53 protein-coding genes are annotated in these 53831 nt (G+C 55.4%); 16 read left to right on the top strand and 37 right to left on the bottom strand.

Going from position 1 to position 53831, the window contains the following annotated elements; all coding sequences use genetic code 11:
• Positions 1-395: 395 nt before the first annotated feature.
• From flhe to flhD, 20 genes are all read right to left on the bottom strand, one after another.
• Positions 396-788 carry a flagellar protein FlhE gene (gene flhe / locus FHC51_RS19010; protein ID WP_103822397.1) on the bottom strand — a complete coding sequence of 131 codons (393 nt, stop codon included), beginning with the start codon at positions 786-788 and terminating at the stop codon, positions 396-398.
• Positions 788-2866, bottom strand: a complete 2079-nt coding sequence (gene flhA, locus FHC51_RS19015) for a flagellar biosynthesis protein FlhA (protein WP_114386385.1) — start codon at positions 2864-2866, stop codon at positions 788-790. The genes flhe and flhA overlap by 1 nt, the downstream gene beginning before the upstream one ends.
• Positions 2859-4007 (bottom strand): flagellar biosynthesis protein FlhB, encoded by a 1149-nt coding sequence (gene flhB, locus FHC51_RS19020; protein WP_220436341.1) that lies wholly within the window; start codon positions 4005-4007, stop codon positions 2859-2861. The genes flhA and flhB overlap by 8 nt, the downstream gene beginning before the upstream one ends.
• 273 nt (positions 4008-4280) lie before the next feature.
• On the bottom strand, positions 4281-4925 hold the full coding sequence (cheZ, locus tag FHC51_RS19025; RefSeq protein ID WP_103822399.1) for a protein phosphatase CheZ: 645 nt from the start codon (positions 4923-4925) through the stop codon (positions 4281-4283).
• A 10-nt stretch (positions 4926-4935) separates the two neighbouring features.
• A complete protein-coding gene (cheY, locus tag FHC51_RS19030; RefSeq protein ID WP_032611971.1) occupies positions 4936-5325 on the bottom strand; it encodes a chemotaxis response regulator CheY in 390 nt (129 codons plus the stop codon).
• A 16-nt stretch (positions 5326-5341) separates the two neighbouring features.
• Positions 5342-6391 carry a chemotaxis response regulator protein-glutamate methylesterase gene (locus tag FHC51_RS19035; protein ID WP_220436342.1) on the bottom strand — a complete coding sequence of 350 codons (1050 nt, stop codon included), beginning with the start codon at positions 6389-6391 and terminating at the stop codon, positions 5342-5344.
• Complete coding sequence (cheR, locus tag FHC51_RS19040) at positions 6388-7257, bottom strand: protein-glutamate O-methyltransferase CheR (RefSeq protein ID WP_220436343.1); 870 nt, start codon at positions 7255-7257, stop codon at positions 6388-6390. The genes FHC51_RS19035 and cheR overlap by 4 nt, the downstream gene beginning before the upstream one ends.
• A gap of 19 nt (positions 7258-7276) precedes the next feature.
• Entirely contained in the window at positions 7277-8878 is a 1602-nt protein-coding gene (tap, locus tag FHC51_RS19045; RefSeq protein ID WP_220436344.1) for a methyl-accepting chemotaxis protein IV, read from the bottom strand.
• Positions 8879-8922: 44 nt separating this feature from the next.
• The gene (gene tar, locus FHC51_RS19050) at positions 8923-10578 is read right to left on the bottom strand and encodes a methyl-accepting chemotaxis protein II (RefSeq protein WP_220436345.1); all 1656 of its coding nucleotides are present in this window, start codon (positions 10576-10578) and stop codon (positions 8923-8925) included.
• 83 nt (positions 10579-10661) lie between these two features.
• On the bottom strand, positions 10662-11624 hold the full coding sequence (locus FHC51_RS19055) for a spore coat U domain-containing protein (protein WP_220436346.1): 963 nt from the start codon (positions 11622-11624) through the stop codon (positions 10662-10664).
• Positions 11621-14002 carry a fimbria/pilus outer membrane usher protein gene (locus tag FHC51_RS19060; RefSeq protein WP_220436347.1) on the bottom strand — a complete coding sequence of 794 codons (2382 nt, stop codon included), beginning with the start codon at positions 14000-14002 and terminating at the stop codon, positions 11621-11623. Before FHC51_RS19060 ends, FHC51_RS19055 begins: the two co-directional genes overlap by 4 nt.
• Positions 13978-14733, bottom strand: a complete 756-nt coding sequence (locus tag FHC51_RS19065) for a molecular chaperone (protein WP_220436348.1) — start codon at positions 14731-14733, stop codon at positions 13978-13980. Before FHC51_RS19065 ends, FHC51_RS19060 begins: the two co-directional genes overlap by 25 nt.
• 16 nt (positions 14734-14749) lie before the next feature.
• A complete protein-coding gene (locus tag FHC51_RS19070) occupies positions 14750-15253 on the bottom strand; it encodes a spore coat U domain-containing protein (RefSeq protein ID WP_370463897.1) in 504 nt (167 codons plus the stop codon).
• A gap of 56 nt (positions 15254-15309) precedes the next feature.
• Positions 15310-15879: a spore coat protein U domain-containing protein gene (locus FHC51_RS19075; protein WP_103822407.1), complete on the bottom strand. Its 570-nt coding sequence runs from the start codon at positions 15877-15879 to the stop codon at positions 15310-15312.
• Positions 15880-16356: 477 nt separating this feature from the next.
• A complete protein-coding gene (gene cheW, locus FHC51_RS19080; protein ID WP_032611989.1) occupies positions 16357-16860 on the bottom strand; it encodes a chemotaxis protein CheW in 504 nt (167 codons plus the stop codon).
• A gap of 21 nt (positions 16861-16881) precedes the next feature.
• Positions 16882-18909 carry a chemotaxis protein CheA gene (cheA, locus tag FHC51_RS19085; protein ID WP_220436350.1) on the bottom strand — a complete coding sequence of 676 codons (2028 nt, stop codon included), beginning with the start codon at positions 18907-18909 and terminating at the stop codon, positions 16882-16884.
• Positions 18910-18913: 4 nt separating this feature from the next.
• On the bottom strand, positions 18914-19843 hold the full coding sequence (motB, locus tag FHC51_RS19090; protein WP_220436351.1) for a flagellar motor protein MotB: 930 nt from the start codon (positions 19841-19843) through the stop codon (positions 18914-18916).
• The gene (motA, locus tag FHC51_RS19095) at positions 19840-20727 is read right to left on the bottom strand and encodes a flagellar motor stator protein MotA (RefSeq protein WP_103180094.1); all 888 of its coding nucleotides are present in this window, start codon (positions 20725-20727) and stop codon (positions 19840-19842) included. The genes motB and motA overlap by 4 nt, the downstream gene beginning before the upstream one ends.
• Positions 20728-20849: 122 nt before the next feature.
• Positions 20850-21428 (bottom strand): flagellar transcriptional regulator FlhC, encoded by a 579-nt coding sequence (gene flhC / locus FHC51_RS19100; RefSeq protein ID WP_103180095.1) that lies wholly within the window; start codon positions 21426-21428, stop codon positions 20850-20852.
• Positions 21429-21430: 2 nt separating this feature from the next.
• Positions 21431-21781: a flagellar transcriptional regulator FlhD gene (flhD, locus tag FHC51_RS19105; protein ID WP_103180096.1), complete on the bottom strand. Its 351-nt coding sequence runs from the start codon at positions 21779-21781 to the stop codon at positions 21431-21433.
• Positions 21782-22572: 791 nt separating this feature from the next.
• Here flhD and uspC point away from each other — a divergent pair.
• Positions 22573-23001: a universal stress protein UspC gene (gene uspC, locus FHC51_RS19110; protein WP_103822409.1), complete on the top strand. Its 429-nt coding sequence runs from the start codon at positions 22573-22575 to the stop codon at positions 22999-23001.
• A gap of 20 nt (positions 23002-23021) precedes the next feature.
• Here uspC and otsA read toward each other — a convergent pair whose 3' ends face one another.
• The 6 genes from otsA to FHC51_RS19140 form a co-directional block, all read right to left on the bottom strand.
• Positions 23022-24446: an alpha,alpha-trehalose-phosphate synthase gene (otsA, locus tag FHC51_RS19115; protein WP_220436352.1), complete on the bottom strand. Its 1425-nt coding sequence runs from the start codon at positions 24444-24446 to the stop codon at positions 23022-23024.
• Positions 24421-25227, bottom strand: a complete 807-nt coding sequence (otsB, locus tag FHC51_RS19120) for a trehalose-phosphatase (RefSeq protein WP_103180099.1) — start codon at positions 25225-25227, stop codon at positions 24421-24423. The genes otsA and otsB overlap by 26 nt, the downstream gene beginning before the upstream one ends.
• A 165-nt stretch (positions 25228-25392) precedes the next feature.
• Positions 25393-26373, bottom strand: coding sequence for an arabinose ABC transporter permease AraH (gene araH, locus FHC51_RS19125; RefSeq protein ID WP_103180100.1), 981 nt, complete (start codon positions 26371-26373; stop codon positions 25393-25395).
• 14 nt (positions 26374-26387) lie between these two features.
• The gene (gene araG, locus FHC51_RS19130; protein ID WP_103822411.1) at positions 26388-27902 is read right to left on the bottom strand and encodes an L-arabinose ABC transporter ATP-binding protein AraG; all 1515 of its coding nucleotides are present in this window, start codon (positions 27900-27902) and stop codon (positions 26388-26390) included.
• Between the two features lie 68 nt (positions 27903-27970).
• Positions 27971-28960 carry an arabinose ABC transporter substrate-binding protein AraF gene (araF, locus tag FHC51_RS19135; RefSeq protein ID WP_103822412.1) on the bottom strand — a complete coding sequence of 330 codons (990 nt, stop codon included), beginning with the start codon at positions 28958-28960 and terminating at the stop codon, positions 27971-27973.
• A gap of 315 nt (positions 28961-29275) precedes the next feature.
• Positions 29276-29833 carry a DJ-1/PfpI family protein gene (locus FHC51_RS19140; RefSeq protein WP_220436353.1) on the bottom strand — a complete coding sequence of 186 codons (558 nt, stop codon included), beginning with the start codon at positions 29831-29833 and terminating at the stop codon, positions 29276-29278.
• 544 nt (positions 29834-30377) lie between these two features.
• Between FHC51_RS19140 and FHC51_RS19145 the strand changes: the two genes are divergently transcribed.
• Positions 30378-30881: a non-heme ferritin-like protein gene (locus FHC51_RS19145; RefSeq protein ID WP_103822516.1), complete on the top strand. Its 504-nt coding sequence runs from the start codon at positions 30378-30380 to the stop codon at positions 30879-30881.
• A gap of 167 nt (positions 30882-31048) precedes the next feature.
• Here the strand turns inward: FHC51_RS19145 and FHC51_RS19150 are convergent, their stop codons facing one another.
• Together FHC51_RS19150 and azuC are read right to left on the bottom strand one after the other, a co-directional pair.
• Complete coding sequence (locus FHC51_RS19150; RefSeq protein ID WP_039030868.1) at positions 31049-31300, bottom strand: DUF2766 family protein; 252 nt, start codon at positions 31298-31300, stop codon at positions 31049-31051.
• 96 nt (positions 31301-31396) lie between these two features.
• Positions 31397-31480: a stress response protein AzuC gene (gene azuC / locus FHC51_RS19155; RefSeq protein WP_098946254.1), complete on the bottom strand. Its 84-nt coding sequence runs from the start codon at positions 31478-31480 to the stop codon at positions 31397-31399.
• A gap of 212 nt (positions 31481-31692) precedes the next feature.
• Between azuC and FHC51_RS19160 the strand changes: the two genes are divergently transcribed.
• Positions 31693-33114, top strand: coding sequence for an MFS transporter (locus FHC51_RS19160; protein ID WP_114314587.1), 1422 nt, complete (start codon positions 31693-31695; stop codon positions 33112-33114).
• A 41-nt stretch (positions 33115-33155) separates the two neighbouring features.
• Here FHC51_RS19160 and FHC51_RS19165 read toward each other — a convergent pair whose 3' ends face one another.
• A complete protein-coding gene (locus FHC51_RS19165) occupies positions 33156-33794 on the bottom strand; it encodes an RpiB/LacA/LacB family sugar-phosphate isomerase (protein WP_103180105.1) in 639 nt (212 codons plus the stop codon).
• Between the two features lie 294 nt (positions 33795-34088).
• On the opposite strand from FHC51_RS19165, the gene yecR reads away from it, so the two are divergent.
• Together yecR and ftnA are read left to right on the top strand one after the other, a co-directional pair.
• Positions 34089-34430: a YecR family lipoprotein gene (gene yecR / locus FHC51_RS19170; RefSeq protein WP_103180106.1), complete on the top strand. Its 342-nt coding sequence runs from the start codon at positions 34089-34091 to the stop codon at positions 34428-34430.
• A gap of 206 nt (positions 34431-34636) precedes the next feature.
• The gene (gene ftnA, locus FHC51_RS19175) at positions 34637-35134 is read left to right on the top strand and encodes a non-heme ferritin (protein WP_103822416.1); all 498 of its coding nucleotides are present in this window, start codon (positions 34637-34639) and stop codon (positions 35132-35134) included.
• A 33-nt stretch (positions 35135-35167) separates the two neighbouring features.
• Here the strand turns inward: ftnA and FHC51_RS19180 are convergent, their stop codons facing one another.
• Positions 35168-35407, bottom strand: a complete 240-nt coding sequence (locus FHC51_RS19180; RefSeq protein ID WP_220436354.1) for a YecH family metal-binding protein — start codon at positions 35405-35407, stop codon at positions 35168-35170.
• Positions 35408-35474: 67 nt separating this feature from the next.
• On the bottom strand, positions 35475-35816 hold the full coding sequence (locus tag FHC51_RS19185) for a hypothetical protein (protein ID WP_103822418.1): 342 nt from the start codon (positions 35814-35816) through the stop codon (positions 35475-35477).
• Positions 35817-36065: 249 nt separating this feature from the next.
• Here FHC51_RS19185 and tyrP point away from each other — a divergent pair, with 249 nt between their 5' ends.
• Entirely contained in the window at positions 36066-37277 is a 1212-nt protein-coding gene (tyrP, locus tag FHC51_RS19190; RefSeq protein ID WP_220436355.1) for a tyrosine transporter TyrP, read from the top strand.
• A gap of 82 nt (positions 37278-37359) precedes the next feature.
• Here tyrP and FHC51_RS19195 read toward each other — a convergent pair whose 3' ends face one another.
• Positions 37360-38028 carry a YecA family protein gene (locus FHC51_RS19195; RefSeq protein WP_220436356.1) on the bottom strand — a complete coding sequence of 223 codons (669 nt, stop codon included), beginning with the start codon at positions 38026-38028 and terminating at the stop codon, positions 37360-37362.
• 407 nt (positions 38029-38435) lie between these two features.
• Between FHC51_RS19195 and FHC51_RS19200 the strand changes: the two genes are divergently transcribed.
• From FHC51_RS19200 to FHC51_RS19220, 5 genes are all read left to right on the top strand, one after another.
• The gene (locus FHC51_RS19200) at positions 38436-39557 is read left to right on the top strand and encodes a branched-chain amino acid ABC transporter substrate-binding protein (RefSeq protein ID WP_220436357.1); all 1122 of its coding nucleotides are present in this window, start codon (positions 38436-38438) and stop codon (positions 39555-39557) included.
• 88 nt (positions 39558-39645) lie between these two features.
• Entirely contained in the window at positions 39646-40560 is a 915-nt protein-coding gene (locus FHC51_RS19205) for a branched-chain amino acid ABC transporter permease LivH (RefSeq protein ID WP_114317066.1), read from the top strand.
• A 10-nt stretch (positions 40561-40570) separates the two neighbouring features.
• Entirely contained in the window at positions 40571-41872 is a 1302-nt protein-coding gene (livM, locus tag FHC51_RS19210; RefSeq protein ID WP_220436358.1) for a high-affinity branched-chain amino acid ABC transporter permease LivM, read from the top strand.
• On the top strand, positions 41869-42744 hold the full coding sequence (locus tag FHC51_RS19215; protein WP_220436359.1) for an ATP-binding cassette domain-containing protein: 876 nt from the start codon (positions 41869-41871) through the stop codon (positions 42742-42744). The genes livM and FHC51_RS19215 overlap by 4 nt, the downstream gene beginning before the upstream one ends.
• A complete protein-coding gene (locus tag FHC51_RS19220) occupies positions 42741-43457 on the top strand; it encodes an ABC transporter ATP-binding protein (RefSeq protein WP_114314580.1) in 717 nt (238 codons plus the stop codon). Before FHC51_RS19215 ends, FHC51_RS19220 begins: the two co-directional genes overlap by 4 nt.
• A 38-nt stretch (positions 43458-43495) precedes the next feature.
• Here FHC51_RS19220 and FHC51_RS19225 read toward each other — a convergent pair whose 3' ends face one another.
• The 4 genes from FHC51_RS19225 to FHC51_RS19240 all read right to left on the bottom strand — a co-directional run bounded on the left by FHC51_RS19225 (position 43496) and on the right by FHC51_RS19240 (position 47097).
• Positions 43496-45067, bottom strand: a complete 1572-nt coding sequence (locus tag FHC51_RS19225; protein WP_220436360.1) for a sulfatase-like hydrolase/transferase — start codon at positions 45065-45067, stop codon at positions 43496-43498.
• A 272-nt stretch (positions 45068-45339) separates the two neighbouring features.
• Entirely contained in the window at positions 45340-45621 is a 282-nt protein-coding gene (locus FHC51_RS19230) for a heavy-metal-associated domain-containing protein (RefSeq protein WP_103822426.1), read from the bottom strand.
• The gene (locus FHC51_RS19235) at positions 45618-45974 is read right to left on the bottom strand and encodes a mercuric transporter MerT family protein (RefSeq protein WP_220436361.1); all 357 of its coding nucleotides are present in this window, start codon (positions 45972-45974) and stop codon (positions 45618-45620) included. Before FHC51_RS19235 ends, FHC51_RS19230 begins: the two co-directional genes overlap by 4 nt.
• A complete protein-coding gene (locus tag FHC51_RS19240; protein WP_220436362.1) occupies positions 45952-47097 on the bottom strand; it encodes a transglutaminase-like domain-containing protein in 1146 nt (381 codons plus the stop codon). Before FHC51_RS19240 ends, FHC51_RS19235 begins: the two co-directional genes overlap by 23 nt.
• Before the next feature lie 530 nt (positions 47098-47627).
• Here FHC51_RS19240 and FHC51_RS19245 point away from each other — a divergent pair.
• From FHC51_RS19245 to FHC51_RS19260, 4 genes are all read left to right on the top strand, one after another.
• On the top strand, positions 47628-48611 hold the full coding sequence (locus FHC51_RS19245) for an autoinducer 2 ABC transporter substrate-binding protein (RefSeq protein ID WP_220436363.1): 984 nt from the start codon (positions 47628-47630) through the stop codon (positions 48609-48611).
• A 72-nt stretch (positions 48612-48683) separates the two neighbouring features.
• Positions 48684-50165 (top strand): sugar ABC transporter ATP-binding protein, encoded by a 1482-nt coding sequence (locus tag FHC51_RS19250; RefSeq protein WP_220436364.1) that lies wholly within the window; start codon positions 48684-48686, stop codon positions 50163-50165.
• On the top strand, positions 50158-51138 hold the full coding sequence (locus FHC51_RS19255) for an ABC transporter permease (protein WP_114314574.1): 981 nt from the start codon (positions 50158-50160) through the stop codon (positions 51136-51138). The genes FHC51_RS19250 and FHC51_RS19255 overlap by 8 nt, the downstream gene beginning before the upstream one ends.
• Entirely contained in the window at positions 51135-52100 is a 966-nt protein-coding gene (locus FHC51_RS19260; RefSeq protein WP_220436365.1) for an ABC transporter permease, read from the top strand. Before FHC51_RS19255 ends, FHC51_RS19260 begins: the two co-directional genes overlap by 4 nt.
• A gap of 6 nt (positions 52101-52106) precedes the next feature.
• Here FHC51_RS19260 and FHC51_RS19265 read toward each other — a convergent pair whose 3' ends face one another.
• On the bottom strand, positions 52107-52289 hold the full coding sequence (locus tag FHC51_RS19265; RefSeq protein ID WP_156239190.1) for a hypothetical protein: 183 nt from the start codon (positions 52287-52289) through the stop codon (positions 52107-52109).
• A gap of 448 nt (positions 52290-52737) precedes the next feature.
• Between FHC51_RS19265 and FHC51_RS19270 the strand changes: the two genes are divergently transcribed.
• A complete protein-coding gene (locus FHC51_RS19270; protein WP_220436366.1) occupies positions 52738-53307 on the top strand; it encodes a GNAT family N-acetyltransferase in 570 nt (189 codons plus the stop codon).
• Positions 53308-53831: the final 524 nt, after the last annotated feature.

Genomic DNA, 53831 nt, shown 5'->3' on the forward strand with positions numbered 1-53831 from the left:
TACGCACCACGCCTTCAGTAGCGGAGCAGGAAGGACATCTGATGGAAATGGAAGCCACGCAAGCACCTTAAAATCACCATCATACACTAAATCAGTAAGTTGGCAGCATTACCGGTTGCCAGATATAAAACATCCATAACCCCCCAAAACATGCATACTTGCTGAAAGCTCAATTTCATACCTGCTCCCTTTTGCATTATTGCGTTCCATCATTGATATGTATATCACATTATCTCAGCGCGTAGAGTATATTCTCCGGTTATTGACTTCCAGAGCTATTCTCTTAATGAAAAGAGTGAGGGAAAAATTAACAGTGCAAGAACAGCAGGAAAAATAACGAAGCCTGCTGAACGACACCCCCATTCCGTTCGGGCGGACGGAATGGGGTCAGAGGGTTAGCGGTAGTTCACAATCACTTCGTTACGCTGGACCTTCAGGGCCGGGATAAGGCGACCACCGCCGGGGACTTCCCAGATAAAGCGCAGCGGCTCAACGGCGGGCACGTTGTTGAACGCATGGGTTGTGCCGCTGGCCCCGTCCAGTTCGGTACAGCGCGTCTGGGAACAGAGCCGCACCCGCAGCCCGGCGGGGGTCGGGCCATTGAGCTCATAGCGCCAGGCCACCAGAGTCATCAGGCCCGATACCGGCTGCTGCGCCGACAGCGGGCGTGACGAAGCCGCCACGCCACGGTGGGTAAGGGTCAGGCCGATACTGCTGGCCTGCCATGCCCCCTCCCCTGCGGCCTGCGCCATCAGCGGCAGGGCCAGTAACCAGAGTAATTTACGCATTACTGGCCTCCGATGGTTGCGGTCATGCGGATATGTCGGTTGTCCGACAGCTCCATATTCGACAGCACGACCAGCTGCGACAGGCTGCGGCGCAAGAAGCGCGAGAGCAGCGGACGCAGGGCGTGATTCACCAGCAGCACCGGCGGTGCTCCCAGCATCTCCTGACGCTGCAACGCCTCCTGGGTTTGCGCCAGCAGACGATCCGCCAGTCCCGGCTCCAGCCCGCCGCCGCCCTGCAACGCCTGCAGCAGCAGACGCTCAAGCGGCGTATCGAGCCCAATCACCTGCACTTCGCCGGTACCCGGGAACCACTGCTGGGTGATGGCGCGGCCTAACGCCACGCGCACCACCGCCGTCAGCTCGTGCGGATCGTTTTGCAGCGGCGCATGCTCGGCCAGGGTTTCCAGAATGGTACGCATATCGCGGATCGGCACCTTCTCGTCGAGCAGGTTCTGCAGCACCTTGTGCAGCGTGGTCAGGGTCAGTACACCCGGAACCAGATCTTCGGTGAGCTTCGGCATCTCCTGAGTGACGCGATCCAGCAGCTGTTGCGCCTCCTGGCGGCCGAACAGCTCTGCGGAGAACTGACCAATCAGGTGGTTAAGGTGAGTTGCCACGACGGTACTGGCTTCCACCACGGTATAGCCCTGGATCTGCGCCTGCTCTTTCAGGGCACTTTCGATCCAGATAGCGGCCAGGCCAAAGGCCGGGTCGATAGTTTGTTCACCCGGCAGCGTACCCGCCGCGGTGCCAGGGTTAATGGCCAGCCAGCGCCCCGGATAGGCGTCTCCGCTGCCGATCTCCACCCCTTTCATCAGAATGCGATAGCGCGCAGGAGGCAGATCCATGTTGTCGCGGATATGCACCACCGGCGGCAGGAAGCCCATGTCCTGGGCGAATTTTTTACGAATACTGCGGATACGTCCCAGCAGTTCGCCATCCTGCTGGAAATCGACCATCGGGATCAGGCGGTAGCCGACTTCCATGCCCAGCGAATCTTCCAGCTGGACGTCGTTCCAGGTGGCCTCCACTGCCTGGGTGTTTTCCGGCATTTTAACGGGTGCAGGTTCAGCCTTCGGTTTAGATTCACGCCCGCGCAGCCACCAGGCCAGCCCCAGCAGTGCGGCGGTGAACAGCAGGAAGACGAAGTTCGGCATGCCCGGCACCAGGCCCAACAGGCCAAGTACCGCGGCAGAGAGCATCAGCACGTTCGGGTTGTTGAACAGCTGGCCCACCATCTGCTCGCCGACATCCTGATCGGTGGCGACGCGGGTTACGATCACGCCGGCTGCGGTGGAGATCACCAGCGCCGGGATCTGGGCGACCAGACCGTCACCAATGGTCAGCAGCGTGTAGCTTTCTGCTGCCTGGCCCATGGCCATTCCATGTTGCAGCACACCCACCAGCAGGCCGCCAATCACGTTGATCACCATGATCAGAATACCGGCGATGGCATCGCCGCGAACGAACTTACTCGCACCGTCCATCGAGCCGTAGAAGTCCGCTTCCTGGGTCACTTCGGCACGGCGTTTTTTCGCTTCATCTTCGCCAATCAGACCGGCGTTAAGATCGGCGTCAATCGCCATCTGTTTGCCCGGCATCCCGTCCAGGACGAAACGTGCGCCCACTTCTGCGATACGCCCCGCACCTTTGGTGATAACCATAAAGTTGATGATCACGAGGATGATAAACACCACGATCCCGATGGCGAAGTTGCCGCCGACCAGGAAGTGGCCAAAGGCTTCAACCACCTTACCTGCCGCCGCGCCGCCGGTATGCCCTTCCATCAGAATGATACGGGTGGAGGCCACGTTCAGCGCCAGACGCAGCAGCGTGGTGAAGAGCAGAATGGTCGGGAACGCGGCGAACTCCAGGGTGCGCTGGGTGAACATGGCCACCAGCAGCACCATAATGGAGAGCGCAATGTTGAATGTGAAAAGCAGGTCGAGGATGAATGCCGGCAGCGGCAACACCATCATCGACAGGATTAGCAGGATGAGGATCGGCCCGGCAAGGATCTGCCATTGAGTCGATTTCAGGTTGCCGGGGAGGCGCAACATTGCCACCAGATTAGCCATCAGAGTCCTTCTCGTTCATAAAATCCAGCGCGGCAGGCACCGGGAGATTCTCAGGTTTAACAGGCCGTTGACCACCGGCCAGACGCCAGCGCTTCAACTGCCATACCCACGCCAGCACTTCCGCCACAGCGGCATAGAGCTGGCCCGGGATCTGCTGTCCTATTTCCGCATGCCGGTAGAGCGCACGTGCCAGTGGCGGCGCTTCCAGCATCGGGATACGGTTTTCATTACCAATTTCACGGATGCGCAGCGCGATAAGCCCCGCCCCTTTCGCCACCACTTTAGGCGCGCTCATTTTGTCTTCGTCATATTGCAGCGCAACGGAGTAGTGGGTCGGGTTGGTGACAATCACATCCGCTCTCGGTACATCTTCCATCATCCGGCGACGTGCAGCGGCACGCTGCATCTGGCGAATACGCCCTTTTACGTGCGGGTCGCCTTCCATCTGCTTATGTTCATCCCGGATGTCCTGGCGGGACATGCGCAGTTTTTTAATGTGGCTGTAGATCTGGAAGAAGACGTCAAATCCAACCATCGGGATAATCGAGAGCACCACCAGCAGCGAACAGAGCCCCACCAGATTGAGCGCGTTGCGCATGGCGGTAAATGGCGACTCGCTGATCAGGCGCATCATCTCCGGCCAGTTATGCCAGATAAAAAATCCCGCCACGCTGCCCATCAGCGTCGCTTTCATCAACGCTTTCAGCAGTTCGGCGGCGGTCTGCGCGGAGAACATTCTCGCGATGCCGGGCAAAGGGTTCAGCTTGGAGAATTTAAACTGCAGCGATTTCCCGCTGAAAACCAGCCCGCCCAGCATCACCGGCGATACGATAGCCACCAGCACCACGCCGGTGATTAACGGCAGTAGCGCGATCATCGCGCTTTTGATCAGCAGGATAATCTGGCTGAGGATCAGGTTAGGGTCGTTGACCATGCTGTGATCGAAGCGCAACCCGGCCGAGAGCATGCCGGCCAGTCTGCGGGCAAGGGACTCCCCGCCTATCCAGATAATGCACACGCCAACCAATAAAATCAGCAGCGAGGTGAGTTCTCGGGATCGGGGTATTTGCCCGTCCTCACGCGCTTTTTCAAGTCGGTGGGGTGTGGGGGCTTCTGTTTTGTCGTCGCTGTCTTCTGCCACGGCAAGCATCTCGCAGGTAGAGGTCTGGACGATATGATGCCAAAGCCGCGCCTGACCAATGCGTTAATTAGGGGCGTGAAAAGGGCTGATTTAGGGCTTTCGGTTGCGACAGGGAAAACGAGGGAAAAAAACGCCACCTTTACAGGTGGCGTTTTTGCCTGGGGGCGCTTCGCTAGCACAGCCCTACCAGGACCGCACAATATGATGATATTGCAGGTTTTGTAGGCCGGGTAAGCGCAGCGCCACCCGGCAATGCCAGCAAAACGCAGGTTATCAGAACCCTAAGCTGTCCAGCAGGTCGTCCACCTGATCCTGGCTTGCCACGACACCGGCTTTGGTGGTGTCGAGCTGGGGGCCATTCAGCAGGCTTTCGTTTTCGCGTTGTGGACGTGCGGAAGGTTCCGGCATGTTCTCCAGCAGCACCATTAACAGCTGACGCTCAATCTCCTGGATCACGTCCATCATGCGCTTGATCACCTGACCCGTAAGGTCCTGGAAATCCTGCGCCATCATGATGTCCAGCAGCTGGGCGTTAGTAAAGCTGGTATGGTCCGGCACCGCTTTCAGGTAGTGACGAGTATCGGTCACCAGTTCGCGGGCGTCGGAGAGTTCGATCGGATTTTCGAACCAGTCGTCCCAGCGTTTAGTCAGCGCTTTTGCGCCCTTTTCCATCTCGTCCTGATGCGGCTGCGACGCTTCAACACTGTTCAGCGCACGCTCTGCCGCCTGGGCAGTCATCTGTACAACATAATCCAGACGGTCGCGGGCATCGGGAATCGCTTCCGCCGCTTCCGCAATCGCCTGATCCAGGCCCAGCTCACGCAGGCTGTCGCGCAACATACGCGTCAGGCTGCCGATGCGGGCAATTATGTCGCCGGGTGAATGCTCATCCGTAGGTTTAATCGAAGGCTGCATCATCTCCCGTACCTCACATGCCGAGTTTCTCGAAGATCTTACCGAGTTTTTCTTCCAGGGTTGCCGCGGTGAATGGCTTCACCACATATCCGCTTGCGCCAGCCTGTGCCGCAGCAATGATGTTCTCTTTCTTCGCTTCAGCCGTTACCATCAACACAGGCATAGAGGCCATCGCAGCATTCGCACGAATGGTTTTCAGCAGTTCCAGACCGTCCATGTTCGGCATGTTCCAGTCAGAAATAACAAAACCAAAGCCGCCGGCATTCAGTTTGTTCAGCGCATCAACGCCGTCTTCCGCTTCTTCTACGTTATTAAAACCCAGCTCTTTCAGCAGGTTGCGCACGATGCGACGCATGGTGGAAAAGTCATCCACAACCAAAAACTTGAGCTCTTTGTCCGCCATAAAACTACACTCCTCGTTAAATACGTATTGCCTGTCCGGCACTGATTTTCGCCAGCATCTGCTGACTAACCTGACTAAGATCGACCACTTCGCTGACGCCACCCATATTGATGGCCTCGCGCGGCATGCCGAACACCACACAACTTGCTTCATTCTGCGCGATGGTCCAGGCGCCAGCCTGGTGCATCGCCAGCATTCCGGCGGCGCCATCGTTGCCCATCCCCGTCAGGATCACCCCAACGGCGTTGCGCCCCGCGTGTTTCGCCAACGAATGAAACAGCACATCCACCGACGGACGGTGCCGGTTAACCGGCGGCCCGTCATGAATTTTGATTTGATAGTTAGCGCCGCTGCGCGCCAGCTCCATATGCTTGTCGCCCGGGGCGATATAGGCATGCCCCGGCAGAACGCGTTCGCCATCTTCCGCCTCTTTCACGCTGATCTGACACAGCTTGTTCAGACGCTCCGCAAACGAGCGGGTAAAGCCTGGCGGCATATGCTGAGTGATCAGAATACCGGGGCTTGAGAGCGGCAATGGCTGGAGTACATGACGAATTGCCTCTGTTCCGCCGGTAGAGGCGCCGATAACCAGCAGCTTTTCCGAGCTCAGCAGCGGACCGGCTTTCAGGGTAGTCGGGGCCGCCAGCGGCTTATGCGTGGCAACCCGCGCCCTGGCCGCGGTACGAATTTTTTCCGCGATCATCTCGCTATACGACAGCATCCCCTCGCGAATGCCGAGCTGCGGTTTGGTGACGAAATCCACCGCCCCCAGCTCCAGCGCCCGCAGGGTGATTTCGGACCCTTTGCCAGTCAGTGAAGAGACCATCACCACCGGCATCGGCCGCAGACGCATTAACTTTTCGAGGAAGTCGATGCCGTCCATGCGCGGCATTTCGACATCCAGCGTCAGCACGTCGGGGTTATATTTTTTAATTAAATCCCGGGCTACCAACGGATCGGGGGCCGTCGCCACCATCTCCATGTCACTGTGGCTGTTGATAATCTCGGTCATGATCTGGCGCATTAACGCCGAATCATCAACTGACAAGACCCTGATTTTACTCATGCTTTATCCTTACTCAGCGCATATACCGTCTGCCCACGCAGGCTGAATTCGCGCACGAGATTGCTGAAGTTCTCCGAGTGCCCGGCAAACAGTAATCCGTCCGGCTTGAGCAACGGCACAAAGCGGCGCAGGATCTCCTGCTGCGTCGTTTTGTCGAAATAGATCATCACATTACGGCAGAAAATGGCGTCAAAAGGCCCCGCCACGTTGTACTGCTTCTCCAGCAGGTTGACCATGGAGAACTCCACCGCATTCGCCAGTTCACTGCGCACCCGCACCAGCCCGTCGTGCGGGCCGGTACCGCGCATGAAATAGCGCTGAAGCTGCTGTGGCGACAAGGTTTTTAGCTCGTCCTGACGATAGATACCGCTCTGCGCTTTTTGCAGCACTTCGGTATCTATATCGCTGGCGATCACCTTCCAGCGGCCCGGCGCGGTACCCAGGGTATCGGCCAGGGTGATGGCGAGCGAGTAAGGCTCTTCCCCGGTCGAGGCCGCCGCGCTCCACACGCGATATTCGCCGCCACTGCGGCGACGGGCATGGTCCGCCAGCACCGGGAAGTGGTGTGCTTCCCGGAAAAAGGCGGTCAGGTTGGTGGTCAAGGAGTTGATAAACGCCTGCCATTCCGCGCTGTTTGGGTTGGCTTCCAGCATCCCCAGATAGCGACCAAAATCATCCAGTCCGAGCGTGCGCAGGCGACGCACAAGGCGGTTGTAGACCATGTCCCGCTTGTGATCGGCCAGCACAATCCCCGCGCGCTGGTAGATTAACTGACATATCCGACGGAAATGCGCATCGGACAGCGCAAGGCGCTGTGTCATCTGTAACAATAATGACGATTGCCCTGAGGGCAGTGGTGATGTCATAGCGCCTTCTTAATCACATTCAGGTTCCGACTGGTACGGTCTGCGACCGCCCGACTTCTGTTACTGCTTCAACACGTTCATTGACATTAAATACAGCCACCAGCGAGGTAAGGTGATCCGCCTGGCCCGCTAACTGATCCGTGGCTGCCGCCGCTTCTTCCACCAGCGCGGCGTTCTGCTGAGTCACCTGATCCATCTGACTTACCGCCTGCGCCACCTGCTCAATACCGCGGCGCTGTTCATCGGATGCGGAGGCGATTTCGCCCATAATGTCGTTAACCCGGGTGACCGAGCTGACGATCTCGGTCATGGTTTTCGCCGCCGTATCCACCAGCTCCGAACCCTGCTGAACGCGGGACACCGACTCTTCAATCAGCACCTTAATCTCTTTCGCCGCGTTGGCGCTGCGGCTCGCCAGGTTACGCACCTCACCAGCCACCACCGCAAAGCCACGACCCTGCTCGCCCGCGCGGGCGGCTTCGACCGCGGCGTTCAGCGCCAGAATATTGGTCTGGAACGCGATGCCGTCGATCACGCTGATGATGTCGCCAATCTTCTGCGAACTGGCGGCGATCTCATTCATGGTGTTCGCCACGTGGGACGCCTGTTCGCCCCCCTTCTTCGCCGTCTGCGCCGCATTCTTCGCCAGACCAGAAGCCTGGCGGGCGTTGTCGGCGTTCTGCCCGACGGTGGCGGTCAACTGCTCCATGCTGGCGGCCGTTTGCGCCAGCGATGCCGCCTGCTGCTCGGTACGCGAAGAGAGATCGTTATTGCCCTCGGCAATTTCAGCGATCCCGGTGTGCATGGCGTAACTGCCCTGACGCACCTCGGATACCGTCTCACGCAGCGAGCCCTGCATCGCCTTCAGGCTGGCGAAAATGGCCGAAATTTCATTTTTGCCGTATACCGCTACAGGCCGCGCCAGATCGCCTTTGGCAATGCTGTCGAAATGGCTGCTGATAATCGCCAGCGGCTGGACAATCATCTTGCGCGACCAGAACAGCGCGGCGCTGGTCAGTACCACCGCCAGCACAATCATGGTGGCGAAAATCACGCCGGACATGTGGTAGCTGTTGCGGCTGTCATTCCCCGCCGCCTGCACAAAGTTGTTGATCTCCTGCTGCCAGGCGTCGGTGCTGGCATCAAATGCCGCCTGCGATTCCTGCACTGGCGCGGTCAGGAAATCTGACAGCTGGTTGTTCTCAAGCCACGTCGCCTGATGCTCCAGATCGCCATACCACTGGCTGAACGCACCCTGCATCGCTTTTTTCAGCTCTGCGTCCTTCGCGCTAATCGCCGCCTGGCCGCTAAAGGTTTTGAACAGGCCATCCGCCTGCTTCAGGCTACCGCGCGCGGTTACCATCAGCGCCTTGATGTCATCGGGCGGATAGCTCAGGGCGGTTAAGGTGCCCGCTTTATTCAGCGCCGTGCTGGCCTGCAACAAGACTGCCCGGCTCTGGGTAAGCAGCTCGCGCTGCTGATTACTGCCCTGCATCTCCTGTAAATTTTGATAACCATCGCGAAAAGCCCAAAATGACAAGCCATTACTGCCAACCTGCAACACCCCACAGAGAATCAAAATCAAAAACAGGGTGGTCGAGATACGAATACGATTTAACATCCACGCTCCCATTTAGCGGCCAGCAGCCGCGATTTAACGTACAATCAAAATGTTTCCCAGTTCTCATCTTTACCGGTTGCCACTGCGCGTACATATGCCGGTGCGTTAACCGGCGAGGCCGGTTGCGGGCTGACGCGCGATGAAACCGTGCTTGCAGGTCCAGAGTTAAGACGAAACGCCGAGACGGCCATCTTCAGACGGCTCGCCTGCTCTTCCAGTTGCGCCGCAGCGGCTGCGGACTCCTGAACCAGCGAGGCGTTTTGTTGTGTGACGCGATCCATTTCCGATACCGCCAGGGCCACCTGGTCGATACCACGGCTCTGCTCATCGGAAGCGGAGGCGATTTCCCCCATAATGTCCGTGACGCGGGTAACGGCATTCACGATGTCATTCATGGTTTCGCCCGCGCTCTCCACCAGCACCGAGCCGGTGTCGACGCGTGCGACAGAGTCTTCAATCAGGGCTTTAATCTCTTTGGCCGCGTTGGCGCTGCGGCTGGCGAGGTTACGCACTTCACCGGCGACCACCGCAAAGCCGCGCCCCTGCTCACCGGCACGCGCCGCTTCCACCGCGGCGTTCAGCGCCAGGATATTGGTCTGGAAGGCGATACCGTCGATGACGCTGATAATGTCGGCGATCTTCTTCGAGCTTCCGGCGATGTCGTGCATGGTTTTCACCACGCCATCCACCACCTTGCCGCCGCGCTGGGCGGTTTCCGAGGCGCTGTTCGCCAGCTGTGAGGCCTGGCGGGCGTTGTCGGCATTCTGCTTCACGGTGGCGGTGAGCTGCTCCATGCTTGCCGCGGTCTCTTCCAGCGCTGACGCCTGTTGCTCGGTGCGGGAGGAGAGGTCGTTGTTACCCAGCGCGATTTCGCTGGTGCCGGTGTAGATAGCCTCCGAGCCCTGACGCACGTTCGCCACCGTCTCGCTCAGGGAGCGCTGCATGTGGTCAACGCTGATGGCCAGCTGGGTGATTTCGCTGCGCCCGGTGATAGTCAGGGAGTGGGTCAGATCGCCGCTGGCAATGTGACGGATATGGTCGATGACACGGTTTAACGGGTTAAGCAGGGTATGGCGAATGCCGTACCAGACCCCCACCAGCACGATCGCCAGGGCGAGCGCCAGGATCCCCATCTGCCATTTGGCGAAGGTGTAATCCTTCACGCTGGCATTAAACGCCGCCTGGTTACGCGCGTCGGATGCGGTAACGTAATCCCGCAGAGCGGTCCCCAGCGCGTTCTGTTTTGACTGAGTTGCCTGGGCGAAATAGGCCTCCATGTTGCCGTTATCAAGGAACTGGATCAGTTCAGTGAGCGCCGCAGCATAGTCCCGGTATGTCTCATTGATGGTCTGGCTCACCTGCTCCATCGACGGCTGTGGAGGGATGGCGCTGTAAGCCTTGAAGTGTTTATCCGCTTCCGCAAGCGTAGTGCGGGCGCTATTCATCAGTTCCGTTTGCGGCTTAGCGGGATCGGTCACCATACGTGCGGAGGCGCGGCTCAGGTTGATGCGCGTTTGCAGCAGGTAATCCCAGGTGGAGGTGATTTCACTTTGTTGAACCCGGAACTCGTTCGAAACCGCAAAACTGTCCTGGTTGGCTTTAATGGAAGAGAAAAAGAGACTGCCGGAGACGAGCTGCAACAGAGCGAAAACAGCCAGCACCAACATCAGCATTGTCACAACGCGCATACGGTTCAACATACAACACCTTCTCATTGTTTTGTTCTCGGTGTTATCGGCACAACTGAGAGGAACTTTACATTTGCGAAAGGGAAAAGCGCGGTTCAGAACGCGACGTCTACCACGAGGGTATCGCTGTAGTTGCCAGCAGGGGGCGTGGTCTGGTTGGGGAGGATGCGGGCGGTGTAGTTATAGGTGCGCAGCAGGCCGTCGGTACTCACCTGGGATGAGGCTCCGCTCGCCCAGCGCTCGGTGCCGCTGACGCCCCAGCGGTTGGCGGTGGCCTCTTTATAGATCTCATAGCTCATACGGTTGTTACCGCTGGCCATGCGCCGGACATTGTTCAGGGCGTTGAGGCCGTTATTGATGCCGATGGTATAGGCGCTGCCCTTGGTGCAGGTGACGGCGATGGACTGGTAAATGGTGGGGAAATTCTGTACCAGCGGCGCGCTGTTAAAGTTGATATTCGGGGTGGTCATGGCGCTGCAGTCATTGGTGACGTTCATATTGAGGGTGATGCTGGTCACCGCCGTACCGGTCTGGGGGGTCAGGCAGAGGCCCACTGCCCCCACCTGGCAGACGTTGTAATTAACGCTGAAGTTAAGCGTCACCTGATAGGGCCCGGCGCTGACGTTCTGCCCGGCAACGGTGCGGAAATAGAGCGGAATATTGTACTGCCTGGAACCCAGCAGCCCCAGCAGCGTGCTGCCGCTCCAGGTATAAGAGCGGGCGATCTGCACTTCGCTGGTGCCGGTGCAGCCCGACGCACCGCACAGTCGGGTAGGAATAACATCGGTGATGGTGGCGTTATCGGTGCGTTTCAGGTTGGCGCGGCTGGCGGCGCTGACGGTGGCGCCGGTGTAGTTGAGGGTGATGGAGTCGTTGGTCAACAGGTTAAGCACCGCATCGCAGCTTACCACCAGGGTGCCGGTGGTCTGTACCTCGTTGTTGCCGCTCAGAGCGAAGGAGGTCACGCTGCCAAAGCTGGCGTTGACGGTACTGACGGTACAGGCCCCCCAGCCGGTACCGGAGACCAACAGCAGCAGTAACAGCAGCAGGCGCCTCATGGTGCCAGCCTGCAGGTCAGCGGGCCGTAAGTTTGCAGCTTATGGTCCGGATTAGGGGCAAGAGTCAGGGTCACATGGCAATATTTGCCCTCCGGGGTGCGTACCTCCAGCGGGTTAACATCGTTCAGGTTCTCCAGCCAGGCGATGCCGTCATAGCCCACGGTGGCCGGGGCGCGGGAGGCGCGGCGCACCTGGCTGCCGAGCGGAATATCCTGGCCCTCGCCGTCGTGCAGGATCACGCTGGCGACCCGCTCTTCCTCCATCGGGAAGTCAACCAGATAGCCGCTGTTGCGGCGCAGCGCCACCCGCCGCTCGGTCTCTTTTAACCGGGTATCGGCGGGCAGGTTCAGGGTGTTGATGCTGTAGCTCGCCGGATAGTAGGCGGATACGCCGCTCACCAGCAGATAGCCGTTTTGGTTGGTTTTCCCCACCGGCTGGTTTTCGTAGCTCACCGGCACATCGGGCTTGCCGTCGGTGCTGATGACCACGAAGGCGTCGTTGATCTTATTGGCGGCAAAGAGTTCGCCGTCCATCAGCACCAGCGAGCCCAGCGCCTCGCCCCACCAGGTCATCATGTCGCGCTCGCCGTAGGTGCCGCCCTGCACTTCAATATTGTTGTTACGCCAGCCCAGCGAGGCCTGCTGGTAGCTGCGGGAGCGGGACTGGTTCGCCAGGGCCATGTTCCAGCTAAAGCCGCCGTCGGTGGGCATGGCGTGGTTGTAGTTGATGCGCTGGGTGCTGCCCGCGTCCGGGGTGTTTTCCAGGGTGACGGCGGCGCTGTCGCGTTCGCCGAGCGGAATTTGCAGCGACAGGGCGACCGTCCAGTCGCCCCGCTGCTGGTCCCGGCTGGCGGCAAGGTAGATACTGCTGCTGCGCCACAAGTTGCGGCTCCAGGAGAGGTTGAGCAGCTCGGTTTTCTCGCTGTCGAAACTCTCCACCCCAATCCAGGCGGCGCCGATATTGCCATAATCACCCAGATTAAGGCTCAGGGAGTACTGGTCCGTATTGCGGCTAAGGCTGGCGATGGGCTGGTTGAATTCGTCGTATACCGTCGGCTGGTCGTAGAGGGCCAGGTTGCCAAAGCCGCGATCCCGGCGGCTGTGCTGGGTAGCAATGCTGAATTCGCTGGTGCTGTACTGGTAGCCCCAGTTCACCTGCCCGCCCTCTTCACCGCGCATCCGGCTGCGGGTATACGCGGTATTGACCACGCCGAAACGCCCCATTTTTACCACCGTGCCCAAACCGCCCAGCGCCAGCTCTTCGGCCCCTTCCCCATGTCCTTCGAGGGTCAGCCAGTCGGTCAGCCCGTAGCGGTAAGAGCCGCTCCCCGCCGCCGGGCCGTAATCAAAACTTTCAATCCCGTAGTTACGGCGGAGGCTGCCGAGGGTCACGGCTCCGTCGCTCAGCCCTGCCTTCAGCAGTTCGCTGGTGACGTAAAACGGCAGCGTGGTGCTCACCTGGCGACCCAGCGCATCGGTGGTGACCAGGACCGCATCTCCCGCGCCGTTGATATAGGGCAGATTGGTGAGGGTGAACGGTCCCGGCTGCAGGCGGGTGGATCCGGCGCGATAGCCGTTGACGAACAGATCTACCGAGGTGGGTACCGCCGCCTCGCCGGAAAATTCCGGCAGCGGCCAGGTGACCAGATCCGGGCGGAGCGAAAAGTCCCGGCCATAGCTGATGCCCCCCATACGCACGCTGCTGCTCCAGCTGACGGCATCGCTGATGACATCCCCGGCGGTCCAGGTGGTGGCATTATCTTCATGCGTGACCAGCAGCGTGGTGTCGTAACGCACGTATCCCTCCTGCATGCCGCCGCCGGAGAGGTTTTTGCGCACAAAGCCGGTGGAGGATAAAGACCCCCGCTCGTCAAAATAGCGGAACTCATGCCAGAGCGAGGCCTGCCCGCCTGCATGATCGGTCTTGCTGGTATAGAAGTCATAGTTGAGCAGCGCCCCTCTGCCGTAGTGGGGGGTGCTCTGGGTCAGCTCGCCGCCAAAGGGGGTGACCCGGGCGGAGATCCACTCCCGGGGCACGCTCAACAGCAGGCGCTGCCCGGCGCTGTCATACTCGCTGCGCACACCGGCGAGGGTCGTCAGATTAACCTCCCCCGGCGGGACATTTTCCGGCGGCAGGCCTGCGCGCAGCAGGTCAGCGCTGGAGACCAGATAATCGCCGTTGCGCCGGGTGACAGGCACCACCAGCCCGGTATCGTAGTGGTTGACGATCAGCGCCAGCTGAAAGACCGCTTCGTCGTTCAGGGACTGGGGCGCGGGCGGCGGCGGTAGCGCATCGTCGCCGGTGTTGGCCCAGCCTGCCGTGGAGACGCAAAGCAGGATCATCATCGTGGGTTTCAGTTGACGGGGGCCGACTGCCATTCGGTATCCCTGGCATTAATTTGCGCACTCATCTGGCCCGGCTGGGTGATGCCTGAGGGGAGAGGCCAGCTGCGTTCACTGCCCGGCAGAACATACCCCAGCAGACCGTCCGCCATGCTCCTTTTCTGTCCGCCCTGAGTCAGGGAGACCTGACTGAGCCGAACATGCACATCACCCCGGTTACGTACCTGCAGCGCGGGCTGGCCGTTTTCGCGGATAACCCGCCAGCTCAGGTTGCGCGGCTCGGCAAAGGCATGATGTTCCCCCTCTTTGATGGTTTCGATCCCCTGCCCGTAAACAAACAGCGGAATGGAGTAGCGCATCTGCAGCTTAAGGCCGATCTGCGGCGTGGTATTGTCCTGAGGCTGGGGAATTTCGTCGACGATAATGCGGTAGGCCTGTTCAACCCCCATCGGCACCCCGCCCTGTTTAATCAGGCGAATAAGCTGCTTGCTGCCTTTGGCAATAGTAACAATCGGCGGGCTGGCGACCACCTCCTGCTGGGCGGTGTAGCGCTCAAGGCCGCCCTCCTGGCGCCAGCGCACAATGCGCACCTGCATGGTGGTGGCGCTGTTGCCCTGGTTTTGCACCCACAGCTCGGTCGCGTTGGTATCGGCCGACAGCCAGGGATCGATGGGCCAGAGCAGAATGGATGCCGCGCCCTGGGCGGCGTGCGCCGTTATCCCCAGCGCCACCAGCAGCGCCAGCGGGCCGCTTGCAAATGCCTTCATGGTCGTTCTCCCTGTATCACCAGGACAAGGTCACGGTGAGTTGATCTGAATAGTTCCCGGCCGGGCTAAAGCCCGTCAGAAGCGCCACGCCAAACAGCGGCAGGGCGATGTTATTGCTATTGGTATAGGTTACGGGTATGGCCTGGTTAACGCCGATTTCGCTGTTTGCCCCCAGCGAACTGCTGCTGTAGAGCCGGTAGGCGACCCGCTGGGTGCCGCCGGCGCGCTGCATATTGCGCACCGAGGCGTAATTCTGCCCGCCGTCGATGCTCATGCTCAGCGCCACCCCCGGCGTGCAGGCGATACTTAGCGAACCATTAGGCACAAAGCTGGTGCTGACCTGGCCGCTCTGCACCCCGCTGTAGCTGCCAAAATTGAGCGCCCCCAAGACCCCTCCGGTGCCGGAGGTCACCGAGCAGCCCGGAGTTATGGTGGCATTCACCTGAAACGACTGGCTGGTCACCGCCCGGGCGCCGGTCGTCGTCAATATCAGGGCGACCAGGCCAAAAACGGCGTGCAGCCTCCCCTCACTCCGCGACAGGAGTGATACGGTCACGCGCTTCATCAATCGCGCGGCTAGTAAGTGACGCTGACGTTTATGGTGTCGGTGTAGGTGCCGGGTACCACGGTGACGCTGTTGCCACCGCCGGTGATACGGCCATAGAGCGTGTAGCTATTAACCCCGCCTGCGGTAGAGGCCACCGGGATCGGCGCGTTATTGGCGATCACGTTGTTAAAGCTGCTGTCGCTGAACAGGCTGTATGCCACACCCTGAGCGGTATTCGCGGTGTTGACCAGATAGCGCGCCGGCGTGCCGGGCGTGCCCACAACCGTTCCCGGCGCGGTGGAGTTGGTATTGCCGGTAATGGCAACCGTGTAGCTGTCGGTGGTGCACTGGATGGTAAAGGTATTGCCCCCATTGGCCCCGGTGAGCTGGGTGGTGAGCGTCGAGAAGGTTGCCGGATGGGTACCGAAATCCAGCGTACCGAAGTTAATGCCGTTCTGGTTTGGCGAGCCGTTGATCAGGCAACCGTTGGTCAAGGTCAGGGTTGCGCCAATGGTCCCGCTGCTGGTTACCGCCTGTGCCGGAACTGTCGCCATCGCCAGAGCCGATCCCGCCAATAACACCAAAAGTTTTCTGTTCATTTTCCACCCTCCAGAAAATGTCGCCGTCGTTATCCTCTATTTTTGATAACGCTCAAATTGTTAGCACCCATTACTGTTGTTAATAGGTGGTTAAAATTAATTTAGATTAAGGCACCGCGAACAACCACTTTAGCCAGGCGGCTAAGACAAATGGCGTATTGACACAAAATATCTTTAAATAACAATCGGATAAATTTTTAAAACGCCTGAATATTGAGGCCAGGCGGGATAAAAAATAGGAATAATGTGATACAGATCACAATATATCCTCTTGTTTTCATTGGCAATTTTAATGGCGATTAAATAACAGTTAAGCCAGAGAAACTATTCCCTGAATTTTGGTTATGAATATATTCACAACTTGAATAAATAACAGGAAGAAAATAAGAACTGGACGGCGCATAGCGGGAGAAATAAATAAGGGGACCAGCATGGTCCCCTTGAAGTGTTGTCCTGGCCGCCGCAGCGGTGATGGCCTCAGGCTACGTGACTTGCCGCCACATCCAGCAGCGCCATCTCATCACTGTTCAGCAGCTTCTCGATATTCACCAGAATCAGCATACGGTCACCGAGCGCCCCCAGACCAGTCAGGTATTCGGTGGACAGCGTAACCGCGAATTCCGGCGCCGGGCGGATCTGCTCGGCGGTCAGGGAGAGGACATCGGAAACCCCATCAACCACAATCCCGACCACGCGCTGGCCCAGATTGAGCACAATCACGACCGTGTTGTCATCATACTCGACGTCGCCCTGGCTGAACTTCACGCGCAGGTCGACGATTGGCACGATAACGCCACGCAGGTTGGTCACGCCTTTGATGAAATCTGGCGTGTTGGCGATGCGGGTCACCTGATCATAGCCACGGATCTCCTGCACCTTCAGAATATCGATACCGTATTCTTCGTCACCTAAGGTGAAAACCAGGAATTCCTGCCCTGATGGCTCGCCGGCCAGCTTGGTTACATTACTCATACCGGTCATTTTTTTACCTTCTTAACTGAATCAGGCGGCTGTGTGCGCCATACGTTGTTCACGATTTAATCCCTGAAGCGCCGAAACATCGACGATCAGCGCCACACTGCCATCGCCGAGGATGGTGGCGGCTGAAATGCCAGGTACTTTGCGGTAGTTGCTCTCGAGGTTCTTCACCACCACCTGATGCTGACCAATCAGCTGATCGACCAGCAGGGCGTAACGGCGGCCTGCGCTTTGCAGAATGACCACAATCCCCTGCGTGGCTTCAGTTTTGGCGCCGTCCACGTCGAACACTTTCCACAGTTCCACCAGCGGCAGGTATTCGCCACGCACTTCCAGCACGCGCTCACCGCCTGCCAGCGGGTGCAGATCTTCTTCACGCGGCTGCAGCGATTCCATCACCGCGTTCAGCGGCAGGATGAACACTTCGTCCGCCACTTTGACCGACATTCCATCCAGGATCGCCAGCGTCAGCGGCAGCAGAATGCGGATAGTGGTACCTGAGCCCTGCTTCGACTTGATCTCAACGTGGCCGCCCATCTCCTGGATGTTACGTTTCACCACGTCCATACCCACGCCGCGCCCGGAGACGTCTGTGACCTGCTCCGCGGTGGAGAAGCCTGGGGCGAAGATCAGCATGCCCACCTCTTCGTCGGTCATGTTTTCGCTGACCGCCATCCCCTGCGACATCGCTTTCGCCAGGATACGCTCGCGATTCAGACCTGCGCCGTCATCGGTCACTTCGATGCAGATGTTCCCGCCCTGGTGTTCCGCAGACAAAATCAGGTTACCCACCGGGGATTTCCCTGCGGCAACTCGGTTTTCCGGCAGCTCGATCCCGTGGTCAAGGCTGTTACGCACCAGGTGCGTTAACGGGTCGATAATGCGCTCAATCAGGCTCTTATCCAGCTCGGTGGAGCTGCCCATCAGCGTCAGTTCGATTTGCTTATTGAGCTTGCCCGCCAGGTCGCGCACCAGACGCGGGAAGCGGCTGAAGACATACTCCATCGGCATCATACGGATGGACATCACCGATTCCTGCAGATCGCGGGCGTTACGTTGTAACTGGCCCATGCTGGTGATGAGATCGCCATGGTTGACCGGGTCCAGCTCGTTAGAGCGCTGGGCCAGCATCGACTGGGTGATCACCAGTTCGCCCACCAGGTTGATCAGCTGATCCACTTTTTCTACAGCGACACGAATACTGGTCGATTCACTGGAGCGGGCGGCCGGTTTTTCACGCTCGCCGCGATTTGGCGCAGCGGATTCGCCCGGAACGGCTTTAAGCGCAGGCGCGGCAGGTGCCACGGCCGGTACCGCAGGTGCAGCCGCGACTTCAGCCACTTCTGCCGTTTCCGCAACCGGTGCATCGGTCACGGTCTCAAAGTCGATCTGCTCGGGTTCAATAACAAAACAGAGCACGGCGATGACGTCATCTTTGCTGATGCCGCCGTCGAGGTTAGCTGCCAGCGTGTCCTTGCCCTTCACCACGTTGCTCAGGGTAGCGAGATTGCTCAGCTCTTCTTCCAGAAGGTTAACTTCGCTCTCTTTCAGGCCGGACAGCACCACACGCAGACGGTCGTCAGCGGCAGGCGCGGCCGCCGGAGCGGGCTCAACAACACTCAGTTTGGCCGGGCTGACGGCAACGGCTGCCGTCTCGCCTTTGGCTTCCAGCGCTAACTGACGCAGCGCGTTGCAGATGTATTCAAAGCTGGCAGCGTCCGGCTCTTGCGAGCTTTTATAGGCATCGAGCTGTTCCTGCATAATGTCTTTCGTTTCCAAAAACAGGTTAATAATGTCGGTATTGAGCTGCATCTCACCGCGTCGGGCCTCATCAAGCAGGTTCTCCATCAGATGGGTGGTTTCCTGCAAAATGGTAAAGCCAAACGTACCGGCGCCTCCTTTAATGGAGTGAGCTGCGCGAAATATGGCGTTGAGCTGCTCTGAATCCGGCGCCTCGGGCACCAGGTCCAGCAGGTGTTGCTCCATATCCGCCAACAACTCGTCGGCTTCATCAAAAAACGTCTGGTAAAAATCGCTAATATCCATGCTCACGCTATCACCTCGGATTGGCTGGTGGCGATGTTGGAACGGCAGCCGAAGGCGCAGGGCCTGGCTGTTTTAAATCATCCAGTGACTCAATCTGACTTTCGGCGTTTTCGTGCAGGATAGCCTGCTCTGCCTGTTTGTTGAGCACTAAGAGACTAATACGGCGGTTGATGGCGTCGTCCGGGCCGCGGTCGGTCACGCGCATGGTGGCGGCCATGCCGACGACGCGCAGCACTTTGCCATCGTCCAGCCCGCCGATCACCAGCTCACGACGGGATGCGTTTGCACGATCCGCCGAGAGCTCCCAGTTGCTGTACCCTTTTTCGCCACCGGCGTAAGGGAAGTCATCGGTGTGACCGGAAAGACTGATTCGGTTAGGGATCCCATTCAGCACTGGCGCAATGGCGCGCAGGATGTCGCGCATATAGGGCTCCACATCGGCGCTGCCGGTTTTAAACATGGGACGGTTCTGGCTGTCGATAATCTGAATGCGCAGCCCCTCCTGAACAAGATCGATTTTCAGGTGCGGACGCAGGGCGCGCAGCTTCGGATCCGCTTCGATCAGCTGGTCCAGATCGCCGCGCAGTTTTTTCAGGCGGCTCTGCTCCATGCGTCTTTTCAGCTCGTCGATGTTCGGCTCGCGCTTCACCTCACCCTGCTTTTGCGTATAGTCATCTCCACCGCCCGGGATCGGACTGTCGCTGTTGGAGATGCGCGGCCCCCCCGACACCGCCGTCGCCAGCGGGGTACGGAAATACTCTGCGATCTGAATCAGCTCTTTCGGGCTGGAGATAGAGATCAGCCACATCACCAGGAAAAACGCCATCATCGCGGTCATGAAATCGGCGTAGGCGATTTTCCACGAGCCACCATGATGGCCTCCATGCCCTTTATGCTTGCGCTTTTTGACTATGACGATGGGATGGGACTGGTTTTTCATGCGTCCTCAGTGCTCGTCTGCTGGTTTGGGTTCTTCACAGCGCGCACGTGCTCTTCAAGCTCAATAAACGACGGACGCTCGCTGGAGTAGAGGGTTTTACGGCCAAACTCTACCGCGATCGGCGGGGCATAACCGTTAAGATTCGAGAGCAGCGTGATTTTGACGCACTGCATCATTTTGGTGGTTTCAGCGCTCTTCTGACGCAATACGGTCGCCAGCGGAGAGATAAATCCGTACGCCAGCAGGATGCCGAGGAAGGTCCCCACCATGGCGTGCGCGATCAAGGCGCCCAGTTCAGCCGCCGGACGATCCGCCGAGGCCAGGGCGTGAACGACCCCCATAACTGCCGCAACGATACCGAACGCCGGCAGGGAGTCCCCCACCATCGCCAGGCTGTTAGCCGGGACTTCAGCTTCGCTTTCATGCGTTTCGATCTCTTCGTCCATCAACGCTTCGATTTCGAAGGTGTTCATGTTGCCGCTGATGATGAGACGCAGATAGTCGACGATGAATTCAAGCATCATCTTATCGGCGATAATGCGCGGGTAGCTGGCAAAGATCTCGCTCTCTTTCGGATTCTCAATATCGCGCTCCAGGGAAAACATTCCCTGTTGACGCGACTTGGCCATCAGGCGATAGAGCAGCGCCAGAAGGTCCATATACATACTTTTGGTGTATTTCGAACGACGGAACAGTAACGGCAACGCTTTTAACGTTCCCTTGATCGCCTTGCCGTTGTTGCCAACGATAAACGCCCCCACCCCTGCACCACCGATAATAATCAGTTCGGCCGGTTGATAGAGTGCCCCAAGGTGCCCGCCGGTCATCATGTAACCGCCGAAAACTGTACCGAGAACTACCAGGTAACCTAATACGATAAGCACGACATCATCCTTCCGCTAGTGACTGTAGCCAGGATGCGCAGGTCGGGGTTTATCCTTCTGCGGGGCAAAAAAAAGCAGCGGTAATCTCTTACCGCTGCTGGATCCTTGCCCACACGTTCGGGTTAAACAGCCTGTTCGATCTGTTCATCCAGCAGTTGTGGATTACTATCGGCAGCATCCCGGGAAAGTTTACGTCTTTTTACCGCACGAGACGGTGGTTGGCACAAACTGCAGGCGAAGCTGCCTGCGGGCTGATGTGCATGGGTGATAAAGTTGCCGCTACAGCAGTTGCAGCGGGAGAGTTCCAGCAATCCGCTCTCAACAAAACGCACCAATGTCCATGCGCGGGTCAGGGCCAGCAAAGGGCCTTCTTCAGGCTGCGGGCACTGCTCGAGGTAAAGTTTGTACGCTTTAATGACCGCATCAACGCCGCTGCATAAGCCGGTCTTGAGCAGGTACTGCCAGGCATTACAGAACATGGAAGCATGAATATTCTGCTCCCAGGTCATAAACCAGTCGGTAGAGAATGGCAACATCCCTTTTGGTGGTGGGCTGCCACGTAATTCTTTGTACAATTTGATAAGACGACCACGGCTCAGCTGGGTTTCGCTTTCAAGCATTTGCAAACGAGCACCTAGCGTAATCAGTTCCATGGCCAGTTGAATATCACGCGCTTCCTGAACAATGCTCTTCTCACTCATTTTTAAGCCCTTTTCTTACGGGCTACGTCATCAGGCTGGCTGATTTCGTTAAGCAAACGGGTAGAAAGCAGAATGCCGGTGTGAACCTGTTGCAGGTCATCCACGCGGGATTCCTGAGTCAGTTGCGTGACGGTCTGGTGATTATCAAAGCGGAACTGGCAAACCAGTTGGTTTGTTTCGGCCAGTTTCACCATCTGCGGCAACGTTAAACCGCCAAGCGTGGTGGCCATTTCTTCCTGAATGCCCAGACGGAACATTGCGGAGGCTTTATCCTGGCTAATCAAACGTTGTGCAAGCAATAAATATGACAGGTTGATGTCATAAATGTGTTTTAGCAATTCGGATGTGTTCATTTATCCCTTCCCGAATAACACTTTAATTTCTTGTGCGGTCGACCCGCACCCCGTGATGTCGCCGGGAAAACCCCGGTAAAAAAAAAGAAAAGGCTAAAACGCATAGTTGAATTAAGTTTTGTATCGATGAATCACGTTAAGAAAAACAAATTTTGTCTCTTACACATTTATCGCTTCTTACAATTAACTAAGACTTTTCCTAATTCGCGGCAACTTTACCCGTCCACTGTAGGACATACAATGCGGCCTCGCCTGAAATTTAAAATAAATGTGATCTACGTCACATAATTTAGGTGAATGTGAACCAAAAACCCATCAGCGTCACTTCTAATTTGTCTGTTTTTTGAACAAATAAGGCAAGGATATATTCTGTATCGCCGAATATTCATGCAGAAGTATGAAGAAACCAGGCACGTTACTTGCTTGGGGTTGACAAGTAACAAATTTGCAAAACAGCCCACCATATCTAAGATAGAAACAATATAATAAGATATTGAAATTAAAGAATTAATGTCAGAGTCAAAACGTAAGTATTTTATTACGTTTATGGCTGAATGGATGTTGCGAAGAGGTAAATCCCCTTGTTTTTGCAGGGAATATATTTGTATGATTTACGTTAAGATAGCGGCTTTACCCCCCTTATGAGGGTTTAGCGCTATTCATTACATAAGAATATTTAATGAATAATTATGATAAGTATCACATGAATGTCACCTTCACCCCTTGCGAAGGCTAAAAAATCGCGCTAAAGCTGAGGAATAGCTAATGTACAGATACGTCCGGAGGGTACCATGAGTTACTCCCATATCCTTGTTTCTGTTTCAGTTTCCCCCGAAAGCCATCAACTGGTCGCCAAAGCGGTCGCTATCGCCCGACCGACTCAGGCACGCATCACTCTGGTCACCCTTTCCGCCGATCCTGAAATGTACAATCAACTGGCCGCACCGATGCTGGAAGATATTCGTGGCGTTCTTCAGGAGGAAACCCAGCAATTTCTGGATGATCTTATTGCGCGTGCAGAATATCCCATTGCACAAACGCTTTGTGCAACGGGAGAATTAAGCGAGAGGATACTTGATATATGTCACAAACAACGTGTTGACTTGGTGATATGCGGAAATCATAACCACAGCTTTTTTTCACGTGCAGCTTGTTCCGCAAAAACAATCGTTAACAACAGTAAAGTGGATGTGCTGTTAATTCCACTCAGGGCAGTTTAATGCCCTGAGCGGAATATTTATCAGGCAAGTTTAGGGAACGTTGCGACCTTTTTTTGCAGATTGCTCTCCACGCTGCGGGGAGTAATCTGCTTCAGATCCTCAGTGAAGCGCGCCTGCCAGCGGTCAATATCATTTTCGCGGATCACTTTCATCATATCGGCATGGCGTGAAATACGCTCCGTGAGGGGCATATTCAGCGCACGGTGCAGAGCATTGGCAACATCGTCCCGATCGTACGGGTTAACGATCAGCGCCGAGGTGAGCTCGTTAGCGGCACCGGCAAACTGCGACAGCACCAGCACGCCCGGGTCGGCCGGATCCTGCGCGGCGACATACTCTTTCGCCACCAGGTTCATCCCGTCACGCAGCGGCGTGACCAGGCCGACATCGGCATAGCGGAACACCTTCATCAGGATTTTGCGCTCAAAATGCTGGTTGAGATAGAACAGCGGCGTCCAGCCCAATTGGCCGTAACGGCCGTTAATGCGACCGGCTTCGTTCTCAAGCTGATGTCGGATATCCTGATAGGCCTGCACCTCGCCGCGCGAGGTCGGTGCGATTTGGGTATAGCGGATCTTACCGTGGTGCTCAGGATAATTCTCCAGCAGGGTCTCATAGGCCTGAAAACGCTCCGGCAGCCCTTTGGAGTAATCCAGACGCTCAACAGAGAAGATGTTTTTTACGTGCTTCAGCTCTTCTTTCAGCTGCGCCAGCTTAGGCGGCAGCGGCCCGGAGGCCTGCTCGATAATCTCGTCCGGCTCAATACCAATCGGATAGACCTCGGTGCGGAAGCGCTTGCCCCAGGCGGAGTGCGTGTCATCGTCATGTGCCGTCAGGCGCGTTTTGCTGGCCACGCTGTCGAGGAAGGCCAGGCGGTCATTTTCGGTCTGGAAGCCCAGCAGATCGTAATCGCAGAGCTGTTCAAGCAGCTCGTCGCTCGGCGGCAGCGCGTTGAAGATCTCCGGGGTCGGGAACGGAATATGCAGGAAGAAGCCAATCCGGTTGTTGACGCCGCGCTTGCGCAGCTCGCTGGCGAACGGCAGCAGATGATAATCGTGTATCCATAGCACGTCGTCCTGCTGGACTACCGGCAGCAGCTTATCGGCCAGCAGGCTATTGACCCGCGTGTACCCTTCCCAAGCCTCGCGCTTAAACTTTACCAGGTCCAGACGATAGTGGAAGGCTGGCCAAAGCACGGCATTGGAGAACTGGCTGTAATACTCATCGTAATTCTGTTCACTGAGATTAAACGAGGCCCAGGTGATATTCCCGCGCGTCACCTTTTTTAGCGGTTTGTCCTCATTACCAATCTCTCCACTCCAGCCAAACCAGAGCCCCCCCGTACTTTTTAACGCCCCCAGCACCCCAACTGCCAGGCCACCTGCGCTGGCTTTTTTATCATCCGGGGGAGCGATGCGATTAGAAACTACGATCAAGCGACCCATAAGGTTTTCTCCTGTTAATTTGCGCTATTTCTTGTTCTTGTTGATGGTTAGCGGCTTTTATTACCCATTGCCAGACATCAGGTACCGTAGCCAGCCGCCAGCTGGCTTTGGTCTCACCTGCGCCGACTTTCACTGATACCCCTTTAAGCTGATTCACCACTTCAAAGCCATGCTCATCGGTGAGGTCATCACCAAAGAAAACCGGCGTTCTGCCGAGGAAAGGCGCTTCATGCATAAAGGCTGAGATAGCCTCGCCTTTATGGATCCCTCTCGGTTTGATTTCAACTACACATTTACCTGGCTGGAGTGACAGCTGCGGATTGTCGTGCACGATCTGTTCCGCCAGGGCGAAAATATTCTTCTCATATTCCTGAGCCTGACGGTAGTGGATTGCAAATGCCATCCCTTTGGCTTCAAGTTCGGTGCCAGGCAGATATAAAAGCGCCGTTGTAAGCTGCGCATGCAGCGTCTGGATCAGATCCGGGGGAAGGGAAACGGATTGCGAATGACCATGGATGTCGCGGCGCTCCGCCCCGTGTACACCGGCAAGCGGGAAACGGTAGGGTCTGGCGAGCTGGTCCAGCTCGGCCATTGAACGCCCTGATATCAATGCCAGTGCCCCCTCATTCAGCTGTGCCAGCTGATTCAGTGCCTGTAATACTTCTGCGGGAACAACTACCTCATCGGGGTGTGGCTTGATGGTAGCAAGGGTCCCGTCGAGGTCGAAAAAGTACGCAAAGTTTTCTGATAGTAAAGGCGGTGAAGTTAACGTATCGGCCACCCTGATCCTCCTTACAGTTGGCGAGATGAAAAACGGCAAACATCTCAGTAGCCATGTAAGTATAGACAGTGTGACGGGGCTCGCCATTTGACATCCCCCTTTCCGCTGCGGCTGGGAAGGGGGGCTACACTTAAAAGTTAAGTCGGGAGGGGGTGGAAAAAAGGGTTAAACGGTGCGCTTTGCTTTTTGCTTGTAACGGTCGAAAATCACCGCCGCAAGCAGGATCAGGCCACGTACCACATACTGCGAGAACGGGGAGATGTTCAGCAGATTCATGGCGTTCTCAACCGTCCCGAGAATCAGGATCCCGGCCACCACATATGAGATTTTTCCGATGCCGCCCTTCAGCGATACGCCACCTAAAACGCAGGCTGAGATGACGATCAGTTCATAGCCGATAGAGGTCATTGGCTGGCCGCTGGTCATACGTGAAGCCAGAATAATCCCCGCCGCCGCCGACACCAGACCGGAAAGCACGAAGATGATAATCTTGGTCCGTACTACCGGTACACCCGCCAGACGCGCCGCCTCTTCATTACCACCAATCGCCAGAGTATTACGACCAAAGGTGGTTCTGTTGAGCAGGAAACCAAAAATGATCAGGCAGCCGACGGTCAACCAGATAGGGGCAGGCAGACCGAGCCAGTTGGCGTAGCCGAGGGTAAAGAAGCGCTCATCTTCAATCCCCACCGCTTTACCGTCAGAGATGATGTAGGCCAGCCCACGCACAATCTGCATGGTGGCGAGCGTGGTGATCAGGGCGTTGATTTTCAGGCGCGCAATCACGAAGCCGTTTACCAGCCCGCTGAGCACCCCGAGCAGCAGCCCGGCCGCCACGCCAATCCACAGACTTTCGGTCATGTTAATGACCACTGCGGTGGTGACACCAGCACAGGCGATAACCGAGGCGACCGACAGGTCGAAGTCGCCGGATGCCAGACAGAACAGCATCCCGCAGGCCACCATGCCCGACATGGAGATGGCAAGGCCCAGCCCTTTCATGTTAATGAAGGTGGCGAAGTTAGGCACAAAGATGGCGCAGCCGAGGAACAGTACGGCAAACACGACCAGCATGCCGTATTGATCCCAGATCCGCCCAAAGCTGAAGGCCGATTTCGGCGCTCCGGATGTAGTGACAGAGGACATCTTATTCTCCTTACTCAGGCGACAGCCTGACTGACTTTAGGCATGGCGAGGCTTAACGCCTGCTGTTCATTCGCCTGTTCATGTAGCAATTCACCGGCAATGGCCCCTTCACGCATCACCACGATACGGTCGGCCACGCCCAGTACTTCCGGCAGATCGCTGGAGGCGAAGAGCACCGCCACGCCACGTTTTGCCAGGGCATAAATGACGTTATAGATTTCGTGCTTGGCGCCCACGTCGATACCGCGCGTCGGTTCATCCAGCAGGATCACCTTCATCTCTTCCGACAGCCATCGGCCCAGAATGGCCTTTTGCTGGTTGCCACCGGAGAGATTCATAATCAGCTGTTCCGCGCCCGGCGTTTTGATGTTGAGCGATCGAATGTGGTGATCGGCGTTGCTGACTTCCCACGTGTCGTTAATCAGGCATCCGGCACGAATGGTTTTCCGGCGGGCCGAGATATTGATGTTGTCCCGCACCGAGTGCACCGGGATGATCCCTTCGGCTTTACGGTCTTCCGGGCAGAGCATCATCCCTGCGCGAATTGCGTGCGCCGGTTTCTGAATATCGACAGGCTGGCCGTCGATAAACACCTGCCCGCCGGTGATGCGGGTGCCGCCAAACAGCCCTTTCATCAGCTCGCTGCGCCCTGCCCCTACCAGACCGAAGAGGCCAACGATTTCACCGCTGCGCACCGTCAGGCTTACCGGGGTGCGTACGCCCGGGGCTTTTACCTCTTCGAGGCGCAGCAGTTCGCCGCCATACTGGCGCGGTTCCCAGTGATAGATATCACCCAGTTCGCGCCCTACCATCGCCTGCACCAGCAGGTCGTGGTTGACCTGCTGCATGTCGCTGAAAGTGCGGACATAGCGACCATCTTTAAACACGGTAATAGCGTCGCTGAGGGCAAAGATCTCTTCCATACGGTGCGACACGTACAGAATGATGCGCCCCTCTTTGCGCAGCTCGCGGATCACCCGGAACAGGTTCTCGATTTCACGCGCCGACAGCGAGCTGGTGGGTTCGTCAAAGGCGATAATTTTGGCATTGCGCGCCAGCGCCTTGGCAATCTCCACCATCTGCCACTGGCCGATGGAGAGATACTTGAGCGGGGTCTGGGGATCAATATCCAGCCCAAGGTGCTTCAGTTGCAGACCGGCCTCATAGTTGAGCAGCGAACGGTTAACGAAACCGCCCTTATGCGGAAGCTGCCCAAGATAGATGTTCTCCGCCACGGTCATCTCCGGCACCAGATGCAGTTCCTGGTAGATGATGGCGACACCGGCATTCAGCGCGGCGGTGGTGTCCGCGAAGGCGACCTCTTTGCCCTGGATGGCGAGGGTGCCTGTCGTGGGGGTGTAGTTACCGCTGAGGATCTTCAACAGCGTGGATTTTCCGGCGCCGTTCTCACCCATCAGGGCATGAACCTGACCCGCATAGCAGTCAAAGCTGATGTCGGTCAGCGCGTTGACACCGGGAAAGGTTTTGCCGATGCCGCGAAAAGAGAGATACGGTTCAGACTGTTGCATAACGTCTCCGAGGATCGAGTAGTGAACGTCTGGCCCCCCGATGCTACGGGGGGCGCAATCACAGTGAATTACTTACCGCCCAGTCCCTTTTTCTCCAGCTCGGCTTTGAAGTTGTCACGGGTGATCAGCACCACGTCGGTAACTTCAGTGAATTTCGCTGGCTCGGCACCTTTAGTGACCCAGTTGTAGAGCATTTCGCTGGATTTATAGCCATGTACGTCCGGGCTTGGCAGCAGAGAGCCGTAGAAACCGGTGGCCTGTGCTTTAGAGAGCTCGCTCACCGCATCAACGCCGTTGATGCCGATGCCGATAACATCTGCCGCTTTGAAGCCCTGGCCTTCGGTGGCGCGCACGCCGCCCAGTACGGTGTTGTCGTTCATCCCCACTACCAGCCAGTGTTTCACTTCAGGGTGTTGCACCAGCATGGAGTTGGCCGCATCGAAAGCGCCCGGGATATCGTTAGATTTGGTTGGCACTTTGTAGATCTGTTTTTCCGGGAAGCCGGCCGCTTTCAGGGCTTCCATCGAGCCGGTGGTGCGACGGCGTGCGGTATCCAGTTCATCGGCGGTGATCGCCATAACCGCGGTGTCCTTCACATCCCAGCCGCGTTTTTGCATCTCTTTATAGAGCTCCTGGCCCTGACGCTCGCCGATTTTGGTCGCCGCCATCATCACCAGCGGCACGGTATCCATCGGCTTGCCTTTGGCGTTCACGAACTGGTCGTCCACGGCGATAACTTTCATGTCGTAGCCACGCGCTTTCGCCACGATAGCCGAGCCCAGTTTGGGATCCGGAGTACAGATGACAAACCCTTTCGCGCCGCTGGCTGCCAGGCTGTCGATAGCGTTCAGCGTTTTTTCACCATCCGGCACAGCAATTTTAATGACTTCAAAACCCAAATCTTTCCCGGCTTTATCGGCAAATTTCCACTCTGTCTGGAACCATGGCTCTTCCGGTTGCTTCACCAGGAAACCGAGCTTCAGGTTCTCCGCCATAGCGGATTGTGACATAACGGCAGCCAGACCGATGGCCGCCAGCGCTTTAGTAAATTTGTGCATGGTTAACTCCAGCTTTAGCGTTTTAATTTGTAGGGGAATAACAACTAAAATCTTTTTAATCGGACTTAAAACAAGGCATTAGCGCCAGGCGTGTATTAAGCGCATTTGCTTGAGATAGTTTTAGCGGGAAATTAATCATCCATAAGAGAGCGCCATCACACCGCAGAATTACAGTAATTGCGTACATAGATTCAGCGGAAAAAGACATAAATATGCAGGTATTTGTCTGACAAATAGAAAGGGGGAAAGCAGATTAGTCCATAAGATTAGCTAAGAAATCCTTGTGATCCGGGCGCGCTGGCGCCCGGCATCGTATTACCAGGGATAATAGATATGCTCGGCGTGATCGCGTACCGGCGCTTCATCACCCAGCAGACGTGCTGAGAGCGTCAGCGCAAAGTCAAAGGCATGGCCCAGCCCCTTGCCGCTGATGAGGTTGCCATCTTCCACCACTGGCGCATCGACATATTCGCCGTCCTGAATTTCCTGCCAGAGTTCTCCCGAGCAGACATAGCGACGCCCTTTTAACAGGCCATTGCCGCCCAGCACACGCGCCGCAGCCGAACAGTTTGGGGCGATAAATTTCCCCGCTTCGTCATGCGCGGCGACAAAACGCACCACATCGGCACTGGCCGCCAGATTCACGCTGCCCTGCGGGCCGCCGGGTAAAACAACCGCGTCGTAGTAACTGTCGAGTTTTTCGCTGAGGGTGCTGTCCGCCACCATCGGGATATTATGGTAGCTCACCACCGCGCGCGACTCGGCGCAGGCCAGGGTTTCTACCTCAATGTGGAGACGGCGTAAGATATCAATAGTGATAATCGCTTCCGCCTCTTCAAATCCGGGTGCCAGCAGCACCGCTACTTTTGCCATAATGAACTCCGCTAGTGAAACATAAAACAATGTTTCATTTTCACCGCGTACAGGGCGGAAAACTTCCAGCGGGATCACATATCGCACTATTTTCAGCAAAAATGATCTGGCGCAATTTTCACCAACTGTAAAAATCTATTAAAAACCAGAATTTTCTGTATTCCACCTGGCAGGAATAATTATCATTTTTTTTGCTAAGCGCCTATTTCACCGCGACGGAGAAAGACATAAAGTAATTTCATTGTTCGAGCAGTATTAAATTTATAAAATTTTATATATTACAATAAGTTATTGATGAAAATCCTCACCCTTTCCTTCTCGAAATTCTTCATTTTTTTTAATTCCTGATGGTGGGTAAGGTTTAGTAAGAATATATTTATAAGGATTTTCTTATAAAGGATTCGCTGTTATTATGAATTCTACCTGATGCCTGAAATGAATTTGGGATCACATACAGGGAAAACAGAATGCTTTTATTCTGTAGTGAACTATCGTTAATGATGATTATTTTTTTGGTTACATAAACGAAGAAAAGGGAATGGATATGGCTGTCTCGGATATGATCACCAGGCTCAACACGCAGATGAACCTCGAGTTTCATGCGTCAAATCTCTCTTTGCACCTCAGCGAGTGGTGTTCAGAACATCAGCTAACCGGTTCCGCGACCTTCCTGCGCCTCCAGGCGCAGAACAACGTCACGCAAATGATGCGCGTTTTCGATTTTTTAAAAGCATCAGGCGCGATGCCGGTTCTGAAACCCGTGGATATGACTGACGAAGAGTGCAATTGCCTGGAAGCGGTTTTCCAGCGCACACTGGAAGAGTATGAGCAGCGCTGTCAGACGCTGAATCAATTAACGGATGAAGCGCGGAAAATGAAAGATATTTCTACGCTCAACTTCCTGCATGATATTGAAAAAGAACAGCAGCAGGATGGGGTATTACTCAAAACCATCCTTGATGAAGTTCGCCAGGCGCGTCGCACCGGCATGGGTCTGGAACAGACCGATCGCCAGCTGCTTAACGTCGTCAGCCGTCAGCACCACTGATTCTGCGCGTTAACTAAATTACCCGGCCTGTGCCGGGTAATTTTTTGCAAAAGCGTCACCACCCTACTGGTGCAGACCTTCTTGTAATTCTCGTTCCGGGCGACCCAGGGTCGCCCGTTCACATTATTCTCACAAAACCGTTTGTAAATTCAAAACACCGGTTTATTTTAGTGAGACTCGCCCTGCGGCGTGAACTTCAGCTCGATCAGCGCAATGGCTTTCTGTACGGCGCGCAGCGTAACAGGGTCGGCCGAGGCCGGATTGCTGGCGAAATCGATGTTTTTCAGCTGACTGGACATTTTCTCGCGGACTTCTGCGGGCGCAATGATTTCAATCACATCAAGAATTTGTTTGATGACCAGCTGGCATGCAACGACGTCAGAGATCAGTTCCTGATCGGCACTCAGGTTTTGAGACATAGGCTTCTCCTGTTTGAAAGGCCGTCATAGTATCAAAACGTCAGCCCTGATGCGGCGTACAGGCACAAAAAAACCTGCCGGAGCAGGTTTTTCTTATCAGAACATCGCGCCTGGCGGTACGTCCTTAAAGGTCTTGCAGTAGGATTCGAACATGCTTTTCAGGATCTTGCGCAATTTCATCGGTATGCTCCGGCTAAGTGTTATGCAGGTGTTATTGTTGATGCGGCTATAATATGACCTCCATCACAAAAATCAATGTTTTTGTGATATTCATCACGGCAGTTTATTTAAAACAAAACGATGCTCCGATTAAAAACGAATATAATTCAGAGCATTAACGCACAACGTGTTCCCGTAAATATTTAAAAAAAATTTTAAGTGGCAGAGAAAAAATGACCGAAAATCACTCCGGCAAAGCGGCCAGCGGGATCTCTCCCGCCGCGCTGCTGGTAGCCGGCGCGTTCTTTATGGAGTTTCTTGACGGCACGGTGATCGCCACGGCGTTACCCGATATGGCGAAAAGCTTTGGCGTGCAGGCGGTCGATCTTAATCTCGGGATCAGCGCCTACCTCATTACCCTGGCGGTGCTTATTCCTGCCAGCGGCTGGATCGCCGATCGCTTTGGCGCGCGTAAGGTGTTCACCCTTGCCCTGGCAATCTTCACTCTCGCCTCGGTGCTGTGCGGTCTCGCCACCAGCGTGGATCAGTTCATCGCCATGCGCATATTGCAGGGAATGGGCGGTGCATTAATGGTGCCGGTAGGCCGCCTTGCCGTATTGCGCACCACGCCTAAGCACCTGTTGATTACCGCCATCGCCACCCTCACCTGGCCCGCGCTGGTGGCACCCATCATCGGCCCGCCGCTGGGAGGCTTTATTACCAGCTATGCCAACTGGCGCTGGATCTTCTTTATTAACGTGCCGTTAGGGCTGATAGCTATCGTGCTGGCGCTGCGCATTATTCCCGATATCTATGAAGAGGCCCGTCGCCCGTTCGATACGCCGGGCTTTATCGCCACCTCAGTGGCGATGGTGAGTCTGGTCTATGCCATGGAGATGATGGGGGCGCAGGAGATGAATACAGGCATGACCCTTGCGCTGCTGGCAACAGGGATGGTGACCATGATTTATGCCCTGCGCCATTTCCGGCGCGCCGAGTGGCCGATGATCCGCCTCGACGCCTTGCAGGTACCCACCTTTCGGGTGACGATGTACGGCGGGTCGCTGTTTCGCGCCTCCATCAGCGCCGTGCCGTTTTTGCTGCCGCTGCTCTTTCAGGTGGGATTCGGCATGGATGCGTTCCACTCCGGTTTGCTGGTGCTGGCCGTCTTTGTCGGCAACCTGACCATCAAACCGGCAACCACGCCACTGATTCGCGGGCTGGGGTTTAAAAAGCTGCTGCTGATCAACGGCGCGCTGAACGTGCTGGCTCTGCTGGCCTGCGCTTTCCTGACTCCGCAAACCCCGGTTTGGCTCATTATGCTGATCCTTTATCTGGGCGGCGTGTTCCGTTCCATTCAGTTTACCGCCATCAGTACCCTTGCGTTTGCGGATGTGCCTTCGCCGCAGATGAGCTATGCCAACACCCTATTTTCCACCGCCACCCAGCTGGCAGTGGGGCTGGGGATCACCCTCGGCGCCATCGGGATCCGCATCGGCGAAGTGTGTAGCGAATGGCTGGGGATGGCGTCGCTACCGGGCATCAGCTTCCGGCTGGCGTTTGTAGCCATTGCGCTGGTCTGTCTGCTGGGGATGGTCGATACCCTGCGGCTGGTAAAAGATGCCGGCAGTGCGGTATCCAGAAAACAGGCATAAAAAAAGCCAGCGCAAGCTGGCTTTTTATCAGTGTTAGCAACTTAGCCGATAATACCGCGAACAAAGGCCTCGATCTCTTTATCCTGGCAGTTCTCGAAGAAGCACTGCTGGAAACGCTGACCGGTAACCGCAGTTTTAACCAGCTCTGGATCGATGGCGCGCAGGGTGTCGAGATAGTTCTCTTTCACCACAGCCGCTTTCACCTGGTTCAGGATGCCCGCGTTGCGAACCTGAGGCTCTTTACGCTCTGGCGGATAACCTTCGCCTTTACGGCCAGTGAAGGCTTTTTCAAAGATAAAGCGCACGTTCAGCTCTGCGCCCCAGCCGAAGCCTTTAGCAAATGGCAGGGCGAGTGCGTTACCGTTGTTGATCTGCGCAAACAGGAAGGCGTCAGCAGGATCGATGCAGTAGCCACACACCACGCCCGGGTGGATGTTCAGGGACATCAGCGCACCCTGGCCGGTACCGCAACCGGTCACCACGAAATCAACCGCTTTAGAGTTCAGCAGAATGCTCGCCATGATCCCCAGGTGAATATAGGTCAGGTGGTGATCGTTTTCGTCGCTCATCCCAACGTTATAAACCGGGAAACCTTTCTCTTCAGCAACGGCGTTCAATTCCTTGAGGATGATGGCGTTTTTTTGCGCCTGGCTGTTTTCCATCATCAGTGCAATTTTCATACTTCGTCTCCTGAATGCGATGCGGGGCACCCCGCTGTGAATAGCTTACCTGACTCACCTTACTACTAAGCAAACGCACTTTCAAATTAAGTGAAAAATAGTTTCAAAAAAACAAAGATGCGCTCACAATTTTGATGAAGAGGGATGTGAACACCGGTTCGCAAAAGGATGGCTTATGATTGAAGGAGCCGGATGGTCGTGGCGAAGAGAAAAGAGAGAACAGGTGGTTATTCCTGGCATTGCGCTTTACGTCTGGCGTTAGTATAGGTTATTTCAACGCATTCAGAGTGTTCTATGAAGAGATTATGCACGGTCGGTCTGGTGCTGTTACTGGCAGGTTGCGGCATCACCCGCAAGGCTGAAGTAAGCAGCGTCGATGTCACCTCGGGGGTCGTCAGGCTTGATTATGGTCAGCCACTATTCCAGACCTCTTATGATGATGCCTATGTAACAAGTGGCACTGCCACCCGCGAATGTCAGGCCATGGGATACAGCACGGCCCAGGCCTACGGTCAGCCGATCGAAACCTGCAGCGTGATCAGCGGCTCGTTGTGTCTGAACAAAACCGTCACTATCCAGTATCAGTGCCACGGTTACGCCCCCGCCCCTGCCGTTACGACCTCGGCTTATTACTAATTTCGTTGCCAGCGCTTCTGCTGGCAATAATATTCTAAACACGAAACAGAATAATTCTCATTAATATATTTAAGCTGCGCGCAATGCGTTTTATTCCCATTCGTATTATGATCGCTTAAATATTTATTTTACTTTTTACAAATAAATAAATAACAAATTATAGTGACGCTCACGTTGACCAGTTAATAATAAAACGGAGCCACACCATGCTTAAAAGTGAAATGATCGACAAGCTCAATGAGCAAATGAATCTGGAGCTTTACTCCTCCCTGCTCTATCAACAGATGAGTGCCTGGTGCAGCTATCACAGTTTTGAAGGCGCGGCGGCATTTATGCGTCGTCACGCGCAGGAAGAGATGACGCACATGCAGCGTCTCTTTGATTATCTTACGGATACCGGCAGCCTGCCGCGCATCAACCCGGTGGCATCGCCGTTTGCAGAATATGCCTCATTAGATGAACTGTTCCGCGCTACCTACGAGCATGAACAGCTGATCACCCAAAAAATTAATGAACTGGTACACGCAGCAATGACCAGCCAGGATTATCCTACCTTTAATTTCCTGCAGTGGTATGTGGCAGAACAGCATGAAGAAGAGAAGCTGTTTAAATCGGTTCTCGATAAACTTTCTCTGGCCGGAAAATCGGGTGAAGGGTTGTACTTTATTGATAAAGAGCTGTCGACGCTCGATGCCCAAAATTAATATTTATGCGGCGCCATCAGGCGCCGCAAATTTTTAATGGCGGCAGATTTTACTTTCATGAGTTGAAAAACCCGACGCCTGCGGAATGAATTTACCGCGCGCCGCCAGAAATGCCAACAGCTCCGCCGCCGTCATATCCGCAGCTGAACAGGTGTGAAAACGCGCCTCGTCACCAAAACGCGCCGTAATCGCAGCAATCAGACTCTCTTCGCTGTATTGCTCACCGGACTCGATCATCATCGTCAGCACTTCGTGCCCATGAATAGATGCCATAAACCCTTCAGAACAAAAGGCGCAGCCTAACCCTTTCCTCCCCGCAACGTTTTGCGCTGGCGCAGGTTTACATGCAACCCGCACAGCTGGTGCAGCGCCAGTCCTGTTTATTGACCGCTTGATAAAACTGGCGATAGCTGGCCGTCTCCAGCGGGATGCCGTGGTCGAAAAAGAGATCGGTCAGCCATTCGACGTTTTCAATAATCCACTCATCTTCCTGCAACCCTTGGGCAAAGGTCTCATCTTCGGGATCGATGATCGAATAGATGGCCCAGGTCCCCATATCCTTTTCCTGCCTCGCCTCCGGTAAGGTTAGCGCCTGGCCCTGCCAGCTGATTATCCAGTGCCCGTGACACAATAAATTGCCTGAACGACTCCATTTCGCACAGAAGGGATTACTGACCGCCATCGCCTTCTCACTTTTTTTGAATATTTATAAGAAACGTTTACGTTACGCCTGATTATCGAGCGAAAACATTGCTCTTATGAAGTAGGCAAACCTCCTCATTTTTACGGGCATATGACCAGAGCGACGCTTAAGTTAGATAGCGTAAATATTCCATTACAGCGGTTGTAACGCCGGTTTGACGAGCCCGTCCTTTTCCCTTACTCTGCGCCGCAGATTTTGTCGTTGTGCCGTAGGGTTTTAGAGGAAAACGTGAAGAACAGAACGCTGGGTAGTATTTTTATCGTCGCCGGAACGACGATTGGCGCCGGGATGCTGGCGATGCCGCTGGCGGCGGCAGGTGTCGGTTTTGGCGTTACGCTGGTGTTACTGGGCGTACTGTGGGCACTGATGTGTTACACCGCCCTGTTGCTGCTCGAAGTGTATCAACACGTTCCTGCCGATACCGGGCTGGGATCGCTGGCCGGCCGTTATCTGGGGCGATTTGGCCAGTGGATCACCGGCTTTAGCATGATGTTCCTGATGTATGCCCTGACGGCAGCCTACATCAGCGGTGCCGGGGAGTTGATCGCCTCCAGCGTCAATGACGGGTTCAACGCTGATATCTCCCCCGCTACCGGGGTGCTCTTATTTACCCTGATTGGCGGGGGCGTGGTCTGTGTGGGTACGTCGCTGGTGGATCTGTTCAACCGCCTCCTGTTCTCGGCAAAAATAGTCTTCCTGGTGGTGATGCTGGCCCTGCTGGCCCCGCATATTCATAAGGTCAACTTACTGACGCTGCCGGTGGAGAAAGGGCTGGCTCTGTCGGCTATCCCGGTCATTTTTACCTCGTTTGGTTTCCACGGCAGCGTGCCGAGCATCGTGAGCTATATGAATGGCAACGTGCGCAAGCTGCGCTGGATCTTTATCACCGGTAGCGCTATTCCGCTGGTGGCGTATATCTTCTGGCAGCTGGTGACCCTCGGCAGTATCAACTCGTCGAGCTTCATGGGGATGCTGGCAAACCATAGTGGGCTGAACGGGCTGTTGCAGGCCGTACGCGAAGTGGTTGCCTCGCCGCACGTTGAGCTGGCGGTGCATCTGTTTGCCGATCTCGCCCTGGCGACCTCATTCCTGGGGGTGGCGCTGGGCCTGTTCGACTACCTCGCCGACCTGTTCCAGCGCAGCCGCACGGTCAGCGGACGTATTCAGACCGGGGCAATCACCTTTCTGCCGCCGCTGGCCTTCGCGCTGTTCTACCCTCGGGGTTTTGTGATGGCGCTGGGTTATGCAGGCGTGGCGCTGGCGGTGCTGGCGCTGCTGCTGCCCTCGCTGCTGGTCTGGCAAAGCCGTCAGCACCATCCTGAAGGGAACTACCGGGTACCAGGCGGTAAGCCTGCGCTCTGTCTGGTCTTTGCCTGCGGGATCGCGATAGTCCTGGTGCAGTTCGGGATTACGGCGGGGTTGCTGCCAGAGGTGGGATAACGTGCAATGATGCCGGGTGGCGCTGCGCTTACCCGGCCTACGGATATTGAGGCCCGCGCAAGCGAAGCGCCGCCGGGCGCTGTTAATGCAGACAGCAGTTCTTGAATTTCTTGCCGCTGCCGCACGGACAGGGATCGTTGCGCCCCACTTTGGTGCCGTTGATCACCGGCTGCTGAGTAACCGGCTCTTGCGGGTTGGCAATCCAGTAGTTATACAGACGCAGCGCTGCCGGACGAATGCCCTCGATGCTCTGCTGGAACTCTTCTTCACTGAAAGAATCCAGGCGCTCAAAGTTCTCTTCGGAGCCGTGCAGGGCAATTAAATCCAGATCGGCACGCAGCGACTCCGGCAGGGATGACCAGTCGGTCAGCGCCACGCCGCGCATATAGCCGAAGCACCACTCTTCCACCACGGTATAGGTTTCACCGTTGACATCGTTCATACCGAACATCGGTTCAAACTGATCCGGGTAGTCGCTCAGGCGTTCGGCGATATCGTTCATATGCTTGAAGCAGAGATCGATGAAGCGGTTCATCTCACGCTCGTTCTTCCAGCGCGGAATGTTCTTTTCGCCGCCCCACACCGCCACCAGCCAGCGATCCGGTTCCACCACCACGGGGCCGGACAGCACCGCAGTCAGCATACCGTCGAGTTCTGAGACATCCATAACGGACTCGTCATCATGACCGTAGGTCATTAAGGTCTCTTCCAGCCACTCCATTTCGGTTTCGTTTAACGGGCCTTCAGTCATGGGTAGATCTCCTGCAGAATAGAATGGGGTGCAGGGTAACACAGAAACGGTTCTCTTCCCTGATGATCCGCGGTCTTTGCTGGTGCAAAACCGCTTAAATCGTGACCGTTGCACAAGTTATGTGCTTTGTTGTTAATGAGATGTGATCCCCGCTGTAATTTCACTTCGTGCCGCCGGGCGGCGTAAAACGGCGCTCTATACTGAAAATTGTCGAAACAAGGCCCTACGCTGCCCGTTCTGGCAACCATTTTGCTTAATGTTGTTCTGTCGAGGAAATGCGTCAGACACCCTCGCCTGTTTCTGCAGTTTGTCGTCCGTATTGTGCAATGCATTTTTGGATTGGGTACGCCTTCAGGCGTTCGACTACACACGGTTGTGCAAAAATCACTCAGAAAAGGTAGATCATAATGTCGCTGAAATTCATCAGAAGTCCTCTTTCTCTTGTTCTGGCAGGCTGCCTGGTCACGGCGTTTTCCGCCCAGGCTGATATCGTGATTGGTGTGGCGGGTCCCTTTACCGGACCGAACGCCACGTACGGGGATCAGTACTGGCACGGCGCAACGCAGGCTGCGGAAGATATCAACGCCGCGGGCGGCATTAATGGTGAAAAGATCAAACTGGTGCAGGGCGATGACGCCTGCGAACCGAAGCAGGCTGTGTCGGTGGCTAACCGTCTGGTGGATCAGGATAAAGTTAAAGCCGTGGTCGGCCACTTCTGCTCCTCCTCCACCATGCCAGCCTCGGAGGTCTATAACGACGCAGGCGTGCTGGCCATCACCCCCGGCTCTACCAACCCGCAGATCACCGAGCGCGGCATGAGCGATATGTTCCGCATGTGCGGGCGCGATGATCAGCAGGGCCAGATCGCCAGCGATTTCATTATTGACAAGCTGAAAGCCAAACGGGTGGCGATTATTCACGACAAGGACACCTACGGGCAGGGTCTGGCTGATGCTACCAAAGCGGCGCTGGCAAAACGTGGCGTGCAGAACGTGATGTATGAAGGGCTGTCCCGCGGCGAAAAAGACTTCAACGCGCTGGTGACCAAAATCGGCGCCCAGAAGCCAGACGTGGTTTTCTTTGGCGGCTGCCATCCGGAAGCGGGCCCGCTGGTGCGTCAGATGCGTGAGCAGGGCGTGCAGGCGAAATTCTTCTCCGGGGACTGCATCGTCAATGAAGAGATGGTCACCGCTGCCGGGGGTGCGCAGTACACCAACGGCATCTACATGACCTTCGGTAAAGACCCGCGCCTGATCCCGGAAGGCAAAGCGGTGATCGACAAATTCCGCGCCAGTAAATTCGAGCCGGAAGGCTATACCCTCTACGCCTACGCCTCTGTACAGGCCATTGCTGCGGCATTTAAAGCTGCGGGCGGGGCCGATCCGGCCAAAGCCAGCGAATGGCTGAAGGCCAATTCGGTGGATACCGTGATGGGCAAAAAATCCTGGGACAGCAAAGGCGACCTGAAAGTCTCCGACTACGTGGTGTACGAGTGGGACGACAAGGGCAAATATAAGGAAGTGCAGTAACCGCTCAACGTCGGTATGGCGACATACCGACGCACTATAACCATCGGGCCGCAGCGCAACCTGCGGCCTGTAACACGAGCGCGCGATGATGGAAACTTTCTTTCTGCAGCAGCTAATCAATGGCTTAACGCTGGGGTCGGTCTACGGATTGATCGCCATCGGCTATACCATGGTCTACGGCATTATTGGCATGATTAACTTCGCCCACGGCGAAGTCTATATGATCTCCGCCTATCTCTGCGCCATCGGCCTGGCGCTCCTCTCCTTCTTCGGGCTGGAATCTTTTCCGCTGCTGATCCTCGGCACGCTGGTCTTCACCATCGTGGTAACGGGCGTCTATGGCTGGACCATCGAGCGGATCGCCTATAAACCGCTGCGTAACTCTACGCGCCTGGCCCCGCTGATCTCCGCCATCGGCATGTCGTTGATCCTGCAAAACTACGCTCAGCTCAGCCAGGGCCCACGCCAGCAAGGGGTGCCCACCATGCTCGATGGTGTGCTTCGCTTTCACATTGGCGAAGGCTTTGTGCAGATCACCTACACCAAAGTCTTCATTCTGATCGCCTCGTTTACCGGGATGCTGGTGCTGACCTGGATCATCAGCAACACCCGTCTAGGGCGGATGTGTCGCGCCGTGCAGCAGGATCGCAAGATGGCGTCGATTCTCGGCATCAATACCGACCGGATTATCTCCCTGGTGTTCGTGATTGGCGCGGCGATGGCCGGGCTGGCGGGCGTGCTGATCACCATGAACTACGGCACCTTTGATTTTTACGCCGGGTTTATCATCGGGATTAAAGCCTTTACCGCCGCCGTGCTCGGGGGGATCGGCTCCCTGCCTGGTGCCATGTTAGGGGGGTTAATCCTCGGCATCGCCGAGGCGCAGTTCTCGGGCATGGTCAACACCGATTATAAAGATGTCTTCTCCTTTGGGTTGCTGGTGGTGATCCTTATTTTCCGTCCTCAGGGACTGCTTGGCCGTCCCGTCGTGGCCAAAGTGTGAGAGAAACAACATGACGTCTCAGATCGTTTCACAGCCCGTTGCTCACGACGGCTTTTCACTCAAACGCTGCCTCCTCGACGCCATTTTTGCGGGCATGGTCGCGCTGATTATTTTCGGTCCGGTGGCGGGTGTGGTGCTGGATGGCTACAGCTTTAACTTCGAAGGGCGACGCCTGGCGTGGATCATCGCCACGGTAATGACAGGACGTTTTTTACTTAGCGCCTTTTTAATGACCGCGCCGGGCAGGCGTCTCTCCGCGCGTTTCGAGAGCGACAGCGCCGGGGTTTACGTGCGCCCGCCGGAGTACAAAAGCCGGATGCGCTGGATCCTGCCGCTCATTATCGCTCTGGCGGTCTGTTTTCCTTTCCTCGCCACCAAATACGTGCTGACGGTGGCGATCCTCGGCCTGATCTACGTCCTGCTCGGCCTCGGGCTGAACATCGTGGTCGGGCTCGCGGGGCTGTTGGATCTTGGCTACGTCGCCTTTTACGCCATCGGCGCCTACGGGCTGGCGCTGGGCTATCAGTATCTGGGGCTCGGCTTCTGGACCATGCTCCCCCTGGCGGCGCTCATGGCCGCTGCCGCAGGCGCCCTGCTCGGCTTCCCGGTGCTGCGGATGCATGGTGACTATCTGGCGATTGTGACTCTCGGCTTCGGGGAGATCATCCGTCTGGTGCTGAACAACTGGCTGACCTTTACCGGCGGGCCGAACGGCGTCTCCGCCCCACCCCCCACTTTTTTCGGGCTGGAGTTTGGTCGGCGGGCGAAAGAGGGCGGCGTCCCGTTCCACGAGTTTTTTAACCTGACCTTTAACCCCAATCTAAAGTTCATCTTCATCTACGCCGTGCTGCTACTGGTGGTGCTGCTGGTGCTCTACATCAAGCATCGCCTGACGCGGATGCCCATTGGCCGCGCCTGGGAAGCGCTGCGCGAAGACGAAATTGCCTGCCGTTCCATGGGCCTTAACCATGTGCTGGTGAAACTGTCGGCCTTTACCCTTGGGGCCTCTACCGCGGGGATCGCCGGGGTATTCTTCGCCACCTATCAGGGGTTCGTTAACCCCACCTCGTTCACCTTCTTTGAGTCGGCCCTGATCCTCGCCATCGTGGTGTTGGGCGGAATGGGTTCCACCGTCGGGGTGGTGCTGGCGGCCTTCGTGCTCACCGTGACACCGGAGCTATTGCGTACCTTCGCGGAGTACCGGGTGCTGCTGTTTGGCATCCTGATGGTGGTAATGATGATCTGGCGACCGCGCGGACTTATCCGCATCAACCGTACCGGCTTCGCGGTGCGAAAAGGAGTGGTGCCATGAACGGGACTATCCTGAGCGTGGAGCATCTGATGATGCATTTTGGCGGCATCAAGGCGCTAAACGACGTCAATCTGGAGGTGCAGCGCGGCTCTATCACCGCCCTGATCGGGCCAAACGGCGCGGGGAAAACTACGGTCTTCAACTGTCTGACCGGGTTTTATAAAGCCTCCGGCGGCAATATTCTGTTCAATACCCGCAGTAAAACCACCAACGTGATCCAGGTCCTCGGGCAGAAATTCCAGCCGGGAGACTGGATCAACCCGGCGCAGTTCGGCCAGCGTCTCTACTACAAGATGTTTGGCGGCACCCATCTGGTGAACCGGGCCGGGCTGGCGCGCACCTTCCAGAATATCCGCCTGTTCCGCGAGATGTCGGTGGTGGAGAACCTGCTGGTGGCCCAGCACATGCAGGTGAACCGCAACCTGCTGGCCGGGGTGCTGAATACCCCCGCCTACCGACGAGCGGAGAGCGACGCCCTGGATCGGGCCTTCTACTGGCTGGAGGTGGTGGATCTGGTGGATTGCGCCAACCGGCTGGCGGGCGAGATCTCCTACGGCCAGCAGCGGCGGCTCGAAATTGCCCGCGCCATGTGTACCGGCCCGGAGATGATCTGTCTTGATGAACCAGCCGCCGGGCTTAACCCGGTGGAGACCCACACGCTGAGTAACATCATCCGCTTCCTGCGCGATCGCCATGACATCACCGTCCTGCTGATCGAGCACGATATGGGCATGGTGATGGAGATTTCCGATCACATCATCGTCCTCGACCACGGGGATGTGATCGCCCAGGGTAAACCCGAACAGATCCAGCACGATGAAAAAGTCATTGCCGCCTATCTGGGCACCGATGAGTGCGAGGTCAGTGTATGAGTGAGGCGATGCTGGAGTTTCGTCAGGTGGATGTCTATTACGGGGTGATCCAGGCGCTAAAGCAGGTTTCATTGCAGGTGAATCCCGGCGAAACCGTAGCGCTGATCGGCGCTAACGGGGCGGGAAAATCGACCCTGCTGATGTCCATTTTCGGTCAGCCCCGGGTGCGCGACGGGCAAATTCTGTTTTGCGGCGAAGATATCAGCCATAAATCGACCCACTATGTCGCATCGGGCGGCATTGCGCAGGCCCCGGAAGGACGACGGATCTTTCCCGATATGACGGTCGAAGAGAATCTGCTGATGGGCACCATCCCCATTGGCAACCAGTATGCGGCCGGGGATCTGCAGAGCATGTTTGATCTCTTTCCGCGCCTGAAGGAGCGGCGCAAACAGCGGGCGATGACCATGTCCGGCGGCGAACAACAGATGCTGGCCATCGCCCGCGCCCTGATGAGCCGCCCCAAACTGTTACTGCTGGATGAGCCGAGCCTGGGTTTAGCGCCGATAGTGGTGAAGCAGATCTTCCAGACTCTGCGGGAGCTGGCGCGCAACGGGATGACCATTTTCCTGGTGGAGCAGAACGCGCACCATGCGCTGAAGCTCTCCGACCGGGGCTATGTGATGGTCAACGGACAGATCCGCCTGAGCGGCAGCGGCGAAGAGCTGCTCGGCAATCAGGAGGTCAGAAAGGCTTATCTGGGCGGTGTCTGAGCGGAAGCCCGCCAGTCAGGTCTCCCTGACTGGCGTTATCAATGAAGATCGTCAGGCAACTGCGCGTAATTCACTTTCTGCTGCTTAAAGTTGGTCACCGTGGGAGAGCCCACATCCTGCTCCGAGACAAAGGGGTATTTCGGGCTTAACTCTTTCGCCTCGATCCCGGTCCAGACGGAGAAGAAATCGAGAAAATCATTGGCGGAGCGGCGGGCTTTAATCAGGCGATGCTCTTTGTCATCGCTCGACATGATCATAAAGGGCACCTGATAGTTTTGCTGGAAGGCATCACCATGCCCCATATACTGCCCCCCGGTCAGACGGGATTTATAGGTCAGACCGTGATCGGAGAAATAGACCATCGAGAAGCTGTCGCCGCTATTTTGTAGCTGCTGATAAAGCTGTTTTAACAGGGTGTCGGTCTGGGTGATGCTGTAGATGTAGCAGGAGGTCTCTTTCGACTGCACAAATTCACCATATTTTCCCTGGGTGCGCTCGCAGGCCTGGGGATGTGAGCCCATCAAATGCAGGACGATCAGCTGCGTTTGGCTGTGCCGGGTAGAAAGCACCTGCTGCGTCATCTGTAATAAGGTTTCATCCCGGGGATTATTTTCATCTTCATAATAACCTTTGCGTAAAAACTGCACGTTATTCGCACGCTTCGCAATACTGGCGACAGCGGTATCGTTTTCACCAATTTGTCCCTGATTGGAGAACCACCAGGTCTGGAATCCGGCGCGGTTTGCCAGCGTGACGAAGTTATTCTGATACTCCGGATTTCCCCCGCTCACCCGGGCCATGGAGAGGCCCAGCGAGGTTTGGGTCGAGGCACTGGAGGAGACATAATCCGTGAACAACGTGCCCTTAACCGTGCTGGCAAAGGGGGTGTTATTCCACTGTCCGCCAAAAGCGCCTAAGGCATCCCGACGCGCACTTTCACCGATCACCACCACGTAGTTGTGGTAGCGGGGCTTCACCGCCAGCACGGTCCAGTTGTCCTTCAGTTTAGCCAGCTCCAGCATGTGCGCTTTTTCCTGCACCACTTCGTGGTTGTTGATCACCACGTCTTTCACGAAGCGGAACACCGGATAGCCCACATCCAGCAGGGTGAAGTTTCCCCAGTGGACCAGATTTTTCATCGGCGTCATAAAGAAACAGGCGACGCTGAAGGCCAGGCAGAGCATATCCACGCGGCGCCACGGCAGTTTTGGCGTACTTTTACGCCGGAGCGCCACCCCGCCCAGCGCCAGAATGATCAATGAGACCAGATAGCTGTGCCACGGGAATATTGTCAGGATCTCGACGGACTCACTGAAGTTGGTGGAGTGCAGCGCCAGCAGGGTATTAAAGTTCGGTGCGCCATAGGCCTGCTCAAAGGGGAAGTAGATGGCCGCCAGCAGGCTACACAGGGCAATAAACCCTTTCTGCACGCGAGGCGCGATCCGCCACAGGACAAAAAGCACACAGCTAAATGCCACGGAATACAGCAGGCTGAATGAATATCCAAACGAATAATTAATCAGTACGGATTGCAGGAAATAAAAAGCGGCCCATGGATTAAGGGAAACATCGCGCATCCAGAGGGTATATTTACTCGCGGTTATATTCATATTGACCGTAATCCACAATAAGCCGCAGCGAGGGAATAACCCAGCGCCATAAAAAGCGATACAGGGATAAAAATGGAGCAATTTATGGAGAAACTAATCCTAAGATAGAGCGCACGGGCAGGAAGGTCAACGTTTTGTAACGTAATATTTATCAAACTGAAGTAATATCATCATAATTTATCAATATTCGTGTGATAAGGCGCCTTTCCTGATATTTCAGAAAGGCGCCAGTACGACAACAATAATTAAGCCATAATACGTAATTATTATATTTACGGTTTTTCAATACGGTTCACGGTTGCCGTATATCCCGTTTTCGCCACCGCCTGTAATAATGTCTCGGTCGGGAAACCTTCCGGGACGATGACGTCGGTTTGGCGTGTCTTCAACGACGCTTTCGCTTTCACCACCCCTTCCGTTTCACGCAGGGCCTGGTTAACCGAAATGACGCACAGCGAACAGGTCATGCCCTGCACATCCAGCACCACTTTTTCATTCGCGGCCTGGGCAAACAGCGGAAGCAGCAGACAGGCGCTTATTAATAGTCGTTTCATTCCATCACCTCATAAATCCAGGCTACCACCGTGGGGTAGAACAGCACCAGCAGTAGTATCGGCAGCGAGAGCCAGAACAGCAGACGCATCTGCCCCAGGGTTAAACGCCCGGTACACCACAGCCTTTTAGAAAAATAGAGCCGCCAGAACACCCGCAGCATCAGCCCGAGGGAGAGCGCAATCATCGGCAGGCGCAGAAACTCAAACTGGCTGAGCCCGGCAAACCCCGCCGCTGAGATGCCAAAAAGCAGGTAGAGCAGCGGTCCGACGCAGCAGAGCCCGGCGGTAACGGCAGCCGCGGCTGCCGTCAGCAGGGTAAGGCCTGCCCCCTTAGCGTTGTTCAGTTGAGACATAGTGGTAAGTGAACACCTTTGGATCGTAAAAATTGATCGGATCGCCGTCCACCTCGGCATAGGGGTAGCCAAAGTTATTTACCGCCCCCTGCTCCGTCGCCGGGTACAGCTCGAAATCGCGCCCGTAGTTGAAGCCCACCCAGTTCATCTCCCAGTTGCCAAACAGGTAAGCATTCACCGCCTGCACATCGGGATCCTGATGGGCTTTTTTCTCCGCCAGGCGCATTTTGGTGACGTCCGCCGGGTCGCACGGCAGCCAGCCGTAACCGGCCAGATAAAACTCCGCCCGACAGTGCTGTCCGCCGCTGACGTCCGCCACCCCCGCGCTATCGGCCTTGCCGAAGGCGCTGGCGGAGTAGCGCTCCAGCTTGTTGGCTCTACCCAGACGAATACCGAACAGTTCCCGCGCCGGGATGCCGCTGGCGCGCGCCAGGGCAACAAACACCGAGCTGATGTCGGTGCATTTGCCGCTGAGCTTGCCGCTTTGCAGAATGGTCGCCACATCACCGGTGCCACAGCCGATAACGTCGTTATCGCGCTCCATATGGCTGCTGACCCATTCGTAAATGAGGCGCGCTTTCTTCAGTGGATCGGTTTCGCCGCCGGTAATTTTTTGCGCCGTTTCGCGCACCAGGCCATCAACCGGTGTGTGCGTTGTTGGCAGCAGGTATGGCTTCACCGCCAGCGGATAAATAATCTGTTCCGGTGCCTGCCAGTTTTTCAGCGCGTCATGTTTCAGTGGCTCCCAGTCCGCAGTTTCGATCTCAAGATCGAGCTGAAGCAGCAGATCGCCTTCACTTTTTGGCCAGGTTGCGAATAAAGTTTTCGCGCCATAAGTGTTGTTGGTGGTGACATAGGCCTGCTGATAGTTGCCGGTAAACGCCATGCCGGTCATCTGCTGAAAGGCAGTATCCACCGGGAGCGGGATCCACAGCTTAACGACGCCGCTGGAGCCCTGCGGTGGCGCCAGTTTATAGGTTTGCGACAAGACAAAGCGGCGGCGCATCACCGGAGCGGCAAGCGGAGCGTTGTTTTGCACTACCGTCTTGCTGGCAACGGCCGGGCCCACCAGGCCTGCGGCAGAAAGAAGAACGCTATTTTTAAGAAATTGTCGACGCTGCATGGCTATCTGTCCCTTGAAAATGAGTCTGGCGACGGCAAAACGGGCCGACAGCACAGAGGATCATCACAGCAGACAGGCGCTGGCGCGAAGCGATGGGATTTATTCATCAATAACAGACCTGTTAACTGTGAATGATAGAAATTTTGGAGACGGTATTAGGCGCTTTTCAGCGTCGGTTGTACAGGCTTGAGGTCAAAAAAAGCGGCAGTTTCCCTGAAACGCGCCATACCGTTGCTTCGCCCGGCGGATGGCGCAGGAAGCCTGATAAGTGACGTAAATCCCAAAACAGAGTATTGGCATAATAGTCCATGCGATGAGCCAGTAGTTCCATAACATTATAAATATGAAAACCCTACTGTTAATTCTTTAATCCAGCGGAGCTAACTCGCTATTTCCCCTGACTTTATCCGGGATAAAGTCTGCGAGGGAAGGATTATTATCACCTAATATTAAAAATGAACACGGGTAGGTCAAACAGCGAAACAACGTTATCACTATCATTTATTTTCACCACCATTCAGAGGTATGAGATGAGTAAAATGTGCTTAACAAAATTACTGTCGGCTGGTTTGCTCGGATTGATGGTATTTTCCACTTCCGCAATGGCGAAAGAAATTGAAGTGGTAAATATTTCAAAAATAGATGGCATGCCCTGGTTTAATCGTATGGGGGAAGGTGTCACCAAAGCCGGCAGTGACCTCGGTATTAAAGCCTCTCAGGTAGGCCCTTCCAGCACCGATGCCCCGCAGCAGGTGAAAATTATTGAGGACTTAATCGCGAAAAAAGTATCGGCGATCGGGATTGTCCCCAACGATGCCGATGTGCTCGAGCCGGTATTTAAAAAGGCGCGGGATGCTGGCATCGTGGTATTAACCAATGAATCTCCCGGGCAACCGAGCGCCAACTGGGACGTTGAAATTATTGATAACGAAAAATTTGCCGCCGATAACGTCGAAGAGATGGCCAAAGCCATGGGCGGTAAAGGAGGCTATGTTATTTATGTCGGCAGTCTGACCGTGCCGCAACATAACCTGTGGGCGGACTTGTTCGTCAAATATCAGAAAGAGCACTACCCGAATATGCATGAAGTCACCAGCCGTATGCCGGTGGCCGAGAATATCGACGATGCCCGCCGGACCACCATCGACCTGATGAAAGCTCACCCCGACCTGAAAGGGATTGTCTCCTTTGGCTCTCAGGGGCCAATTGGTGCGGGCCGCGCGGTAAAAGAGAAACGGGCGAAAGGCAAAGTGTTTGTTTACGGCATGATGATCCCCTCTCAGGCCGCTTCCCTGATTAAGAGCGGTGATATCGCCATGGGCATCACCTACGACCCGGCCTCTGCGGGTTACGCCATTACCGCCGTGGCCGACAAGGTTCTGAAGGGAGAAGAGATTACCCAGGGTCTTGAGATCCCTAACCTCGGTAAAGCGGATGTGGATACCGAAAAACGCATCATCAAATTCCACAAAGTCCTGCGCGTGACGAAAGAAAATATCGACAGCCTGTATTAATCCGTTGGTTCTGCACGCCCTGCTGCGATGGTCGCAATATGGGCGTGCTGGGTGAGCCCCTGAGAGGTAATAATGGAGCCGTTTATTTCACTGGGTCATATCAGCAAAACGTTCTACGGTGTGAAGGCGCTGGATAACATCGACCTGACGCTATTTCCCGGGGAGGTCCACTGTCTGGCCGGGCAGAACGGCTGCGGCAAATCGACGCTGATTAAAATTATTTCTGGCGTCTATAAACCCGATCCCGGCTTTCAGATCGTCATTGACGGTAAGCCCCGCTCCCACCTCTCCCCCATCGACTCGGTGAAAGCCGGGATTCAGGTTATTTATCAGGATCTCTCTCTGTTCCCGAATCTCACCGTGGCGGAAAACATCGCTATCCACCAGCATCACCATAACCTGCTGGTGAATAAGGGTGAGATCCATCGCATCGCCGCGCGCACCGTGAAAAGCATTGAGGCGGAGCTGGATCTGAATGCCAATGTGGAGTCCCTGCCCATTGCCCAGCGCCAGATTGTGGCGATCTGCCGGGCGCTGGCCCAGGAAGCCAGGCTGATTATTATGGATGAGCCCACCGCCTCCCTCACCATGCAGGAGGTAAAAGGACTGCTGCGGGTGATTGGCGATTTAAAGAAAAGGAACATTTGCGTCGTGTTTGTCAGCCACCGTCTGGATGAAGTGCTCTCTATTTCCGACCGTATCAGCGTGCTCAAAAATGGCGCCCTGGTTGGCACCTGGCCTGCCAGCGACATCAATAATAAAAAACTCGCTTTTCTGATGACCGGTAAAGAGTTTTCGTATGCGCTATTACCGCCGGTAGAAAAACTAGGCGACGTAGCGCTGAGCGTTAAGAACCTCACTAAGCAGCACCAATACACGAACATCTCATTTCAGGTGCATCAGGGTGAGATCCTCGCCATTACCGGATTACTCGGTGCGGGCAGAACAGAGCTTTGCCTGAGCCTGTTTGGGCTCACACAGCCTGATTCCGGGGAGATCGTGCTGGCAGGCAAAGCGGTGCGCTTCGCCAGCAACCGGGATGCGATCAATGCCGGGATTGGCTATGTCTCCGAAGACCGGATGAGCACCGGCCTGGTGATGGAACAGTCCATTAACGACAACATTATCTCTACCGTGCTGCGACGGCTTAAAACGCCCTTTAAATTGTTAGACAGAGCCAAAGCGGACCGCGTCGTTGCCGATTTAGTCGAGCAGCTGAGCATTAAAATTGGCAGCGTCAACCTGCCGGTCAATACCCTCTCCGGGGGCAATGCCCAGCGTGTGGCGATAGCCAAATGGCTGGCGATCAATCCCAGGGTGCTGATCCTCGACTCCCCCACCGTCGGGGTGGACATTGCCAATAAAGCGGGGATCTATCAAATCATCTCCGCCCTGTCGCGCCAGGGGATCGCGGTGCTGATGATCACCGATGAGATCGATGAAGCCTACTTCAATAGCCATCGTATTCTAGTCATGCGCAAGGGTGAGATCGTCGCGGAACTCCTCCCGGAAAAGACCTCGGAAGCCGCGCTGGCGGAGGTGGTTAATGGTTAATAAATTCGGGATCAAAACCCACGAGCTGTTTTTAGGCCTGACCATACTGGTGATTGGCGGCTACCTGTCGTTTGCCAGCAGCGACTTTCTGACGCTCGGCAATATCTACGATCTGATCAATAACTACGCCATGCTCACTATTCTGGCCTGCGGCTTGTTTATTGTGTTGATTTCCGGCGGGATCGATATCTCCTTTCCGGCCATGACCATCATTTCACAGTACGTAATGGTGACGCTGATTCAGGGTACCACCGGAAACTTTGCCCTCGCGTTTGCGCTGGCCGGGGGGCTGGGATTGCTGCTCGGGTTGATCAACGCCACGCTGGTCAACCGGCTCAACGTGCCCTCCATCATTATCACCATCTCAACCCTGAATATTTTTTACGGCCTGCTGCTCTACCTGACCAAAGGCGTCTGGCTCTACAGCTATCCTGAGTGGTTTGAAGAGGGAGTGATGCTGTTCAAATTCACCGCCGCAGATGGCTACGACTATGGCTTAAGCCTGCCGATCATCACCCTGCTGGCAGTGGTGGCGTTAACCGGCTTCATCATGAATAAAACCAGCGTCGGGCGGATGATTTATGCCATGGGCGGCAACCGGGAGGCGGCCTCCCGCATGGGATTTGGCATCTTTAAAATGCAGCTGTTTGTCTATGGCTACATGGGGCTGATGTCCGGGGTGGCTGGCGTGGTGCAATCCGCGACCGTCTTAACCGTTGCGCCCGACTCTCTGCTGGGCTACGAACTGACGGTACTCGCTGCCGTGGTGTTAGGCGGAACCAGTATCGTCGGCGGGCGCGGCACCTTACTCGGCACCCTGTTAGGGGTGATTTTACTCGCCGTGCTGCAGAACGGTCTTAACCTGTTAGGGATCTCTTCGTACTGGCATACGGTCGTTACCGGGGTGGTGATTGTCACCAGTATCAGCATGACGGCATGGAGTCAGCGTAAAGGTCAGGGAGTCATAGTATGAGCGCCAATAAAACCCAGGATCGCGTCGAGATTTACCTGAGCGTGTTAATCGCGGTGGTGGTGATCGCGTTCAGCTTCCTGATACCCTCGGTCTTCTGGTCAGCCGCTAACTTCCAGTCCATTGCCTCGCAAATGCCGATCCTCGGCGTGCTGGCCCTCGCAATGGCGGTGACGATCCTCACCGGGGGGATCAACCTGTCCATCATCGCCACCATGAACGCCTGCGGGCTGGTGATGGCCTGGGTCGCTACCCATTATCCTCCAACCTTCAGCAGCATGCTGCTGGTGATTGCCGCCGGGTTAGTCATGGCCCTGGCGATCGGTTCGGTGATTGGATTTTTGGTTGCCGTGGTGCGGGTCTCGCCGATTTTAGCCACCCTTGGGATCATGACTCTGCTGAAAGGCATAAATATCCTCATCTCCAAAGGTTCGGCGATCTCTAACTTCCCGGACTATATTCTGGTGATTAACAGCACCAATATTTTCGGCATCCCGCTGCCGCTGCTGGTTTTTCTGGCGGTGGTGGTCGTACTGTGGGTGATCCTCGAAAAATCCGCCTTCGGGCGCACCCTCTACCTGATCGGCTCTAACGAGCAGGCAACCCACTACTCCGGGATTAATACCCGTAAAACGCTTATCTGGGTCTATGTGCTCTCCTCGGTACTGTGCGTGATTGCCGCCCTGCTGATGATGTCGAAACTCAATTCAGCCAAGGCCTCTTACGGTGAATCTTATCTGCTGGTGTCGATTCTGGCGGCTGTACTGGGCGGGGTAAATCCGGACGGAGGCTTCGGTAAAGTCTTTGGCATGGTGATGGCGCTGATCCTGCTCCAGATGCTGGAAAGCGGCCTCAATATTCTGGGCGTGAGCAGCTACATAACCATGGCCCTGTGGGGCGGCTTGCTGTTAGCGTTTATCTTCCTGAAAGGGGCGCAGCTTTCGCGTCTGTTTGGTAAACCCTGATCGCCGCTAATTCTGCTCGCTGCGCCGGTTGGTGTGGTCGTCACTGCGCTGTTGGCCCTGATCATCATCCTGCTTATCATGGCGGATGGGATGGCCCTGGCTGTCATAGATGATATCGTCATCGCCCGCAGCCCAGGCGCATGATGCAGCGAATGTCACCAACGCGGTAATCAAGGTCAGTTTGTTCATTTTGAACCCCTCGCGAAGTTGTCGTTATTAGCGAGTACTACCTTTTTACAGAATAGTTATCCGTAACGCGAAGCTGGTCGTAAAGAAAGGTGATTAATTCCGGTGAATACGAGGAAAGTTTGAGAGGGCGCTGAATTTCAGGCACAAAAAAACTAGCATAAATTAGTAGTATAAGTTGTTCAGAGATGCTTCCTACCGTCATTCTCAAAATCCTCAAATGAGGGTATATATGATAACGCTTTATTTTAGCCCGTTAACCATACTGTACATGACGCAAGTGCAAGCCCCTAAAATCAACTCGCAAAAGTTAACCAAAGATTTACCGGCTCCCCTTGAATAAATTTATATCGATTTCTATCACGGCCATACTCTTCTCTCATAATGACCGCTAGCTTCTATATTAAGAACTTTTTATGATATGCCTGTTATTGTTCAGGAGGTTTTGCTAATGAATAGCAACTCAATGGTACCTAAAATCATGCAAGCAGAAAAAATTGTTGGTAAAACAATCACTTTAAGGAATGTGACCCCTAATGATGCTGAGTTTATTGTGCACCTAAGAACCGATCCAATGAAAAGCCGGTTTATCAGCTCAACATCCGATGATATTGAAAAACAAAGAGAATGGCTTAACTCGTACTTGGAAAGCAGTGGCCAAGCTTACTTTATAATTGAAGGACACAATGAAGTTAAATATGGGACTGTGCGAATGTATGAGCAAATCGGTGATTCGTTTTGTTGGGGTTCCTGGGTAATTTCAAAGGACTCTCCATCTCATTACGCTGTAGAATCTTCTTTACTTTTATACACTTACGCGTTGCACTTAGGGTTCGAAAAATCCCATTTTGATGTAAGAAAGGGTAATTCATCAGTTATAAAATTCCATGAACGATTTGGTGCAAAAAGGAAAGGGGAAACGGAACTCGACATCCTCTTTGAGATTACAAAAGATGCCATCGAATCTTCAATCAAGAAGTTCAGTAAGCACCTTCCTGATCACGTACAGATTATCGTATAAAAGATCTCCTTTTTGGAATAATGCCTCTTCATTTAGGTTCAGTTGATTGGTCACGTGGGGGTATAAGGATCTGAAGATTACAATCTACTTCTGAATTTTATGTATACCTTGCAGTCTCTTGCTCTGTCATCATTTTACGCTGGAAAAGAGGCTCTGGAGCTTTTTGTTATAGCTCATGAACTTAAGAAGTCACTCCAACAGATTGTAGTCACTTTAGGCATAGGGATGGCATGTAGGCCGGGTGGCGACTTAACTGAGAACGCTCATGTGAGAAGATCACTGTCATATCTAAGCATGATCAGTAAGTTGAGAAAATCTAAGAAGGCACACATATAAAATACCTTGTTCTCGATTTAATTCTCATTCAATGATTTGGAAACTAAGAGGAATTCAGATTTGACAAGACTCTTAGGGAAGGTGCGAACAAGTTCCTGATATGAGATCATCATATTCATCCGGAGCGCATCCCAGAGGGACATCATGAGCCATCAACTCACCTTCGCCGATAGTGAATTCAGCACTAA

It is taken from the genome of Leclercia sp. EC_58 (genome assembly GCF_019584355.1).
In the GTDB taxonomy this organism is placed as follows: Bacteria; Pseudomonadota; Gammaproteobacteria; order Enterobacterales; family Enterobacteriaceae; genus Enterobacter.

Coding starts and splice junctions, on each gene's coding strand:
- tap (WP_220436344.1), bottom strand. CDS start 8,878: ATGTTAAATCGTATTCGTATCTCGACCACCCTGTTTTTGATTTTGATT.
- FHC51_RS19200 (WP_220436357.1), top strand. CDS start 38,436: ATGTCGCTGAAATTCATCAGAAGTCCTCTTTCTCTTGTTCTGGCAGGC.
- FHC51_RS19220 (WP_114314580.1), top strand. CDS start 42,741: ATGAGTGAGGCGATGCTGGAGTTTCGTCAGGTGGATGTCTATTACGGG.
- tar (WP_220436345.1), bottom strand. CDS start 10,578: ATGTTGAACCGTATGCGCGTTGTGACAATGCTGATGTTGGTGCTGGCT.
- FHC51_RS19150 (WP_039030868.1), bottom strand. CDS start 31,300: ATGTCTCAAAACCTGAGTGCCGATCAGGAACTGATCTCTGACGTCGTT.
- FHC51_RS19195 (WP_220436356.1), bottom strand. CDS start 38,028: ATGACTGAAGGCCCGTTAAACGAAACCGAAATGGAGTGGCTGGAAGAG.
- flhC (WP_103180095.1), bottom strand. CDS start 21,428: ATGAGTGAGAAGAGCATTGTTCAGGAAGCGCGTGATATTCAACTGGCC.
- FHC51_RS19075 (WP_103822407.1), bottom strand. CDS start 15,879: ATGAACAGAAAACTTTTGGTGTTATTGGCGGGATCGGCTCTGGCGATG.
- FHC51_RS19180 (WP_220436354.1), bottom strand. CDS start 35,407: ATGGCATCTATTCATGGGCACGAAGTGCTGACGATGATGATCGAGTCC.
- FHC51_RS19160 (WP_114314587.1), top strand. CDS start 31,693: ATGACCGAAAATCACTCCGGCAAAGCGGCCAGCGGGATCTCTCCCGCC.
- FHC51_RS19055 (WP_220436346.1), bottom strand. CDS start 11,624: ATGAGGCGCCTGCTGCTGTTACTGCTGCTGTTGGTCTCCGGTACCGGC.
- FHC51_RS19235 (WP_220436361.1), bottom strand. CDS start 45,974: ATGTCTCAACTGAACAACGCTAAGGGGGCAGGCCTTACCCTGCTGACG.
- FHC51_RS19225 (WP_220436360.1), bottom strand. CDS start 45,067: ATGAATATAACCGCGAGTAAATATACCCTCTGGATGCGCGATGTTTCC.
- FHC51_RS19230 (WP_103822426.1), bottom strand. CDS start 45,621: ATGAAACGACTATTAATAAGCGCCTGTCTGCTGCTTCCGCTGTTTGCC.
- FHC51_RS19255 (WP_114314574.1), top strand. CDS start 50,158: ATGGTTAATAAATTCGGGATCAAAACCCACGAGCTGTTTTTAGGCCTG.
- araG (WP_103822411.1), bottom strand. CDS start 27,902: ATGCAACAGTCTGAACCGTATCTCTCTTTTCGCGGCATCGGCAAAACC.
- azuC (WP_098946254.1), bottom strand. CDS start 31,480: ATGAAATTGCGCAAGATCCTGAAAAGCATGTTCGAATCCTACTGCAAG.
- FHC51_RS19035 (WP_220436342.1), bottom strand. CDS start 6,391: ATGAGTAAAATCAGGGTCTTGTCAGTTGATGATTCGGCGTTAATGCGC.
- FHC51_RS19270 (WP_220436366.1), top strand. CDS start 52,738: ATGAATAGCAACTCAATGGTACCTAAAATCATGCAAGCAGAAAAAATT.
- araF (WP_103822412.1), bottom strand. CDS start 28,960: ATGCACAAATTTACTAAAGCGCTGGCGGCCATCGGTCTGGCTGCCGTT.
- araH (WP_103180100.1), bottom strand. CDS start 26,373: ATGTCCTCTGTCACTACATCCGGAGCGCCGAAATCGGCCTTCAGCTTT.
- FHC51_RS19240 (WP_220436362.1), bottom strand. CDS start 47,097: ATGCAGCGTCGACAATTTCTTAAAAATAGCGTTCTTCTTTCTGCCGCA.
- livM (WP_220436358.1), top strand. CDS start 40,571: ATGACGTCTCAGATCGTTTCACAGCCCGTTGCTCACGACGGCTTTTCA.
- cheR (WP_220436343.1), bottom strand. CDS start 7,257: ATGACATCACCACTGCCCTCAGGGCAATCGTCATTATTGTTACAGATG.
- flhD (WP_103180096.1), bottom strand. CDS start 21,781: ATGAACACATCCGAATTGCTAAAACACATTTATGACATCAACCTGTCA.
- uspC (WP_103822409.1), top strand. CDS start 22,573: ATGAGTTACTCCCATATCCTTGTTTCTGTTTCAGTTTCCCCCGAAAGC.
- ftnA (WP_103822416.1), top strand. CDS start 34,637: ATGCTTAAAAGTGAAATGATCGACAAGCTCAATGAGCAAATGAATCTG.
- FHC51_RS19250 (WP_220436364.1), top strand. CDS start 48,684: ATGGAGCCGTTTATTTCACTGGGTCATATCAGCAAAACGTTCTACGGT.
- FHC51_RS19215 (WP_220436359.1), top strand. CDS start 41,869: ATGAACGGGACTATCCTGAGCGTGGAGCATCTGATGATGCATTTTGGC.
- cheZ (WP_103822399.1), bottom strand. CDS start 4,925: ATGATGCAGCCTTCGATTAAACCTACGGATGAGCATTCACCCGGCGAC.
- motB (WP_220436351.1), bottom strand. CDS start 19,843: ATGAAAAACCAGTCCCATCCCATCGTCATAGTCAAAAAGCGCAAGCAT.
- otsA (WP_220436352.1), bottom strand. CDS start 24,446: ATGGGTCGCTTGATCGTAGTTTCTAATCGCATCGCTCCCCCGGATGAT.
- FHC51_RS19145 (WP_103822516.1), top strand. CDS start 30,378: ATGGCTGTCTCGGATATGATCACCAGGCTCAACACGCAGATGAACCTC.
- FHC51_RS19205 (WP_114317066.1), top strand. CDS start 39,646: ATGGAAACTTTCTTTCTGCAGCAGCTAATCAATGGCTTAACGCTGGGG.
- yecR (WP_103180106.1), top strand. CDS start 34,089: ATGAAGAGATTATGCACGGTCGGTCTGGTGCTGTTACTGGCAGGTTGC.
- FHC51_RS19060 (WP_220436347.1), bottom strand. CDS start 14,002: ATGGCAGTCGGCCCCCGTCAACTGAAACCCACGATGATGATCCTGCTT.
- FHC51_RS19140 (WP_220436353.1), bottom strand. CDS start 29,833: ATGGCAAAAGTAGCGGTGCTGCTGGCACCCGGATTTGAAGAGGCGGAA.
- FHC51_RS19265 (WP_156239190.1), bottom strand. CDS start 52,289: ATGAACAAACTGACCTTGATTACCGCGTTGGTGACATTCGCTGCATCA.
- FHC51_RS19165 (WP_103180105.1), bottom strand. CDS start 33,794: ATGAAAATTGCACTGATGATGGAAAACAGCCAGGCGCAAAAAAACGCC.
- cheY (WP_032611971.1), bottom strand. CDS start 5,325: ATGGCGGACAAAGAGCTCAAGTTTTTGGTTGTGGATGACTTTTCCACC.
- FHC51_RS19245 (WP_220436363.1), top strand. CDS start 47,628: ATGAGTAAAATGTGCTTAACAAAATTACTGTCGGCTGGTTTGCTCGGA.
- cheW (WP_032611989.1), bottom strand. CDS start 16,860: ATGACCGGTATGAGTAATGTAACCAAGCTGGCCGGCGAGCCATCAGGG.
- flhA (WP_114386385.1), bottom strand. CDS start 2,866: ATGGCTAATCTGGTGGCAATGTTGCGCCTCCCCGGCAACCTGAAATCG.
- flhe (WP_103822397.1), bottom strand. CDS start 788: ATGCGTAAATTACTCTGGTTACTGGCCCTGCCGCTGATGGCGCAGGCC.
- FHC51_RS19065 (WP_220436348.1), bottom strand. CDS start 14,733: ATGAAGGCATTTGCAAGCGGCCCGCTGGCGCTGCTGGTGGCGCTGGGG.
- FHC51_RS19260 (WP_220436365.1), top strand. CDS start 51,135: ATGAGCGCCAATAAAACCCAGGATCGCGTCGAGATTTACCTGAGCGTG.
- FHC51_RS19185 (WP_103822418.1), bottom strand. CDS start 35,816: ATGGCGGTCAGTAATCCCTTCTGTGCGAAATGGAGTCGTTCAGGCAAT.